This window comes from Saccharothrix sp. CCNWYY140 (genome assembly GCF_037401995.1).
In the GTDB taxonomy this organism is placed as follows: Bacteria; Actinomycetota; Actinomycetes; order Mycobacteriales; family Pseudonocardiaceae; genus Actinosynnema.
The window spans coordinates 1-57,671 of record NZ_JBBEGC010000016.1; the positions used below are offsets into that span (position 1 = coordinate 1).

The window sequence follows — 57,671 nt, forward strand, 5'->3', positions numbered from 1 at the left end:
GGTGGGGGAACCGAGGCCCTCCACTTGTAGGTAACACCTACCGCGCGCTCCGCGCGCGAAGACCGCGCTGCGCGCGCCAAAGCCTGGTGGGGTTGTGGGTGGGTTAGTGGAGGAGGGCGGAGGTTTCGTTGGCGTCCTTTACCCTGCCCTGGGCCTCGAATAGCGTAAGAGCCTGCTGCCATGCCGAACGGGCCTGGTCCTTGTCCCCCAACGCTTCATGCACATCGCCGAGATGCCGCAAGACGCTGGCCTGCTCGTAAGAGTTGTCCAGCTCCCGGTACACCTCCAGCGCATGGTGGTAGTGATCCAAGGCGTCTGCGTTTCGGCCGTGGTGGTGGGCTATGTAGCCGAGGCTGTCGGAGGTGGCTGCTTCGCCGTCTCGGTGGCCGAGCTCCTTGTTCAATGCCAGGGCTTCCGCGCAGTGGCGTTCGGCTCGCTCATAGTCGCCCAACCTCGCCGCTCGGTAGCCGACGTCGTTCAGGGCCTCGGCTATGCGGATCGGGATGTCCAACGCCCGAAAGAGATCCAGTTGAGCCGTGGCGTGTTCCAGTGCGCCTTGCAGGTCTCCCTGGTGTTCCAACGCCCAGGCCATAGCCCGATGGGCGGCGGCCTTGTCGTAGTCGTCGGTGACCAGGTCCAGAGCCCTGCCGAGGTGGTGGTTGCCCTCCTCGTGGACGCCTACGTCGACCAGGGCCATGCCGACGAACTTGTGGGCGGCTACCTGCTTTTCCTTGTCTTCCAAGGCTTCTGCCGCGTGCAAAGCCGCCCGCCACACCGCCAGGTCCTCAGCCGCATGACCCCTGCGGAGGTGGTAGTTGGTCAGGCTCCATGCCATGTGCCAGACGACCTCGTGCCACTCCCGCGCGATGGCCTGACGGTGCGCTGCCAGCAGGGATTCGTACTCGCGGTCGAACCAGTCCATCGCGGCGGTCACGTCCGCAAGGGCCACGGGCTCGCCCGGGGGTGCGGGGATCGGCGGGCGGTGGGGTTCGATCAGGCGGTCGCCGGCATAAGCAGTGGCGGCGAAGTAGCCTACGAACCTGCCCAGCGCTTCGTCGTCTTGTGGGGACACCTCGGACGCGTAGAGGCGCACCAAGTCGTGCATGCGGTAGCGGCCCACTCCGTGTTGCTGCACCAGGTGCGCGAATTCCAGTTCTCGCAACAACGTCCTGGTCCGAGGCGGGGTGAGGCCGGCCAGGGCTGCGATCGACCTCAGGCTCAGGTCGGCCGCGGTGGTCAGGCCCAGCAGGCCGAACAATGCCCTGCTTTCCGGGGACAAGACCCGTAACGAGCACGCGAAGACCGTGCGGAGGCTGGAGGTCAGGTCGTCCAAAGCATCCAGGCGCTGTTCGGACAACTCCTCGGCCAGCGCGGCGAGCGGCAGGTCGGGTTGGGTCAGGGCGCGGGCGGCGATGATGCTCAGGGCAAGGGGCAGGCCGGCGCACAGGTCCAGGAGGGCGGTGACGACCTCGGGTTCGGCGGCCACGCGGGCCTGGCCCAGGCGGGTGGTCAGGAACTTGCGGGCGTCGTCCTTGTCCAGGACGTCCAAGGCCACCGACTTCGCGCCGTGTGCGCTGACCAGGCCGACCAACTGCTGCCTGCTGGTGACCAGGACCGTGCAGCTTGGGCCACCGGGCAAAAGCGGAGTGACCTGGGGTGTGTCGCGGGCGTTGTCGAGCACTACCAGCATCCGCTTGTCGGCGACGAGACTGCGGTAGAGGGCGGCCTGGGCGTCCAGGTCCGCGGGCGGGTCGGTCACGCCTAGGGCGTCCAGGAATGCGCGCAGGGCGTTGCCGGGTGGGACGGGGTCGCTGGTCGGGTCGAAACCGCGCAGGTTGACGTACAGCTGTCCATCGGGGAAGTCGTCGGCGTGCAGGTGTGCCCAGTGCAGGGCCAGGGCGGTCTTGCCGATGCCGCCCGCGCCGCCGATGGCCGTGATGACGACCGTGCCACCGGGTTCGGTGAGGTCGTTCAACTCCCGGGTGCGGCCGGTGAAGAAGCGTTGGGGTGCGGGGAGTTGGCGTGGCACGGTCGGGTCCGGGCCCAGGAGCTTCAGGTGCAGGTCGCGCAGCGGGGTGCCGGGGTCGGTGCCGAGTTGGTCGGCCAGTTCGCGGCGCAGGGCGTCGTAGTGGCGCAGGGCTTCGGACGTGCGGCCGGCGCGGTGCAGGGCGGTCATGAGCTGGCCCGCCAGGCGTTCGTCCAGCGGGTGTTCGCGGGCCTGGGACTGGAGTTCGGGCAGCAGGGCGCTGTGGTTGCCCAGGGCCAGGGCGGCGTCGTTGCGGTCGAGTTCGACGGTGCGGCGCTCAGCGTGCAGGGCCTGGCGGGTCGCGTCGAACCACGGCGAGTCCAGGCCCGCCAGCGCGTCGCCGCGCCACAGGTCCAGCGCCCGGTCGTAGAGCGGGGCGGCGTCCTCGGGTGGGCTCGTGCGGGCCTGTCGGACCAGGTCGCGGAACAGGTGCAGGTCGGTCGTGGCGTCCAGCCGGTAGCCGGCGGGGTCGCGCTCGATCGGCAGGAACCCGCGCAGCTTGGACACGTACCCGTACAGCGTCTCGCGGGCGCGCAGCGGCGGCCGTTCGCCCCACACCCGGTCCACCACCCGGTCGACGGCCACGGGCCGCCCGTCCTCCAGCAACAACGCCGCCAGCACCGCCCGCTGCCGGGTGTGGCCGAGGTCGACCAGTCGCTCGCCCTCCCGCGCCTCGACCGGTCCGAGCAGTCCGAACTCCACCCTCGACGCCCCCTCGACCTGCCGGTTCAAGGTTCATCCTAGGTTCGTCCCGGATCATGGCGGCAGGCTGGTTCCCACGACGCCACGCGACGCGTGAACCGTGGAACGTCGACGGCGGGGTCTCCCCACGACTCCGCCATCGCAGGAGGGGACCGAGGATCCCGGCCGTGCGCCCCCCGCCGGCCGGGACCTTCGGCTGGGACCCGTTCCCCCTCGACGACCGCATGGGGGTGTGGTCGCGAGGGGGAGCGGTTCCGGCTAGCCCTTGGGCACCAGGGAGCGGGTGGACCTGGTGCCGATCCCGGTCGGACCGCGCAGCACCCGGGGTTCGGGCGCGCGGGGGCCGAAATGCCGGTCCAGGGAGTCCTGGTCGTACCGGCGCACGTGCTGGTGCCAGTTGAGGATGCCGGACATCCAGTCCTGGAGTTCCCGCGTGTACGCCTTGAGCGCACCCCGGGCGTCGGCGTCCAGGTCGAACTCGGTGAACAGCGCGGGCAGCTCGTGCTCCACGGAGTGCTGGAACTGGCGCAGGCGCTGGTTGGCCACGTCCGCGGCGATCGCGAAGGCGCGTTCGGTGTCGACGTCGAGGAAGCTGCGCACGACGAGCACCAGGTTGTGCAGCTCGCCCTCGTACTGGATCTCCTTGCGGTAGGAGTAGAGGTCGTTCATGATCGTCGCGTAGTCGACCGCGGAGTTCTCGATGTTGCGGATCGCGCGCGTCCGGTAGATCTCCGGCGGGAGCAGGCGGCCGTGGCCGAAGCGGGCCAGGCTCATGGTCAGGTCCGAGCCGAAGGTGGCGCGGCGCATCTCGATGTAGTCCACCGGGTCGGGCACGCGGTTCTCGCGGTGGTTCTTCAGCTCCCACACCCAGCTGTGCAGCATCGCGGCCAGCGCGTCCTTGAGCTGCTCGCGGTTGTCGCGGGGCATCGCGTCGGTCGTGCGGGCCCACAGGTCGGCCAGGCCGCGTTCCAGCGCGGAGACCGGGGTGACCGAGGCCGTGCCGTCCACGGCCATGAGCTGCACCATGCGGTCGGTGGCGATCTTCGCGGCGCCCAGGTCGGTGCGGCCGAACACGCGCGGGTAGTAGTCGTCGCCGTAGGTGCCCCAGGTCAGCCAGAGCGCGGAGACCTCCAGCTCCTCGGCGGTGGCGTCCGGGTCGATGGCCGCGGAGCACAGGGCGAGCTCGTAGTCCCGCGTCTCCTCCTCGGTCCACACGCCTTCGTCGAAGATCCCGTGCTCCCGCGCCCACGCGATGGACTTCTCCTGCGCGTCGGCGCGGTGCGGGCTCACCGCCACGGGGAACGGCATGTCCAGCAAGGACGCGGGATCCGGCAGGTCGGGCACCTGCGCGAACGGCACGTGCGTGAACGCCCGCAACCGCTGCGGCGCGGTGCGCACCAACGACCGCAGGGCCTGCGTGCCCAGACCGGTCGGTCCGTCGAGGACGTTGCCGTCCAGGGCGCCCTCGTTCATGTACCGGCTGGACCGCAGGTGCCACTCGTGGCCGCCGGACTGCCAGTCCTGGAGGCCCTTCACGTAGGCCAGCACGGCGAGGCGTCCCGCCGGGTCGATCGCGTGCTCGTCCAGCAGCGGCGGCACCTCGGTCAGCGCGGTGTGCTCGAACTGGTGCAGGCGCGAGGTGAGCAGGTCGTTGACCTTCTCCGCGGCCTCCTGCGTCGGCAGGTCGAGGAACTTCTCCAGCACCAGCACGCCGTTGCTCAACTCGCCCTCGTCGAGCACCTCGCGCTCGTAGGAGAACAGGTCGTTGCGCAGGTGGACGGCGTCGGCGAAGGTGTCGCGGAGCACGGCCAACGGCCGGGACAGCGCGATGCGGGCGGGCACCTCCATGCCGGTGACGTGCTCGACCAGGTTCGCGCTCCACGGCGCGCCACCGACCTTGCGGCGCATCTCGATGTACTCCAGCGGGTTGGCCAGGCGGCCCTCGCTGATGTTGAGCAGCTCCCACATGGACTCGTCCAGCAGGTGTTTGGTGTTGTCGGCGAACCGGCGGCGCCAGTCCATCGAGTGCGCGGGGACGGTCCGCTCCCAGAGGTCCTTGAGGCCCTTCTCGACCGGGTTGGTGGGCTCCTCGGTGATCACGCCGTCGACCGGCATGAACAGCGGCAGGCGGTCGAGGTAGGCCTTCGCGCCCTGGATGTCGTCGGGGTTGCGCTTGTAGAGCTCGACGAAGTGGTCGTCGAAGTAGAAGACCCAGACGTACCAGTCGGTGACCAGGTCGAGGTCGTCGGCGGAGGCGTCGGGGTGGGTGTAGGCGCACAGCAGGGCGTAGTCGTGCGAGGCGAGGTCGTCGTCGGTCCAGATGACCGTGCCGTGCTGGGGCACGTCGATGAAGTCCATCCGGTGCGCCCAGGCCGCGCTGTGCGTGCGGGCGCGTTCGAGGTTGGGGTTCAGCCGTGCCGGGTAGGGCATGTAGAACTCCGGCAACTGGAACGGCTGCATCGACTCCGCACCTCTCTGTCGCTGGCTACCTGGTGCACGCAACCAGCCACGCGCGGGGCGGGCCAAGCCCTGTCACGTGGGATACACACGTTCGTGCGCAGATTCCGCCCTACCGGCTCAACCCGATCGAGCGGCGGGTGAGCCGCAATCGTGCGGTCTCAGAGGTCCCAGGCCTTGCTCAGCAACCCCACCAACTCCCCCTGCCGCCGCTCCAGCACGTCCGGCGTCCACTCGGCGTGCGCGAGGACCTGGCTGGTGAGGGCGAAGCTCACCGCGCTCTTGCCCGACATGAAGTACTTGGTCTTCTTGGTCGGGAAGTCGAAGTTCGAGGCGCTGGAGTTCTTGTTGCGGCTGAGGAGGACGAGGTTGGCGAGCCGGTGCGTCCAGAAGACCCGCTGCTCAGGCGTGAACAGCGTCGTCCAACTGCTCCCCTCTTTCGGGTTCTGGGGCAGCACGTGCTCGACCGTGACGATCTTGGCGTCGTGCGCGACCGCGGGGTCCGACACCAGTTCGTCCAGCCGCAGCAGGACGAACTTGCGGACCGGTGTCTGGAGGTAGACGTCGCCGTCCAGCCGGCGGACCATCTCCAGCCGCTCGTCGGCGTCGAGGTCGAGCGCCGGCGCGTCGAGGCCGTCACCGGATTCCAGTTGGTGCAGGAGCTTGGCGATCCGCTGACCGCGGCTGTGCGTGGTGAACCTGCTGACCAGCATCCACGCGCCGAGGCGTTCGAGCCGGCGCAGGAACTCCACCAGCCATGACCGGTCGACGCGGTGGGTGATCGCCCACAGCGCGGGCGCCTGCCAGTCGAAGTTGTCCAGCCGGTGCAGGCGCTCCAGCCACTGGTTGATCTCGCCGGCGTCGCCGAGGAGGTGGTAGTCGCGGGCGAGGATGCTCCGGTAGGCGGCGCCGTAGGGCACCAGCACCTCGTCCACGAACTCGGCCGCTGTGCCGGTGTCCAGGTAGTTCTTGAGGACCTCCTGGCCGAACTCGGTGAGCAGGTCCTTCCGGGGCCGGTACTTCAGGAACACGGTCCGGATGTGGGCGAAGAGGTCGGCGAACCCGTCCACGCCGAGGTCGGCTTCCAGGTCCTCCCACTTGGCGGCGTAGGCCTTGCGGTCGGCCTCCGGCAGCGCGCCGACCACCTTGGACTTGAAGATGTCGGCGGGCGACAGCTCCAGGCCGCGCGAGTTCATCACGGAGAAGATCCGGTACGCGCTGGGCAGGTCGGAGGTGCGGACCACGACGAGGTAGGTCCGGTTCACCACGGTGGCGGCGAGGGCGAGGCGTCGTTCCTCGGACCAGTTCGCGAGCTCCTCGCGCAACGCGATGGCGTTCTCCGCGATGCGCTGCTGGGCGTCGTTCTCCCACTGCTGCACCCCGATCCGCAGGTCGAGGATGCTGCCGCGCTTCTGCACGTGGTCGCGGAAGAAGTGCTCGTCCCGCTTGCGCAGCCGCAGCCGGGGCCGTGCCACCAGGCCCTGGATCTTGTTGCCCGGCTCGCGGACGTGGAGGTCGAGCAGGTTCGCCGCCTCCACGTCCGTGGACAGGTCGCGCAGCACCGCGAGCAGGATGGTCAACGTGGTCAGCCGCTGTTGACCGTCGATGACCTGCATCTCCGCCCAGCCGTCCTCCTTGACCAGGACGATGGAACCGAGGAAGTACGGGTCGTCGGGGTCGCGGTCGACCGCCTCGCGGAGGTCCTCCAGCAGTTGGGTGGCCTGCTCCGCCGGCCACCGGTACGGGCGTTGGTAGTCCGGGATGACGAACTCGTAGTCGCTGGAGAACACCTTGGCCAGCGCGACCTCGTGCGCTTCGAGCTTCTTCACCCGCATCTCCGATCTGCCGCGCGGACAGCCGGGATGTCGAGATCCACCGCACACTCCGTTACCGCCCGCGCGTTCGGTGCACTGGATCACACCCGTATGGACTAGCAGCCGACTTAGGTTAGCCTCACCTCATGGCTACCGACGGGACGCTCAGCGGACGCGAGCTGGTGCTCGCGCACCACGACCGCACGGTGGTGCACGGGGTTTCGTTGGAGCTTCGGCCCGGGACCGTCACCGCTCTCGTCGGTCCCAACGGGTCAGGTAAGTCGACCGTCCTGCGTTCCCTTGCCCGGCTCCACAAGCCCCAAGACGGCACCGTCCGGCTAGGCGACCACGCCGTGACCGCCCTGTCCGGCAAGGAGTTCGCGCGCAACGTCACCCTGCTCACCCAGCACCGCCCGACACCCTCCGGCGTCTCCGTGCGCGATGTCGTCGCCTACGGCCGTCACCCCTACCGCGCGGGCTGGCGCGGGGTGGACAAGGACGGGAGTGCGGCGATCGAGCGGGCCATGTCGCTGACCGGGGTCACGGACATGGCCGAGCGTGGGGTGGACGAGTTGTCCGGTGGTGAGTTGCAGCGGGTGTGGCTTGCGTCCTGTCTGGCGCAGGAGACGTCCGTGCTGCTGCTGGACGAGCCCACCAACCACCTCGACCTGCGCTACCAGGTCGAAGTCCTGGACGTGGTGCGTGACCTCGCCAACGACCACGGTGTTGCGGTCGGCGTGGTGCTGCACGACCTCGACCACGCGGCGACCGTTGCCGACCGGGTGGTGCTGCTGTGTGACGGTCGGGTGGTGGCGGATGGGGCGGTCGGGGACGTTCTGACTGCCGAGCACCTCACGCACGCCTACGGCATCACCGTCCACGTGGCGCACGACCCGGTCACGGGCACCGTGCACTGCCGTCCCGTCGGCCGCCACTCCCCCCGTCTCGTCTGAAATCCGTCCCAAAGGAACCACACATGCGTCTCCCTGCCCTGGTCGCGGCTGCCGCGATCGTCCTGACCGCTTGCGGCACAACGGAAAACACCTCGACCACGACGTCGAACGCCGCCGGTGGACCCGTCACCGTCACCGACGCGCGCGGCAAGAGCGTCGAGTTGAAGGCTCCGGCGCAGAAGGTCGTCGCGCTGGAGTGGGGTGAGGCCGAGATCGTCGCCTCGCTGGGGGTCATGCCGGTCGGCGTGGCCGACACCGCGGGCTACAAGACGTGGAACACCGCCGCTCCGCTGGACGCCTCCGTCAAGGACATCGGCAAGCGGTCCGAGCCGAGCGTGGACGCGATCGTCGCGCTGAACCCGGATGTCGTGGTGATCGCCGAGGAGCGCGACTCGACGCTGGTGCCGCAGCTGGAGAAGTACGTGCCGGTCGTGGTGACCAAGTCCAGCGACGCCTCCCGCAACCTCGACCGGCTGCGCGAGGACGTGCGGATGATCGCCAAGGCGGTCGGCAAGTCCGCCGAGGGCGACAAGCTGCTGTCCGACATGGACGCGAAGCTCGCCGAGGGCAAGAAGGCGTTGCAGTCGAAGGGAGCCGAGGGCACGCCGTTCCTCATGGCCGACGGCTGGCTGGAGGGCAGCACGGTGAGCATCCGCCCGTTCGGCAAGGGGTCCCTGGTCTCCGACGTCGCCGAGCAGGTCGGCCTGAAGAACGCGTGGACCGGCCAGGTGGACCCGCAGTGGGGCCTGGGGCAGACCGACGTCGAGGGACTGTCCGCCCTGACCGACCCCAAGACCGTCCTGTTCTACAGCGCCTCCGAGGACGACGTGTTCACCACCGGCCTGGCGCAGAACCCGGTGTGGCAGCGGCTGCCGTTCGTGACCTCCAAGAAGGTCACCAAGTTCGCCGGCGGCACCTGGACGTTCGGCGGCCCGAAGTCCGTGGCCTCGATCGCCGGCCAGGTCGTCCGCGCCGTCACCGCCTGACGTGCTGCGCACCGCCGTCGTGACGGCGGGGATCGTGGTGGCCATCGCCGCGCTCTCCGCCGTCCACCTCACCCAGGGCACGTCCGACACCGGCGTGCTCGACATCCTGAAAGCCCTTGTGGGCCAAGGGGACGCGCAGACCCTTGCCGTGCTGGAGGGTTCCCGCGTCCCGCGCCTGCTGACCGCGCTGCTGCTCGGGGTCGCGATCGGCGTGGCCGGGGCGGGCATGCAGTCCGTGGCGCGCAACCCGTTGGCGTCACCGGACACGCTGGCCGTCAACGCGGGCGCGCACCTGGCCGTCGTCGTGGTGGCGGCTTTCGGGCTGACCCTGCCGACGCTTCCCGCAGGCGTGCTCGCGTTCGCGGGAGGGCTGGCGGCGGCGACCGTGGTGCTGGGGCTGTCCGGCGGCGGTTCGACCAGTCCGCGGCTGGTGCTGGTGGGCTCGGCGGTCGCGTTGGCGTTGCAGTCGCTGACGATCCTGTTCCTGCTGCTGTTCGAGCAGGAGACGACCGGGCTGTTCGCGTGGGGCAGCGGGTCCCTCACCGTCAGCGACCTGAACGCCACCGCCCGGATGACGCCCGTCGTCGTGGTCGCGGTTGCGGTGCTGGTCGCGATGGGGCGGTCGCTGGACATCCTCTCCTTGGGCGACGACAACGCTTCCCTGCTGGGCCTGAAGGTGCGGCGGACGCGGGTCGCCGCGGTGCTGCTGACCGTCGCCCTCACCGCCGCCGCCGTCACGGTCGCCGGACCGGTCGGGTTCGTCGGACTGGCCGCGCCGGTGGTGACCCGGCTGCTCGTGCCGCGGGTCGGGGCGCACCGGGTGCTGCTGCCACTGTCGGGGCTGGTCGGCGTGCTGGTGGTGCTGGGCGCGGACGTGCTGCTGCGCGCTGTCTTCGGTGCTGCTAAAGCACTTCCCGTGCCGACCGGAGTGCCCACGACGATCATCGGCGCGGCGCTGCTGGTGTGGCTGGCCCGCCGTGCGCGGTCGTCCGGAGGCGGCGCACGGCAGGCGCCGGCCGGGCGGGTCGGGGTGGCCGGGTCGCGGGGCCGGGTGGTCGCGGTCGGGGTGGTGCTGGCGGTGCTGCTGGTCGCCGCGCCCGTGGTCGGCCTGCTGCTCGGCGACCGGGTGGTCCTGCTGGGCGACCTGGTGAACTGGCTGTCCGGCCGCACCGGCACCGCGTTGACCTTCGTGCTCGACCAACGCCTCCCCCGCGTCCTGGCCGCGTTGGCGGCGGGTGCGGCGCTGGCCGTGTCCGGGTGCGGCATCCAGTCGGTGAGCCGGAACCCGCTGGCCGAACCGGGCCTGCTCGGCATCACCGCCGGCGCTGGCCTGGGTGCGATCGCCATGATCACGCTCGTGCCGCTGGCCGGCGCGTGGCACCTCGCCGGCGCGGCCGGTGCCGGCGCGGTCCTGGCGTTCGCGCTGGTCTACGGGCTGGCGTGGCGGTCGGGCCTGGACTCGGACCGGCTGGTCGTCATCGGCATCGCGCTGTGGTCGGCGGGCATGGCGCTGATCACGCTGCTCATCGTCGTGTCGGACCCGTGGAACACCGCGAAGGCGCTGACCTGGCTGTCAGGCTCGACCTACGGGCGCACGCTGGACCAGGTGCTGCCGGTCGCGCTGGCGCTCGTCGTGGTCGGCCCGCTGCTGTGGTGGCGGCACCGCGAACTGGACCTGCACAGCCTCGACGAGGACACCCCGCGCGTGCTGGGCGTCCGGGTGGAACGCTCCCGGCTCGCGGTGCTGGCGGGCTCGGGCGTCCTGGCAGCGACCGCGGTGGCGGCGATCGGCGTGGTGGCGTTCGTGGGCCTGGTGGCGCCGCACCTGGCGCGATCGCTGGTGGGCGGCCGGAACGCGCGCGTGCTGCCGGTCGCGGCGGCGGTCGGCGCGGTGCTGGTCAGCGCGGCCGACACCCTGGGCCGCACGGTGATCGCACCGGCCCAGGTCCCCGCCGGCCTGGTCATCGCGCTGGTCGGGACGCCGTACTTCGTCACCGTGCTGTGGCGCACCCGCGAGACCCGGACCGGTTAGCCCAACTGGAAGACCTGGTGCGCGCCGCCGTCGCACGGGTCCTGGATCAGCTGCACGCCCGCGTCGCGGCTGCCGCCGTACACGCCGATGCAGTAGCGCGCGCCCGGCGCGGACCGCAGCCGGTAGCCCGCGTTGACCGGTTCCAGGGTGAACTTCTGGTCCGCGCGGTCGCCGCAGATCTTGCCCGCGAGGAGGACGCCCGGGTCGGTGCCGCCGTAGTCGACGGTCGCGCAGCCGACGCCGTTCTCCTCGTTGTGCAGCTTGATGCGGAAGTGGCCGTCCGACAGCCGTTCCAGCTCCGTGGGCGGGGTGGCGGTGGCGCAGTCGTGTTGGCCCAGGACGATCCGGGGTCCCGCGCTGAACCGCTCCTGGCCCTCGCCGACGCACAGACCCGTGTGGCCCAGGCGGATGCGCTGGATGCCGTTGCGGGGGCTGCTGTTCGGGGGCGGCTCGGGGCGGGTCTCCGTGGTGGGTATCGGGGTCGTGGGGTTCGGTGGCGGGTTCTGCGGCGCCGGGGCCTGGGTGGTTCCCGCGGTGGTGGTCGTGGTGGCGGTGGTCTCGGCCGTTGTCGTGGTGGTGCTCGTGGTGGTCGAGGTGGGGCCGGTGGCGGTCTGACCTTGCGGCGGGCGGTTCAACACGACCACCAGCGCCACGGCCAACACCACCGCCGCGATCCCGAGAACGACCGCGAGCGCACGACTCCGACGGCCCGGGGCGACCGGAGCTGCTTCCGCGATCTCGACGGGCTCGACGGGCTTCACGGGTTCGGGTTCGACCGCATCGGGCTCGGGTTCAGCGGCTTCGGGTTCAGTGGCTTCGGGCTCGGGTTCAGCCGCTGCGGGTTCGACTTCCGTCGCGGGTTCACCTTCGACTTCCGTCGCCGCCAGGTCGGCTCGGGCTCGCGCCCAGGCTGCCGCCGTCTCCTCGTCGCCCCCGCACGCCCGGACGAACGCCACGACGATCTGCTCCCGCGGCAACGTCGAGCGGGACAGGGCCGAGTTCAGGGTCGACGTCGGCAGGACCTCGCCCAGGCTCGCGGCACGGCGTTCCAGGACCCGGAAGCTGTAGCCCGACCGCACCCGCAGCGCCCGCATCGCCGCGACGAACTCCGCCGCGTCCTTGGCCTCCGGCGGCCTCAAGTGGTGTGCCTCCACCGATCCCTCCCCCAAGGTGCGCCGCAGATCATGGCACAGGCCACAGCGCCGCCCCGGCTACCCCCTCGGCCCCTCCACCTCGCGCCGCACGAACAGCCAGGTCCCGGAGTCCCGGTACCCCAAGGCGTGGTTCACCCGCTGCATGTGGTGGTTGTCCGAGCCGGTCATGGTGGCCACCGCCTCGACCTCGGGCCGCTCGGCCAGCACCCACCGCAGCAGGTCGGCCTTCACCGCCACCCCCAGCCCCCGGCCCCGGTGCGCCGCCACCACGGCGGTGTCGCGCTGCATCAGCCACGTCGGCGCGGACGGCCGCCTCTCGACCTCCGTCAGGCCCACGACCTCGCCGGAGTCCTCGTGCACCGCGACGACCACGAACTGCTCGACGCCCTGCTCCCGCTGGTCGGCCTCCTCCTCCCGGACCCGCTCGACGGTCCAGTCCGGGTGCTCGAACTCCGCCTCCCCCAACGGCGAGTCGGCGATCGCGTTGCGGGCGCGGGCGTAGGACTCGACCAGGTCGGCGGGCGCGATACCGGCCCACCGCCGGAGCCGGTAGCCGGGCGGGACGGGCGCGTCCGTCCGCGCGTGCGCCACGTCCAGGTCCTGGAGCACCGACCGCCGCAGCACGCGGAAACCCCGCGCCAAGGCCCAGGTCTCGCCCGGACCGCCCGCGTCGACCTGCCACGCCTCCAGCGACGTCCGCCCGCGCGCCACCGCCTCCGCCTCGACCGCGCGCAGCAACGCCGTGCCCGCGCCGCGCATGCGGTGGTCCGGGTGCACGGTGATCGCGATCAGCGCGGTCGAGGTGTTCTCCTGGTCGGGGAAGTGCGCCACCGCCACCCCGACGACCTCGCCACCGGACCGCGCCACCCAGTGCACCGCCGGGCCGATGCCCGTGAACGGGTTGCGCAGCCGCCACACCGCCGCGTCCACGCTCGGCCGCGGTCCCGGTGTCCGGGCGTGTTCCCTCGCTGCCACCTGCACCCGTGCGACCGGGACCGGGTCCTCGCGATTCGGGTCGAACCGTGCCACATCCACGTCGGAAGCCCCCCTTCGACAGCGACCATTCTGCCGGGGAGGCCAACGGGTTATCCGAAACGCCCGTGCACGTAGTCCGCTGTGCGCTGGTCGGACGGCGCCTCGAAGATCGTCTTGGTCGGCCCGGCCTCCACGATCACGCCCGGCGTCCCCTGCTCGGCCAGGAAGAACGCGCACTGGTGGGACACCCGCGCGGCCTGCTGCATGTTGTGCGTGACGATCACGATGGTGACCTCGTGCGCCAACTCGGCGATGGTCTGCTCGATGCGCCGCGTGGACGTGGGGTCGAGCGCGGAGCACGGCTCGTCCATCAGCAGCACCCGGGGCCGCACGGCCAGCGACCGCGCGATGCACAACCGCTGCTGCTGGCCGCCCGACAGCGCGCCGCCGGGCTGGCGCAGCCGGTCGCGGACCTCGTTCCACAGGCCCGCCTTGCCCAGGCACTCCTCGACCAGCGCGTCCTTCTCCGACCGCCGCGCCCGCGTGCCGGTGAGCTTCAGGCCGGCCAGCACGTTGTCGTAGATGGACATCGCGGGGAACGGGTTGGGCTTCTGGAACACCATCCCGATCTCGCGGCGGGCCTCGGTGAGCTTGCGTCCGGCGTCGTAGATGTCGCTGCCGAACAGCATCACCTCCCCCGCCAGCGATGCCGAGGGCACCAGCTCGTGCATCCGGTTGAGGATGCGCAGGAACGTGGACTTGCCGCAGCCCGACGGCCCGATCAGCGCGGTGACCGAACCGGCGGGCATCGCCAGCGACACCCGGTCCAGCACCTTGCGGTCGCCGAACCAGGCGGAGACCGACCGCGCGTCCAGCGCGGCGACGGCGTTCATCGTGAGCGTCATGGGCTTCCCTCAGATCAGGTTGGGCAGGAGGGCGGCGGCCTGGTCGGCGAGCGTGAGGCCCAGCGCGCCCAGCAGCGGCACGCCGACCACCCACGCGTGCCACCGCCCGACCCGCTGGTGCAGCACGACGACGGCGAACGCGGCCACCGCGAGCACCACCGCCCACAGCGCCACCGGCACCAGGGCGTCGGCGTCCCCGGCCAGGACGCGCTCGTTGTCCGGCACCGCGAACGCGGGCACCGCACCGGAGCCCGGCTGCACGGCCGTGGTCAGCCGGGCGTCGACCCACAGCGCGTCCGTGGGCAGGAAGTACGGGCCGTCCGCGGTGACCAGCGTCAACCGCCCCCGGCCCGCCTGCGGGACGAACTTGTCCGGGTCGCCCGCCCGGCGCACACCCTGCACGACGTACCGGTGCACGCCCTGGCCGGTGGTGACGGTGACCTGGTCGCCGGGCTTGAGCTGGTCCAGCTGCGCGAAAGGACCGCCGTAGCCGGCGCGCCGGCCGAGGACGACGCTGGAGCCCTCCTGGCCGGGCAGCGGCGTGTCGCGCAGGTGACCGGGGCCGGACTTGAGGGCACGCGCGGACGTGCCCTCCCCCACGACCTCCCGGACACCCAGGCGCGGGATCTCCAGGATCGCCACCGGGGTGCCCGTGTCCAGCAGCCGGCCCTCCTCGTCCAGCGCGGACACGGGCGCGGTGGCGTTGGCCAGCAGGGTCCGCAGTTCGTCGTGGGCTCGGGCCTGGTCGCGGTCGTGCGCGAGCGTGCCCAGGGCGGCGAACTGGGCGACGAAGCACAGCAGCAGCCCACCGAGGATCGCTGCCATCTGCCCGGCCAGCCGCAGTCCGGGCCGCTGCTCCCGCCGCTGTTCGGGCCGCTCTTCCTGCCTCTCGACGACCTGCGTCACGGGTCAGGCCTTCCTGCGCGCCGCGACGAAGGCGAGCCCGCCCGCGGCCACCAGCAGCACGCCCAGCAGCAGCGCGAACCCGACGTCCACACCCGTGTCCGCGAGGCCGCCCGCCTGGGTGGTGTCGGTGTTGGTGGGGTCCTGGGTCGGGTCGGTGGTCGGCTCGACGTACGGGGTGGTGGTCGTCGTGGTGCTGCCGCTGGTCGACGGGGTCGTCGTGGTGGTGGTCTGGACGGGGCCGACCACGGTCCAGTCGGTGGCGCTGGAGAACTTGAGGCCCACGCTGAAGGTCCGCAGGACCGTCACGCCGAACGCGTCCACGCAGTGCACCCGGACGGTGTAGTCGCCGGGCTGGATCGTGGTCTGGGCGTCGTCGGCGATGTCCTTGAAGGTCAGGCCCTGCACGACCGGGATCGGTGCGGTGGTGGAGAAGCCGACGTCGGTGGTGGCGGTGCCCAGGAGGCCGTTCGCGAAGCCGCCGGGGCCGACGATGTCGAGGTAGACGCCCGCGGAGTCGGCGGTGCAGCCGGTGGAGGTCGTGTAGGTGGGGGCTTCGACGTCCTTGCCGCTCTGGCGGTCCACGGTGAGCGTGTACTGGCCCGGGATCGACGTCGTGGTGGTGGTCGTGGGCTCGGTCGTGGTCGTCGTGGTGGTGGTTGTCGTCGGCTGAGTCGTGGTGGTCGTCGTTGTCGTCGTGGTTGTGGTCGTGGTCGTCGTCGGCTCGGTCGTGGTGGTCGTCGGGTCCGTGGTCGTGGTGGTCGGCTCGGTCGTCGTGGTGGTCGTGGGCTCGGTCGTCGTGGTCGTGGGCTCGGTGGTTGTGGTTGTGGGCTCGGTGGTCGTGGTCGTCGGGTCCGTCGTTGTGGTGGTGGGCTCGGTGGTTGTGGTGGTCGGGTCCGTCGTCGTGGTCGTGGGGTCCGTGGTGGTGGTCGTGGCGTTGGGGTCGGTTGCCTGGTAGTGCGTGGCGTCGGTGAACCACAGGTCGGTGGTGAAAGTGCCCTTGACCTCGGTGGTGAAGGTGTCCACGCAGTTCAGCACCACGGTGAACTTGCCGGGCGTGATGGTGGTGCTGTTGTCCAGCGCGATGTCCTTGAACGACCACTGCTGCACGGCCGTGAACGGGGACGTGCTGGAGAAGCCGACATCCGTCGACCCGGCGGCGAGCAGGCCGCCGGAGAACCCGCCCGGACCGTGGACGAACAGGTTGTAGCCGTCGGAGTCGGCCGAGCAGGCGGCGGACGTCTGGTAGTTCGGGGCCTGCACGTCACGGCCGGTGGCGGGATTGGCGGCCAGCGAACCCAGCGTCGCCACCGGGGGCTCCGCCTGGCCGGGCGCCGCCGCGAGGACCACCGCGGTGCCGACCGCGGCCAGCACCGCCGCCGAGGCCGCCACCAGTTGGCGCTTGCGCATGGGATCTTCCTCCGTGTTCAGGGGGGTCTTCAGTCGGTGGGCGAACGGCGGCGGCGCAGGGCGGACCCGGCCGCGATCACCGCGACACCGCTGACGACACCGATCGCGATGTACAGGAACGGTTGCCCGCCACCGGTTTCCGGCGCGGCGGCGGTGGGCACGGGCTCGGTCGACGTCGTCGGCGCGGGAGCCGCGTCGGACGGCTGCTGCCCCACGGGCGGGTCGGCGGGCACGATCAGGGGCGTGCTGGGCCGCTGCGGACCCTTGGCCGCGCCGACCGCCACGTACCGGGCGGGTTCGACGAAGTCCAGCGTGCCGGTGAACTCGCCGTGGCTCTCCTGCGTGAACGGGTCGATGCAGTGCAGCACGATGTCGTAGCGCCCGCTGAAGGTGACGTTGTTGTCGGCCGCGAAGTCCTTGAACGTCAACGCCATCGGCACCTCGAACGGCCCGTCGTGGGCCAGCCCGACGTCACCGTTCGGCACGATCACGAGCCCCTCGGCGGGCAGCCCGGCGCCGCGCATGGTCGCGTAGTACGCGGCGGACTGGGCGGGACAGCCGGCGGTGGTGCCCAGGCGCACGGGAGCGGCGTCCTTGGACTCGCCCGGCGTCACCACGAGCCCGCCCAGCGGCGCGGCCTGCGCGAGACCGCCCCCGGAGAGCAGCAACAGCAGTCCGAGGACCGCACTACGCAGCCACATGCTCGACCTCCCGCTCGGGCGCGACGGGGGTGCGCGGACGGCGCAACCGCCGGTACAGCACGAAACCCAGCACCAGCAGCAACACCACGAGCAGCAGCCACGGCACGGCGGCGGTGGTCACACTCGCGTCCACGGCTGATGGAGGCTCGGTGCCGGTCGGCGCGACGGGCTCGACGCGCACGCGACCGGTCAACCAGCCGGCCGGCAGCACACCCGGCACGACGGTCGTCACCCGAAACGTGTTGCCGGGCAACAACTCGGGCAGGTCACCCAGGCCCGAGGCGTCGATGGACGACCCCCACGGCGTCTCGACCCGGACGCCCTGCTTGCCCCCGAGGCGCACGTTGCCGGAGTTGCGCACGACGTAGCTGACGGTCGTGTCGCCCCGGCCGAAGAACGAGCCGTCGTAGGACGCGCTCATGTCCTCGATGCTCAGCTCCGGCTTGAGGTCGCCGGAAACCCGCAGGTAGACCCGGGCGCCGACGCGCTGCTCGACGGCCACGCGCTGGCCGTCCGCGCCGGTGGCCTCGGTGGTCAGGGAGGCGACGATGCCGCCGGTGTGGTCGCCGGGAGAGGCGTTGGTGGGGACGCTCAGCGTGAACGGCACGATCACCGTGCTGCGCGGGGCGAGCTGGACCTGGGAGGTGTCCAGGACCGACCAACGGCCGACGTCGACCGGGTCCTTGCCCGCCGCCAGCAGGTCAAAACCGCCGTCGGGGGTGTTGAAGGCGTCGGAGGCGTACACGCTCAGGGTGACCGGGTCGTGGGACACGTTCGACACGGCCACGTGGTCGCGCACCACCGCGCCGGGCGTGGCGCTGTAGCTGAAGTTGTTGCGGGTGTCCGGCGCTTCCGCGGTGGCGGGCCGGATGCCGAAGGTCGCCGCACCACCCGCCGCCCTCGCCAAGCCGAGCGCCGCCCGCGCCGGGCCGAGCGCACCCGCCGAGCCGAGCGCCGCGCCCGCCGAGCCGAGCGCCGCGCCCGCCGAGCCGAGCGCCGAGCCGCCGGCCGCTCCCGCGGGCAAGGGCTGCACCAAGCCGAGCGCCGCAACCGCGAGCAAGCCGGAGGCCGCCGCCCGAAGCCGGATCCGCTTCATAGCACTGTCCTTAGTGGAGAGTGGTCGGGAGCGGGCCGGAAGCCCGCCCCCGACCGGTGGATCAGATGGCGGTGAGCGTCAGGATCGCGGTGTAGGTGCCCGCGAGGGTCGACGTCGGCACCTTCAGCGCCAGGTCGGCGCCGAGGTTCGCGGTGCCGTTGCCGCCCAGCGCCGCCGCCGTGGCCAGCGTGCGCGAGGACGCCAGGCCGAGGCCCGCCGGCGCCGCGGCACCGGGGACGAGGGCGTTGGCGGGCTCGACGACCGGGCCGGCGGTGATGCTCTGCACCGGCGACTTGTCGACGACCTTCGGGCTCCAACCCAGGTTGGCGCCGTTGATCGCGTTGGTGCCGCTGGCGAAGTCGGTCACCTGGCCGGAGACGTTCCAGCCGGGGTTGCCGGCGCGGGTGTCGGTGACGGTGATCGGGTTGAGCGAACCGGACGTGGTCAGCAGCGAGCCGTCGGCGGCCATGACCGGCGAGGGCAGCACCACGTTCTGGTTGGCGACGCTGATCAGCAGCTCACCGGCGAGCACCTCGGTGGTGATGGTCTCCGAGGCGGTGACACCGGCGAACGGCGTGACCTCCAGGGCCACGGCCGCGGACTGCGACGGCTCGTACGCGCCGGCGTTGGCCGGGACGAAGCGGGCCGAGAAGCTGTGCGCGCCCACCGCGAGGGTGGAGGTGCTCAGCGTGGCGGTGCCGCCGGACAGCGGGACCGGGTTGCCCAGGTTGGCGGCGCCGTCGAGGAACTGCACCGCGCCGGCCGCGCCGGCCGGGGCCACGGTGGCGCTGAGGGTGACCGGGCTGTACTGCGCGGCCGAACCGCTCGGGCTGACCGCCAGGGCGGTCGTGGTGGTGATCGCCGCCGGGGCGTTGACCTGGTAGGACACCACCGGCGAGGTGGAGCCCTGGATGTGCGCGGCCGAACCGGTGAACACCGCGCTCAGCGAGCGGGTGCCCTGCGGCAGCGTGGTGGTGAAGGTGGCCGAACCGCCCGACACCGCGACCGGCGCGCCGAGGTTGCCCGAGCCGTCCTTGAACTGCACGGTGCCGGTGGCCGACGCCGGGGTGACCGTCGCGGTCAGGGCGACCGGGGTGCCCTCGGTGACCGGGGCGTTCGGCGACACGGCGAGCGCGGTGGACGTCGAGACGGCGTCCACGGCGGTCCACTGGGTCGAGCTGGTGAAGGTCACGGTCCGGGTGAAGGTGCCCTTGACCTCGCCCGAGAACAGGTCCACGCAGTTCACGGCGATGGTGTAGACGCCGGGCTGGATGGTGGTGCTGTTGTCGACGGCGATGTCCTTGAAGGACAGGCCCTGCACGACGGTGATCGGGCCGGAGGTGGAGAAGCCGACGTCGGTCGGCGTGGTGCCGATGAGGCCGTTCTCGAAGCCGCCCGGACCGTAGACGAACAGGTTGTAGCCGTCGGAGTCGGCGGCACAGCCGGCGGACGTGGTGTAGGACGGGGCCTCCACGTCGGTGCCACTGGTCTTGCTGATCGACAGGGTGCCCAGGTTGCCCGCGGGCGGAGCGGCGAGTGCCGCGCCCGCGGTGCCCAGGGTCGTCGCGGCAGCCGCCGCGAGCACTACGGCGCCACCGAGCAGGCGACGGATTGCGGTGTTAGCGCGCACGATCGTGCCTTTCGAAGAAGGAGAAGAGGATCAGGAACCGGGCGGCGTGACGATCTGCGTGGAGCCGCAGTTCTCGCTGATGCCGAAGCCGTACTGCTTGATCACGTTCTGGTTGGCGCAGATCAGCGAGCCGGAGCCGACGAAGATCTGGGCGTACTGCGGGTCGGTGACCTTCGCGGTCGGGATGACGTTGTAGACGTCCCGCTTGAACGTCGACGACGTGTTGAGCTGCGAAGGCGCGACGCCGTTGAACGTGGCCAGCACGGCCTTGCCCTGCGCGGCCGGCGCGGTGCCGTAGACCTGGGACAGGTAGACGGCGATCGAGTACGGCAGGATGTGCTTGGTGTCGGTCAGGTACGTGCCGACGTGCTCCTGGATCGGCTCGTTGTTGACGTCCACGTCGGTGACGCACGGGAACTGCGTGGTGAAGTTCGCCGTGTTGGTCAGGCCCAACTGCTTGAGGAAGAAGTCCCGGCTGCCCGAGCCGAACTGCGGCAGCAGCGGCTTGAAGTTGGTGCCCGAGCCGGGCGCGGTGCAGTTGTAGATCGACTTCAGCTGCGCCGTGGTGAGCTTCTTGCTCAGGGTGCTGTCGCTGCGCACCGCGTAGGTCATCGCGTCGACCGCGAACGGCACGTAGGTCAGGTTCTTGCCCGCGTAGGACGCCGAGTTGTTCGACGAGGTGCGCGCGGCCTGCACGCAGCCGTCACCGGCCTCCAGCGAGGCGACCAGGGCCGTGACACCCGCGCCCGAGGAGCCGGGGCGCGCGATGACGCAGCCGGTCTCCTTGGTCTTGATGGTGTCGGTGCCGCGGGCGTCGTAGGAGCCCAGGCGCTTGACACCGTCCACCGTGATGGCGTCGGCCAGGCCGTTCATGACGGTCTGCGTCGTGTCCGAGCCGACGATCGCGATGTCGCGGTAGGTGGGCGTGCCGGTCGGGTCGGCCTGGGCCGGGGAGGCCACGAGGGCCGCCGCGGCCAGGGCGGCGAAGGCCGCGCAGAGCAAACGCTTCCTGCTCACTGCATGTATCCTTTTCTCCGCAAAGGGTGCGCGGACTGCTGTCCGCACACGTGTGCCGGTGTTGGCGCACCGGCTCGGTGCTTGTCCGGTCCCGCTGGAGCGGCAACTCCTGCGGGCCGGGCGGGCACATCACCTCCCCCTTGTTCTCCTGCCTGGTTTGTCGCGCCCGGGGTTGCCGGGCGGACAAGTCGAGATGAGCGGCGGACGTCACTCGGGTGTTCGGCCGCCGCCCAGGCGCAACAGCACCGGTCCGGCCGCGGTCGCCACGCCGCCCGCGACGAGCAGGCCCGCCAGCAGGTACCGCAGCGCCCACGTGACCGGCAGCGCCGGCGTGGCCCGGACCTCCGCGACCGGCGTGGCGGACGTCGAGGTGGGCGCCGGTGCGGCGGGCGGTGGCGGCGGTGCGGACGCCGGTGCCTGCGTGGGTCGGGTGGTCGTGGCGGTCGTCCGGGACACGGCTTGCGCCTCGGTGGGCAGCGGTTTGCCCGCGTCGCGCTCGATGACGGTCGCCGCGTCGGCGGCCTGCTTGCGCATCGAGTCCGGCAGCGGCAGGTAACCCAGCGGCAACTGGCCGGTCGCCTCGCCCCGGGTCTGCCCCTGACCGGTGGCGTAGCGCAGGAACCTCGCGTACTCCGCGCCGCGCTTCTTGTCCACTGTGGAGGGTGCGAGGGCGGCGTAGGTGACGTTGGGCAACGGGTACGCGCCGGCCGCGGTCGCCTTCGGGTTGGGTCGCTTCACGCCCGGCACGGCGGTCGGGGTCATCTCGTTCAGCGCGGCGGCCAGTCCGGCGTCGTCCGGGGCCACGAAGGCCCCCGACGCGTTGCGCAGCTTGGCCGTGGGCAGGCCGTAGCGGGCGGCGGTCGCGGTGTCCACCACGGCCAGCAGGCTGCGCTCGCCGATGGACTGGCGCGGCACCCGCGAGTAGCCGGGCTTGGCCGGGTCCGCCGGGTCGGGCAGGCCGTTGGGCGTCTTGCCCAGGGTGTCGCCGCGGCTGATCGCGCGGCCGGCCTCGTGCAGGTCGGCGGCCAGCGGGCGCAGCAGCAACGCGCACTCCGGGCCGATCTTCGGCAGGTCCACGCAGGTCAGGTCCTGCTTGGGGAAGTTGGGCACGGGCAGCGCGAGGCCCTTGTAGTTCTTGTTGACGACCATGCCGTGCGGGTCCGGGGCGCCGTTGAGGAACGCGCGGGCGTCCGGGTCGGCGTCGATCCACGTCCACAGCGCGGTCACGGCGTCGAGGTCGGTGGAGGGCGACAGGATGTCCAGCGCGTTCATCAAAGCCCCGTACGTGCGGTACTCGGGGTTGAGGTCGAGGAACTCGGGGTCCTCGTTGAGCCGGCGCGGGTTGTTCGCGAGGTAGTCCTGGCCGCCGGGCACGACGTCCCGGTAGGACTGGGTGAGCAGCTTCGCGACCAGCCTCGGGGTGAGCTTGAGGTCGGTCATCAACTGCCCGTCCCGACCCCACACCAACGGGTCCGGCTCGACCTCGGGGCCACGGGACTGCCGTTCCAGCACGAACGCGATGGCGAACCCGGACACGGCGACCGGCGCGTACACGACGGGCCGGGTGGCCTGGTCGGGCGACTGCGGCTCGCTCATCAGGACCATGCCGGGGTCGGACACCGCCAGCTGGTCGCGGGCGATGCCGTCGGGCACCTGCGTGAACCCGAACACCGTGCCACCGCCGGCGCACAGCGCGGGCTGCCAGCGCGCCACCGCGTCGGCGACGAACTCGTGCCCGGTCAGCGACCGCTCCTCCACGCCGATCGGGCACGCCCGGCCCACCGGCTGGAACTCCAGCTTGACCTGGATCTTGTTCTTCCAGTTGGTGGCGCTCAGCGGCGAGGAGTCGAGGTTGCTGGACGTGTGGTCCACGCCGGGCTTGCGGCCGTTGACCTCGGTGTCCCCGCGCGGGACGACGACCAGCCAGCAGTGCCGGGGTTTGCCCTGGTCCGGGCCGTCCTCGCGGACCGACCCGCAGCCCAGCCCGTAGGCCTCCAGCGCGGTCTGCACCTCGAAGTCCAGGTCGCCGGTGCCGTCGCGGCGGGTCTTGGCGAAGGGCACCTCGTTGGTGGTGCCGCCGTCGAAGTACTTGCCGAAGCTGGTGGTCGGCTCGCCCTTGGCGGGCCGGAAGGGGACGTACGCGGCGCCGCTCGCGGGCGGTTCCTCGGTCTCGGCCGGGTCCCTGGGGTTGTGGTACCGGATCTGGCGGCCCTTGGTGTAGTCGCCCAGGCCCAGGCCGTTCTGCGCCTCCAGGCCGCCGAACTGGCACTGCTCGCGGGTCGGCCCGGCGGGGTCGTCGCCCCAGCACTGCATGACCTGGAGGTAGTGGGTGGCGAACCGGCCGACCGGGCCGGTCTCCCGGCCGCCGGTCCAGCTGATCCGCACGGTCTGGTTGATCAGGCCCTTGGTCTGGGCGACCGTGACCTTCAGGTCCTCGAACTCCCCGGTCCCGGACACGGTCTGCGCCGAGTCCGTCTGGGCGGTCGCGGCCGGCGGCCACACGGCGACGCCGGTGAGGACCAGGAGCGCGGCCAGCAGCAGGCGTCTCATCCGTTCCCGTCCCGTCTGCGCAGGTGTCTGGCGACCAGCGGCGGGCCCACGACCAGCGCGGCCAGCAGCACGGCGGCGATCACGATCAGCAGGGTGGTGTCGTTGTCGCGCACGTCCACCGACACCGGCACCGCCGAAGCGCCCTGCACGGACCGGCGCGCGGTCTTCGGGTCGTCGACCGCGGCCTGCTGTTCACCGGGGGTGTCAGCGGCGGCGGGCGCGTCGGTCTGCTGCGCGGCGTCGGCCTGCGGGGTGTCCGACCCGCCGCCGGTGTCGGTCTCCTCCGGCGCCCCGCCGGTGCCCTCCTTGCACTGCGCCGCGCCCTGCTTGTCGCAGTCCGGCGGCATGGGGGCGTTCTTGGCCAGCGTGTTGGACCCGTCCGCGGAGAACGTCGGGTTGTTGCACTTGCTGATGTCCTTGTTCTGCCGGGTCGTCCCGGGCACGCGGGCCACCTGGTCCAGGCCGGCGCGGACCAGGTTGATCGGCAGCGGCGAGAAGCCGAGCCGGTCGGCCTGCTGCTGGCCCTCGCACAGGAAGTAGTAGGCGAAGTCGGACAGCGTCCGCCCCTTGTCCTTGGTGAACTTCCCGCCTTCGACGACCGGCAGGATCATGTAGCTGTAGCTGGCCATCGGGTAGCTGCGCGGGTCGGGGTTGGCGTAGACCTGCCCGAGTTCCTGGGTGAGGTCCTCGCGGATGCCCGCCTTGAGCAGCGCCACGGCCACCGCCGTCGCCTTGGGCTCGACGTAGTAGCCGGCCGCGTTGAGCAGCTTGGCCACCGGGAAGTTCGCGTTGCGGGCGTAGGAGTACTCGACGTAGGTGATCGAGCCCTCGCTGCCCTCCTGGCGCACGTAGTTCGCCACGCCGAGCGAGCCGTTCTGGCCGACCACCGGCGCGATCAGCGGGTAGTTGGAGGTGAACCCGCAGGGGGTGGCGCGCTGGGCGCGGCGGCAGAAGTCGTCCCACGCCGCGGGGTGCTGGGCGGCCATCCACGCGGTGAACTGGGCGCTGGTGCCCGAGCCGTCGGACCGCACGACCGGCACGACCTTGCGGTTGGGCAGCTTCAGGCCGGGGTTGTCGCGGGCGATGGCCGGGTCGGCCCAGGAGGTGATGGCCCCGGTGAAGATCTTGGTGACCACCTCGCCGGACAGCCGCAGGTTGGTCACCCGCTTGCCGCCGATCTTGAGGTTGTACATCAGCGACGTGCCACCGGCCACGATCGGCATGTAGGCGAAGGAACCCGCCGGCGGCGAGGCCTCCTTCTTGCCGTTGTCCTCCAGGCCGTACGGGATCTCGGAGACCGCGAAGTCCACCTGGCCCGCGCGGAACTGGTTGCGGCCGTCGCTGGACCCGGTGCCGGCGAAGCTGATCCGCATGCCGTACTGCACGACGTTCTTGCGCCACTGGTCCAGCGCGTTGTAGCTCCACGTCGAACCCGCGCCGCTGATGGGCGTGTAGCTCTGCGCGGCGGCCGGGGGCGTCGTGCCCAGCAGCAGGCCGAGCACCGCTAGGACCGCCAGGGTGGTCCTGGTCATGACTCTCCTTGGACGGCTTGGATGCGGTGGAAGTGGGCCCGCGACTGCCGCTCCCGGCGGCGGGCCTGGCGCGCGGACTGCTCGCCGGGTCCGCGCCCGCCGACCACCCTGGCCAGCACGAACAGCACCAGCACCAGGCCCATCAGCACGGCCGCCGCGCCGAACCCGCGTTCCTTCATGGTCGGTTCGGACGAGGTGACGAGCTGGTAGGTGGCCAGCGGCAGCGACACCTGCGAGCCGACGAACGGGTTCCAGTTCAGGAACGGGGTGAAGCCGGCCGTGATGAGCACCGGCGAGGTCTCGCCGATGCCGCGCGCGGTGGCCAGCAGCACGCTGGTGGTCAGGCCGGACCGGGCGGTGGGCAGCGTGACGTGCCACGCCGTCCGCCACTGGCCGACACCGAGCGCGAGCGAGGCTTCCTTGAGGGAGCTGGGCACCAGGCGCAGCACCACGTCCGCCGCCCGGATCATGATCGGCAGCATCATCACGCTGATCGCGCAGCCCGCCGCGAAGCCGGAGCGTTCGAAACCCACCACGAGGATGAGGGAGGCGTAGACGAACAGACCGGCCACAATGGACGGCAGGGCGGTCATGGCCTCGACGACCGTGCGCACCAGGCGGGTGAACAGGCCCCTGGTCTCGTTGAGGAACACCGCGCAGGTCAAGCCCATCGGCACGGTGATGACCAGCGCGATGGCGATCTGTTCCAGCGTGCCGACCGCCGCGTGCAGGACGCCGCCGAGGTCGAGCGGGTCCAGCGTGCCGGCGTCGGCCATGTCCTCGGTGAAGAAGTTCAGGTGCCCCAAGGCGTCGAAGCCCATGACGATCGGGTAGATCACGATGGTGAGCAGCGCGGCCAAGGCGAGGAACGCCAGGCTGTGCACGACGGCACTGGCGACCTTGTCCCGCACCGCCAGGGCGTTGTCGTCCAGGGACACCAGGAGGGCGTACAGGCCGAGGAACACCGGGTAGGCGATGGCGATGAACCCGACCACGCCGGAGAACGGCGCGATCCGGTCGAACAGCAGGCCGGTGAGGGCGACGGCGGACGCCAGTGCGCCCAGCACGACGGCGACGTCCGCGCCCCGGCGGGCACGCGTCACGCGGCGGACTTCGGTCATGGTCAGTCGCTCCCCTGCCCGGAGCGGCTGCGCGCGATGACCGCCGACGCCGCGAAGTTCACGATGAGCGTGAGCACGAACAGCGCCAGGCCGGCGGCCATCAGCGCGGACAGGCCGAACGGGCTGGCCGCGCCCCAGCGCTGGGCGATGAGCGCGGACACGGAGTTGCCGCCGCTGCCCAGGATCTGGGTCTGGATGGTGAACACCGGCGCGATGATCATCGCCACGGCGATGGTCTCGCCGAGCGCGCGGCCCAGGCCCAGCATGGTGCCGCCGATCATGCCGCTGCGCCCGAAGGGCAGCACGACGCTGCGGATCATGCCCCACCGGGTCGCGCCCAGGGCGTAGGCGCCCTCGCGTTCCCCTTGCGGGGCTTGGGTGAACGACTCGCGCATCACCGAGCAGATGAACGGCATGACCATGAACCCGACGATCAGGCCGGCCCAGAACGTCGAGGTCACGTAGGCCGCGTCGGTGGCCAGCGGGTCGGTCGGCTCGACGCCGTCCACGTGCAGGAACGGGATCCAACCGAACTGGAGGGACAACCAGCGCGGCACGTCGACGCCCTGCCACTGGAGGTAGACCGAGCCGAACAGGCCGTAGACGACGCTGGGCACCGCGGCCATCAGGTCGACCATGCTGGTCAGCGCCCGCTTGAGCCGGCGCGGCGCGTACTCCGAGATGTAGAGGGCCACGCCCAGCGCCAGCGGGAACGCCACCACCAGCGCGACGGACGCGATGAGCAGCGTGCCCACCAGGACCGCGGCGATGCCGAAGTTCAGCGAGTCCGGCTCCCACGCCTGCGTGGTGAGGAAGTCGAACCCCACCGCCGAGAACGCCTCGGCGCCCTGCGTCAGCAGGAACAGCCCCACGGTGGCCATGACGGCCAGCACGGCCAGTCCGGCGCACCGCAGCAGCAGCCGGAACACCCGGTCCACCCCGCCGGGCGGGGCCACCCCGCGGCGTGGCTCGTCCGGCGGCGCGACGGGCGGCGCGTCCAGGAGAAGCGTCATCTTCGGCGGCTCCGCGTTCTGATCGGTTCGGGCGCAAGCAGAACCCGTGCAGTTGGCCGTGCCCGGATGGGTTCGTGAACAACAGACGAACGCCCGACGCGAATTGGTGTCCGGTACTCCGAACAGCGGCGCGGACAATGGGCGGAGTTGTGCATCAGAAATGCTCCACGGCGGCGACGGGTGCTTCGACGACCAGATCGAGGAAACTGCGACAGGCGTACTGCGCCTGCACTCTGCGGTGATATCTGCGACTGGACACGGCCACGTCCGAAGCCCCGAGACGGAGCCGCCACGACCACAGCTGGGTGTCCCTGGACAACGCGGGAGTGCTGCTCGCGAGGCCTTTCCGCAACTCGGTGAGCGCCTGCGCGCACGCGTCGACGGTCGGGAACGACCCGGCCGCCTGCCCGAGGCTGCGGTTGTTCGCGGAGAGGAATCGCCACGTCACACCGTGCGCCGGGGAACGGTAGATCTGGAAACGCGCGACCGCCATCGGGGTTTTCTCCCATCACTGGCCCGCCCCCCGACGTCGAACGAAATGCTCAGTTTCGAGAGTGGACAGCAGAAAAAGAACCAGTAGCCGGCGCGTGTCCATCATCCTCACAGCGGACTGCGTCACGTAGGACACCCGGACCACCACGCAACGCCACCGGCGGGGTCGTCCCAGGGCGTTCGGCGGCATACCGAAAACACATAACTTGGCGCGATATGACCGCTGTTCTCGCTGGTCATAGGCCTATTGGGGCAACTGCCCGAACTGGCAAGTGTTAAGGCTCGATGGGCTTACCAGCGGGCGTTACACAGGAGTGGTCTAGTCCACATCGCGAACCGATGAGGACGTCACACCGAGTTCTCGGTATTCCCTGCATGCCCGAGGAGCTGGCATGAAACGCAGAATCGGCACGTACCTGGCCGCCTGCCTGACCGCCCTGTCGGTCCAGGTGGCGGGCGGCCCGACCCAGGCCGCACCCGCACCCGCCGCCGACCCGGTGGCGTTGGCCGCGGCAGCCGCCGACCGGGCGGCGGCGTCCGGCTTGGACGCCCTCGCCAAGGGCCCCGACGAGCAGTTCCAGCGGCGGGCGGTCCACAAGGGCGGCGTGCCCGGCCGCAAGGACCTCTACTACGTGGCCTACGAGCGCACCTACAAGGGCCTGCCCGTGGTCGGCGGCGACGCGGTCGTGGCCACCGACGCGGCGGGCAAGGTGCTCGACACCGTCTCCGCCGACGAAGGCGGACTCGCCGTCGACATCCGGCCGCGCATCGACAAGGAGCGCGCGATCGACATCGCCCGCACCCAACTGTCCACTGTGGACAGGGTCGAGGGCGCCACGCTGTCCGTGCTGGCCAAGGATCACGGCAAGCTGGTCTACGAGACCGTGGTCACCGGCACCCGCGACGGCGAGCCCAGCCGCCTGCACGTCTTCGTCGACGCCCGCACCGGCGTGGTCGAGGACCTGGTCGACGACGTCCGGGCGGGCACCGGCACCAGCCAGTGGAACGGCCCGAACCCGCTGACCATCGACACCAGCGGCAACAGCACGGTCGACGACACCCGCCCCGGCGTGCGGTGCGTGGACTACTCGACCAACCAGCCGTTCACCAAGGCGTCCAACTCCTTCGGCAACGGCCAGGCCACCAGCAAGGAGACCGGCTGCGTCGACGTGCTGTGGTCCACCCAGAAGCAGTGGGAGATGCTGAAGAACTGGTTGGGCCGCAACGGAATCGACGGCAACGGCCGCGGTGTCACGGTCAAGGTCGGCCTGAACGCGGTCAACGCGTACTGGACCGGCCAGCACATCGAGATCGGCCACAACAACGCCAACCAGTGGATCGCGTCGATGGACGTCGTCGGCCACGAGCACGGCCACGCCCTCGACCAGCACACGCCCGGCGGCGCGGCACGCGAAGCCGGCCTGGGCGAGGCGACCGGCGACATCTTCGGCGCCCTGACCGAGGCCTACGCCAACGAGCCGTCGCCCTGGGACACCCCGGACTACCTCGTCGGCGAGTCGGTGAACCTGGTCGGCCGGGGCCCGATCCGCAACATGGCCAACCCGCAGGCGGTGTCGAACCACCCGAACTGCTGGTCCAGCGCCATCCCCGGCACCGAGGTGCACGCGGCGGCGGGTCCGTTCAACCACTGGTTCCACCTGCTGGCCGAGGGGTCGAAGAACAGCCCCACGTGCGACGGCTCCACCATCCCGGCGGGCATCGGCATCCAGGCCGCGGGCCGGGTGTTCTACAACGCGATGCTGCTCAAGACGTCGGGCATGACCCACTTCAAGTACCGGGTGGCGACCCTCACGGCGGCGAAGAACCTCGACCCGACGTGCAAGCAGTACAACGCGGTGAAGGCGGCGTGGAACGCGGTGAGCGTGCCCGCGCAATCCGGTGAGCCCACCTGCACCCCGGTGCCGGTGGACGACTTCAGCCTGTCCCTCACCCCGGCGTCGGGCACGGTCCAGCCTGGCGGCTCCACGACCGCGACCGTCGACACCACCACCGTCACCGGCACCCCGCACACGGTCGCCCTCACCGCGTCCGGCCAGCCCGCGGGCGTGTCGGTGTCCATCACGCCGTCGTCGGTGACCTCCGGCCAGTCGGCCACGCTGAGCGTGTCCACCACGGCGTCGGTCGCGCCTGGGACGTACCCGATCACCGTGAAGGGCGTCGGCGGCGCGAACACGCACACCGTCACCTACACCCTGACCGTCGGCGGCCAACCCCCGACGAACGACTTCGCGCTCGCGGTCAGCCCGGACAGCGGCACGGTCCAACCGGGCGGCACCACGACCACGACCGTCGCCACCACCGTGACGTCGGGCCAGTCGCAGAAGGTGTCCCTGACCGCCACCGGCCTGCCCGCGGGCACGACGGCCACCTTCGACCCGTCCACGGTCGCGGCGGGCGAGTCGGCCAAGCTGACCATCGCCACCAGCGCGTCCACCCCGGCGGGTGAGCACCGGATCACCGTCACCGGCACCGGCGCGGACGCGACCCACTCGGCCACCTACACCCTCACGGTCGGCGGCCAACCCCCGACGAACGACTTCGCGGTCACCCTGACCCCAACTAGCGGCACGGTCCAGGCAGGCGCGTCGACGACCAGCACGGTCAACACCACGACGACCGCCGGCTCGCCGCAGAAGGTCAGCTTCACCGCCACCGGCCTGCCCACCGGCGCGACCGCGACCTTCACACCCCTGTCGGTGGAGTCCGGGGAGTCGTCCACCCTGACCCTCGCCACAACCCCGACCACCCCGCAGGGCACCTACACCATCACCGTGACGGTCACGGGAGCCGACACCACCCACACCGCCACCTACACCCTGACGGTGGAGGGCAGCGGCGGCGGCTGCGGCCCCTTGCCCGCCTGGAACCCCACCACCTCGTACGTGCCGAACGACGAGGTCTCCCACAACGGCCACAAGTGGCGCTCGACCTGGTACTCGACCGGCGCGGAGCCGGGCGCACCCGGCTCGTGGGCCGTCTGGCAGGACCTCGGCGCCTGCTGACCCACAACCAGTGCCGCCGGGGCGTCACAGCCCCGGCGGCACCCTGTGGAAAACCCGTCTCACAACGGCTTTGCCGGCGGCTACCGTGCCGTCGTGAACATCCTCAACGTGGTCGACGTGGAAGCGACCTGCTGGGAAGGCACCCCGCCGCCCGGCCAGACCAACGAGATCATCGAGATCGGCCTCACCGTCGTCGACCTCGACGCCGGCGTCCGCACCGCCCGCCACCGCATCCTGGTCCGCCCGCAACGCAGCCGCGTCAGCGCGTTCTGCACCGAACTCACCGGCCTGACCCAAGCCGAGGTCGACACCGGCGTCACCTTCACCGAAGCCTGCCGCATCCTCGCCGCCGACCACGCCGCCTCGACCATCCCGTGGGCCAGCTGGGGCGACTATGACCGCAAGCAGTTCACGCGCCAGTGCCAAGCGACGAACACCGAATACCCGTTCTCCCGCAACCACACCAACGCCAAGGCCGTCTTCACGGAAGCCCACGGCCTCCGCAAACGCCCCGGCATGGCACAGGCTCTGGAGATCGCGGGTCTTCCGCTGGAGGGCCGCCACCACAGTGGCGAGGACGACGCCTGGAACATCGCCGCCCTCGTCCTCCACCTCCGCCGGAAGAACGCCTGGGTCAGCGCAGATCCGTCATGATCCGGTCGATCGCCTTGCCCAGCTTGGCGTACTTCTCCGTGTACAGCACCGGGAACAGCCCCGGCGGGTCGGCGGGCCGGTAGGTGTCCACGTAGTCCGTGCCCAGGTTGCAGAACACGACCACCACGTAGTTCCGGCCGTCCTTGCCGCGCAACGACTTCACGATCCCGGCGTCGCTGCCGGTGGTGTCCACCCAGCCGTTCTTGTGCGCGTAGGTCACCTCGGCCCGCGCGTCACAAGGCCGCACGTCCTGCCCGTACACGGCACCCCCGACGGTCACCGTGCCGTCGGGCTGCACCCACCGCGCCGGGGTCCGCTGCGGGATGCCCTGCACCGGGTAGTCCCGACCGCACCAGTTGGTGGTGGACAGCATCTCGTTGTGCCCCTGGTCCCCCAACGTCTTCAGGAGGAACTGCCGCGACGACCGGCTCAACGCCCCCGCCGTCACGCGCCGGCCGTCCTCGGTCCTCCACAGCACCCCGGGGCCGCCGTTGACCAGCAGCAGCAACTTGGCCGTGTCGATGCCGCTCATGTTCGAGCCGATCCACCGGCCGCCGTTCTCCGGCAGCGTGCCGGTGATCATCAGCGTCGGCAGGCCGAGGTCGACGAACGACTGGTTGAGCTCGTCCATCGCCTTGAGGTCGTGGATCATCTTGATCAGCGCGCACGTGGACTCGTTCTGCGACTTGGTGATCATCTCGTCGAAGAACTGCCGCACGGTCTTGGTCTGCTTGCCGCCGCACGCCGGCCTCGGCACGGTCGGGTCGTAGACGTACTCGCCGTCCAGCGACACCCGCCCCTGGTCGACCAGCCGCAGCACCCCGAAGCCCACCATCAGCTTCAGCACCGACGCCGGGTACGGCGAGGAGAAGTCGATCGGCGCGTCCTCACGGCCCGCCAGGACGTCCCGCGTGCCGCGTCCGCCGTTGACGTCCCACTCGGTGTCGTCCCACCAGCGGTAGCGGACCTGGTCGGTGGACAGCGTCCGCCGGTCCACCGGCACCACGACACCGGTCGGGTACTGCGGGCTGAGCAGCACGTCCGCCATCGCCAGCGGGCGGTCGGCGCCGTCCAGCTCGATCACCGCGACGTCGAGGTTCGGCGTCTGGTGCAGCGGTTTCCCGGCCGCCGGCGCGACGCGCGGCGTGGGCACCCCGTCGTACTTCTCCACCGGCTCGGCCGACCGCGCGGCCAGGCCCGGCTCCGGCGGCGTCAGGTCGATGACGTCCTTGAAGTCCTGCGCCACCACCGCCTGCCGGATCGCCTCGGCGAGCCGCGTCGCGCGGTCGCCGGACGCGTCGGCCGCGGCGACCGGGGTGACCGTCGCCGCGACCAGCGCCGCCAGCGCCGGGACGGCCGCGAACCTGAGCAATCTCATGCACACTCCCCCATCGGAAACCAACATTCCGACGGGGAAGTTAGTGCATAAGTGACCGATGCGTCGCTACCGGTAGCGGGGATTGGTGTTGTGCCACTCGAAACCGCCGCCCATCCACGACTTGAGGCCGCGCAGGAACCGCTGGACCTCCGGTGACGGCAGGACCAGCAACGACCGGTGCAGCTCCTCGAAGTCGCGGACGACCTTGTTATGCAGGTCCACGACCACTTCGGTGGCCTCCTCGACCGACACAGCCCGGTCGGCGGCGACCTGGAGCACCATGTTGACCACGGGCTTCTCGTCGGCCGCGTCCTTCTTCACCGACAGCAGGTCGTTGACCAGCACGGACGCCGTGCCCGCCTGGAACGCCGCCCGCCGCACATTCGGCTCGTAGTACAGGTTCGCGGGCACCTCGTAGCCGCCGACCGCGTCGATCAGCGTCATCGACGTGTAGAAGGTGTCGTGCTGGCGGGTGGCCAGGTACTTCCACGCGGGCGGGTACTCGCCGGTGTGCCGCCAGGCCGCGTAGCTGGTCCAGCTGACGAACATGGCGAAGGTCGAGTAGTTCACCCGCTGCACGATGGACGGCGTGCCGTACCGGGTGAGGTGGTCGATGCCCGTCCGCAGCGCGCGCAGCACCACCTCCGACCCCAGGACCTCCTCCAGCGGCACGGAGAACTCGCCCGCGTCGGGCAGCGGGTCCATCGCCGCCATCGCGATCGCCAGGCGCGGCGGCAGCTGGGTCGGTTCCGCGCCCATGCCGCTGTCGTCGGCGTACAGGTCGTCGGCCGCCCACCACGCCGCGTTGAGCTTGGCCGCGATCAGCAGCCGGTCCGGGTCCTCGGTGTCGACGTGGGTCAGCACGGCCAGCCGCCCGAACCCGGCCTTGCGCATGTGGTCGAGGTCCTCGCCCTCGAACCCGACCTCCTCCGCCCACGCCGCCAGGCCGTCCTCGACGACCTCGGTGAGCGCGTCGTCGACCCGCTCGGCGACCGGGACGTACAGCGGTGACGCGGTCCCGTCGCCCCACGGCCGTTCCAGGTAGCCGGGTTCCGGCGGCGGCTGCTTGGTCAGCTCGGCCACGACCCGCGCGGCGGACGTGCCCAAGCCGCTCGGCACGGTCCAGTCCGCGGCCACGGTCTCCGTCATCGTCGGTGCGCCCCTTGGTCTCGGGCGCGGGGACGGGTGCACGCCGCCCCCGCGCCGCGGCGGTCAGATGCGGTCGGCGGCGATCAGCAGGTAGTGGAAGCTGCCCTCGCGGTAGGCGGTGAGGAACGGGTCCTCGATGCCGGTCGCCACCGACGACTTCGCCCGCAGCTCCCAGTACGGGATGGTGGCGGCGGTCAGGTCGACCACGTTGATCGGCACGAACCCGTTGTCGGCCAACGCCCGGAAGTACTGGCTGCGCGGGTGGATGTTGCAGATGTAGTGCTGGTCGATCTGGCTGACCGCGCGCGACCGGCCGCCGGTGAGGTCGTTGTAGCAGCCGGTGATGCAGACGTACCGGCCGCCGGGGGCGATCAGCCGCGCGAACTCGCCGTAGAGCTGCTGGAGGTCCACGTACATCGTGGTCTCGTTGGTCCAGATGCCGCGCATCGAGCCGGTCTCGAACCCGGTGTCGAGCATGTTCTTGAAGTGGAACCGGACCTGGTCGTCCACGCCGCGCTTGCGGGCCTGGTCGTTGGCGAACTCGACCTGGGCCTCGGAGATGCTCACCCCGTCGACCCGCGCGCCGAACCGCTGGTTGGCCATGAAACTCGTGCCACCGCGACCCGACCCGCCGTCCATCATGCGCTCGCCGGGCTTGACGACGTCGCCGAAGTGGTCGAGCAGGACGTCGGCCTGCGCGGTCTCCAGGCGGTGCAACTCGGCGATGATGGCCTGGTCGCGCTGCTCGGGCGGCGCCTGGAGCACGGCCGGGTCGTAGGCCCCGATGCCGTAGTGGTGGTGGTACAGCCCGTCGACCTCGCCGAGCTTGATGTTGACCGGGTCCTTCTCCTGGTTCCAGTACTCGGCGACCGAGCGCTGGTACGCGCTGCGCAGCACCGGCTTCACATCGGTGGTCGGGGATTGTGCCGTGGCCATAGTCCGAGGCGCTCCTCACGGGGTCGTCTACTGGCGGCCCGGGCGTCGGGGGTCGGTCGTCCGGGACCGCTACCGAGCCTTGCAGCGGCCGACGACCCGGGGCCATCCACCGGAGGGGGCCGGCGTATGCCCTAACGAGTGGTTCGCCCGTCACCGATTGACGCCGCCCACGGCCTAATGCGACGCGCCGTTCGGCGGCGGGCACCCTCAGCCGGGGGATGGCCGGGACATCCGACCGGCGGAGACGCCGATGACCGGCGCGTACGACGACTGATCCGATGCAGTGTCCCCCGGTCGGGCGAACCGGTCAGCCGGTCAGGCCCGCGTCGTGCGCGAGGACGGCCGCCTGCACCCGGTTGGCGACGCCCAGCCGGCTGAGGATGGCGGTCATGTGCGCCTTGACCGTGCCTTCGGCCACGAACAGCCGCACCCCGATCTCCTGGTTGGACAACCCCCGCCCCACCAGCCCCAACACCTCCCGCTCCCGCGCGCTGAGCACGTCCACCCGCCGCCGCGCCTCTTCGTGCCGTTGGAGCCGTCCCCCGCGCAGGTCCTCCACCAACCGCTGGGCAACCCGCGGCGACAGGTACGCGGCCCCATCAGCCGCCGCCCTGACGCCGATGATCAACTCACGAGGATCGGCCGCCTTGAGCAGGAACCCACTCGCCCCGGACCCGAGCGCCTGAGCCACGTACTCGTCCTCGTCGAACGTCGTCAACATGACCACCGCGACCTCCGGCGCCACCCGCCGAAGCTCCTCGACAGCGGCAAGCCCGTCCACCCGAGGCATCCGGATGTCCAACAACACCACATCCGGCCGGTGCTTCAGGGCCAACTCGACCGCTTCCCGCCCGTCCCCCGCCTCACCGACCACCTCGATCCCGGGATCAGTCCCCAAGATCGTCTTGACCCCGGCCCGCACCATCGGCTCGTCATCGGCCAACACCACCCTGATCACCGCCGCTCCCCCCGCACCGGCACCCGAGCCGACACCACGAACACATCCCCCTCGACCCCGGCCCGGAACACGCCACCCACCAACCGCACCCTCTCCTCAAGCCCCGCCAACCCACTCCCCGCCGTCCACCCATCCACTGTCGTACCCCCGTGGGACAATGGAGACGGGGGCCGGAGGCCACCCACCAGCGCATTCACCACGCGCACCTCCACTTCCCGCTCCCCCCTCGACACCACGACGTCCACCTCACTCCCAGGCGCGTGCCGAGTGGCATTGGTCAACCCTTCCTGCACCACCCGGTGCACAGCCCGGTCCACCAACTCCGGCAGGACCCCGCCGTCCCCCTCCAACCGCACCACCATCCCGGCCCGCACCGCCCGCGCGACCAGGTCCTCCACCCCTTCGTCCACCGGCACCACGGTCGTCTCCCGCAACATCCCGACCGTCCGCCGCAGCCGATCCGTGGCCGCCACCGCCGACTCCCGCAGCTCACCCGCCGCCCGCCGGTTCGCCTCACTCAGGTCCGGAGCCAACTCCAGCCCACCGGCCCGCAACGCGATCAACGCCAACTCGTGCCCCAACGAGTCGTGCACGTCCGCCGCGATCCGCGCCCGCTCCCGCAACCGCGCCCGCTCGGCCACCAACTCCTGAGCCCGCCGCAACTCCACGATCAACAACGCCTGCTGCCGCCGGAACCTCCCGGCACCCCAAGGCAACCCGACGAACACCCCCAGGCACGCCACCGCCCCCGCCCACTCGACGACGTCGACCGCCATCAACCCGACCGCGGGCGCCGCCACCCCCACCAACACCGGCCACCCGCGAGCCACCCCCAGATACCGCCCGTGCAGGTAAGCCGCCACCGCAAGCCCCAGAAACCCCAACTGCCGCCAGAACGGCAACCCGTCCAACGCGAGCCCGTTGACCAGCCCGCCGACCGCGACCAAGCCCAGGACCAGGTAGTTCCTCACCGCCCGGACTGTAGCCGCCACACCCGCGCCCCCACCGTCGCCAACCCGGCCACCGCCGCGACCACCACCACGACCGTCAACGGCAGCGGGAAGTACGTCATCTGCGCCCAGGTAACGGTCCGCCCGTTCAACAACACCGACACAAGATCGGGATAAGCCGCCAACACCACAACCGGCACCACCCCAGGCACCAGCCGCACAACCACCTGCCACCGAGCACTACCAACCCTCTTGCGCGCCCACTTCCCAGCGCGCACAACCCCCAACACCCCCAACAGGGCAGCCAACGCCCCCAGCACCCCCAACACCAACTCGATACCTTGCCGACCGCCTCCAGTGGACACCGGCTCCCCGCCTTGGGTAGCCGCCACCAATGCCTTCAACACGTCATAGGCGTCGTCATGCATCGAGGCCGAGTTCAACATCACCGCATACCCGTACCCGGTACTCGGTGAGATCGCCTGCACAGCCGTGTACGTGAACAGATTCCCGGAGTGCACCAACAACCCACCCTCATCCGGCGCCCACCCCATGCCGTACTCCGCCACAGCAGACGGCGAGTGCATGACCTCCAAACTCCGCGGACTCACAACCTGCCGCCCACGCCCGTTCTGCGAGATCAACCACTTCCCCATGTCGGCAGCGGTGGTCACAACATCCCCGCTCCCACCACGAAACGCCGGCAACTCCCCCCTCCGCACCCACGCCCCGAACACCGAGTTGAACCCGTCCGGCACCTCCCCACCAACCCGACTGTCCACCATCCCCAACGGCCCAAAAACCCGCTCCCGCAAGAACTCCCCATACGACCGCCCGCTGGCCACCTCCACCAGCCGAGCCGCAATGTCGTAATTGGCATTGCAATACCGATACCGAGCCCCATGATCATCAGCCAACGACCCCTCGCGCAACCCCCCGACAAACTCCTCCAACGACCGAACCCGCTCCAACGCCGACGTGTCCAACGTCCAGTCGGCAAGCCCAGAAGTCTGATTGAGCAACTGCCGCACAGTAATCCGCTCAGCCCGAGCATCCCCCATGACAAACCCAGGCACCTGCGCCGCAACCGTGCCATCCAAGGCGATCTTGCCGTCATCCACCAAGGCCATCACAGCCGCAGCCGTGAACGACTTGCTCACCGAAGCAACCCGCATAGGCGTACGAGCAGAAACCCCTTCCCCATACCCCCCAACATGAACAACCTCATCCCCCCGAGTCACCACAGCTGACAACCCAGGCACCCCGGCATCCCCCAACGCCTGCCGCAACACCCCCTCAATCCCAGACGCAGTCCCCCCGCCTCCCGGCATCGCCAACCCCACAACAACCGCAAAGACCAGCGCTTTCACCATGCCAACAACCTACGAACGCCCCACCCCCACCCAGATCCCCCAACCCGCCACGCCCACCTGGACGAAAGTCATACCCGCGCAAGCCATCACTTCTGGTGGGCAGCGCTCTACGCCGCGGCCGGCATCCTGACCGCGTTCATCGTGCCGTCTTCACGTGGTGGAGCCGCGCGGCGGCTCGGGTGTCAGACGCGCTGTTCGTCCTCGACCAGGCGCAGGCCCATGTTGCGGGCCACCGTCTCGGCCCTCCGCCTGGCCTCGTCGTACGGCGCGGGACGCAGGTCGAAGTCGTCGGTGGTCATGAAGATCAAGGACCTGCCCCGCCCGGACAGGATCAGTGCGAACGTGTCCACGTAGGACCCGACCCCGAACCAGCCCGCCACGGACTGCACGCCCAGCGGCAGCCCAGGGGCCTCCTCCAGCGGCACCAGGTCGAGCCACTCCTCGGCCGCGTGCGCGCCACGCATGGCCAGGTCGGGCTCGGTGTCCCACCGGATCTCGTCCCGGCGGCCCGGTCCGCGGCAGGACAGCCCTTCCTGGGCGTAGGACAGCGTCACGAAGCCGCGGTCCGTGTCGAGCACCAGCGTGCCGGGCAGCGGGATGGCGCCGTCCTCGGACACCGCCGCCAACCGCCAGACCGCGTTGACGGTCACCCCGAGCAGCGCGCGGGCGAACGGGGTCAGTTCCCCGACGGACTGGGGTTGTTCCACGGCGCACCTCCTGCTGCTCCACCGCTCTTCACGCTGAGCGCGGTGATCCACTCGCCATCCGGCTTCCGCACGATGATCAGGTCACCGCGCCGGGACCATATCGCGTTGTCCACGGACATGTACCGCCCCACGCCCACCTGCTCGGGGTTGTCCACCACGTGTTGGATGTAGTCCTTGATGGCGTCCTGGGTCTCCGGCTTGCTGACCCCGTTGGGGATCTCGACCCCGTCCTCGCGTGCCGCCGACCGGATGTGCTGGGCGTGCTTGCGCATGTGGCCCAACGAGTTCTTGCCGTGCGTCACCTTGCCGTCGAGGGGGTCCTTCTGCGGGCCGGTGCCCTGGCCGGGCTGCCCGGACGACCCCTTCTCGGCGGGGCGGCCGGCCTGCGCGGTTTCGGCGACCGCTTCCTGGGCTTTGCCGACGTCACTGCTCGCGTCGACCTTGCCGAACTTCTTCGACGGCTTGCCCTTGCCGTCACCACCGCCGCCGGGCGGGCGGTTCGGGCCGCTGCCGCCGCCGGGTGTCTTGGCGTGCAGCACGCCCCACACCAGCAGCACGAGCAGTGCCAGGGACGTCCTCAGCACGGTTCCCACTCCCGCCTACCCGAGGAGTTTCGACAGGTTGTTGAGACTGGTGACCAGGGAGGTGGTGTAGACGAGGATGCGAGCCGCCCACTTGACCACCGCCGCCGCGATCTGCGCCGCGACCACCGGGATCGTGACCACGAACAACGCCTCCACCGCCCACACGATCACCCGGGCGACGAGGTCGGCGATCAGGTCCCGCACGATCTCGCGGGTCATCTCGACCAGTCCGCCCGCGCCCTCGGTGGCCTCGGCCAGCGCGGCGCAGACGGCGCCCAACCCGCCCAGCGCGTCGACGTTGTTGACCATCAGGCTGCGGTAGCCGTCGGCGGCGTCGCCCTGCCAGTCGGGGAAGTCGTTGTCCAGGTGGGTGGCCAGGTCCTGGGACATCGACGTCAGCTCGGTGGCCATGTTGTTCCACGTCGCCGCGTGCGACCGCACCACGTCCGGCTTGCCGGTCAGCTCGTCGAGCATCTCGCGCAGCGGCTCGAAGTACTCCATCGCCCAGCCCAGGCCGTTGGCGAGCAGGGCGCTGATCGGGTCCAGGACGGAGGCCGCAACCTCGACGCCCAGCGCCGTGCCGGCCAGCGCGTCGTCGACCCAGCCCTCGCTCCTGATCGCGTCGACCAGGCCCTCGATGCCGTCGGCCAGCCCGGACCCGGTCCACGCCTCGCGGGTGGACTCGACCGGCGCGACCAGGGAACCGTCGCTCACCGCGCCACCTCCCCGCCCGAGGTGCGGATCAGGTCGGAGTTGCCCTGTTCGACCAGCTCGTAGTACTCGGCGGTCTCGCGCAGGGCCTTGGCGACGAGGTCGAGGTTCTCCTCGACGTAGGCGATCAGCTCGTCCTGGCGGCGGTGGCGGTCCTCCAGGATGCCGGAGATCCACCCGCACAGCGCCCCGTACGCCTGGGCGTCGCCCGCGATGTGCCCGCTGGCCGACTTGACCGCACCGAACCGCGCCGCGACCGTCTCGACGTTGGCCGCGTGCTGCCGGATCTGCTCGGGGTCGACGTGGTAGCCCTGCCCCATCGCGTCAGCGCTCCTTCAGGTAGGACCGGCTGTCGAAACCGTCGTCGTCGTCCGGCTCGCCCCCGCCGCGCTCAGGCGCCGGCCCACCGCGCAACTGCTGCCCGACCCGCTCGGCGATCGCCCGCCCGGCAGGCGAGTCGGCGCCGATCGTGTCGGCGATGATCTCCTGGGACCGATCGGCCAACTGCCGCCGCGCGGCGGCCAACGTCGCCAGCACGACCCGCGACACCGCCTCCGGCGCCGTCCGCTGGATCCGGTCGGTGAACCGCAGATCGACCAACGCCCCGGTCGAGTCGACAGTCACTTCCGCCAACCCCCCAGGATCAGCAGCCGAAACCCGCACACCGCTCAACCGCTCGCTCATCGCCTGCGTGTCGGCGGCCAACTTGTCGATCCGCCCCTTCCACGCCACGAGCCGCTCACGAGCCCCATCCGGATCAAGGATGTCCCCGTCCACGATCCCTCCCGACTCAGGTCGTCATGCCCCTTCGACGGAGAGTAGTAACCACCGCACGACCTGCGTTGCCGAATGACCGGATCCACACGCCGCCCAGCGCAGCGGCGAGCAAACAAAATGCCGACCTCAACCGCCGAACACACGCTCCCCACACGCGGTGCGGAACTCGACCCGCACACGCAGCGCCACAGCCAACCGCCCAGCCAACCGCCCACCCCGCTCGTGCCACGCGGCCGTGGTCGCCTCGTCGGGGAAGCCCGAGCTCTCCGGGTCGCTGCGGTTGTACACGGCCTGGAACTCGTCGTCCCACGCGTCGATCGCCTTCGCCAAGTCCACAGGTGCCCCGAATTCGGCCACGAGTCGTTCGGCAGAGCAGTTGTCGGCAATCACCTCGTCCGCGGTGCGGACCCAGAAGGGGAAGCACTCCCACTCGGGCGCCACCAGGACCGAGATCAGTCGGCTCATTGTCCCCAACTCGGTAATTCGGATCCGTCTCCGCGCGCGGGCCACATCGCACATCCTTGAACGGCGCGACCGTCAGACACGCGTTCTCCGCGTCCGGCATGAAACGCGGTCCGAAGTCGCACGCGATCATAGGCGTGGGAGGTAGGCGGCGACCTCGGCGATGGCATCGAGGGTGTCGTGGTCGAACTGCCCGCTGGTTGTATTTTCAGCCTCGGCGACGGTAACCGCCGCGCCGTCGCGGTCGCTGCCATAGCGCAGCCCGGTGAACTCGATGTGCCCCAACTCCGACAACGCGCCGGCGAGCGGGGTGATGTCGCCGCTGCCGTGGATCTCCATGTTGCGGCCGTCCACCTCTTGGGGCCAGTGAAAAGCAAGATCGCCCGCCACCTGCTCCAACGCAGGTCAGCGGGCGATTCTCATGTCATGTTCACTTGTGGAGCTGAGGGGACTCGAACCCCTGACCCTCACACTGCCAGTGTGATGCGCTACCAGCTGCGCCACAGCCCCGTACCACTCACGTTCCCCGGCGGTTTGGCCCGCCGTTCTCGTGTGGCAATACCGTACAACATGCCGCCGCGTGGATGGAAATCGGGGGTACCACCGGAGCGTTTTGGCTGCTAAACCGGGGTGCATGGGTGCTGCGACGTTGGTGGAGCCGGACGCTGAGGGTGTGCGGCCCGAGGTTCGGTGGCGGGTGCAGGAGCGGCGGTTGCGGGGGCTTGTCGGGCGGTTGTTGGGGGCTGGGGGGCTTCAGGCGGCTCGGTTGCGGGACGTCGGGGTGGGGGGTGTGGGGGATGTCTCGTTGGATGAGCTTTGGCGGTTGCCCTTTGTGACCAAACAGGACCTTTGGGATCACTATCCGGATGGGATGCGGACTGGTGAGCCGATCGTCTGCATTCACGGGTCCTCGGGGACCGGAGGGCGGCCCACGTTGGTGCCCTATACGGCGCACGACGTGGATGTGTGGGCCTCGGTGATGGCACGTGCGCTCGGGGGTGCGGGGGCCACGCGCGGGAGTTTGATTCACAACGCGTACGGCTACGGGCTGTTCACGGGCGGCCTCGGGGTGCATCACGGGGCTATGCGGTTGGGGGCGACCGTGTTGCCGCTCTCGGGTGGGATGACCGAGCGGCAGGTGCGGATGGTGGCTGATCTGCGGCCGGATGTGTTGTGTTGCACGCCCTCCTACGCGATCCACCTCGGGGAGGCTCTCCAGCGGAACGGGGTTGAGTCGAGTTTCAAGGTGGGGGTGTTCGGGGCTGAGCCCTGGACGGAGGGGATGCGGAGTCAGATCGAGCAGCTGCTGGGGCTCAAGGCGCTGGACATCTACGGGTTGAGCGAGATCATCGGACCCGGAGTGGCCTGTGAATCGCTTGACTCCCAAGGGATGTTGAACGTCGCCGAGGACCACTTCCTGGTCGAGGCCATCGACGAGCACGACAACCCGGTGCCGGACGGGACGCCGGGGGAACTGGTGTTCACGACGTTGACGAAGACGGGTATGCCGTTGCTGCGCTACCGGACCGGGGACATCGCGACCCTTGCGCCGCCCGTGCCGGACAGCCCGCGCACGCTGCGCCGGATGAGCAAGGTCCTGGGGCGTCGGGACGACATGCTGGTCATCCGCGGTGTGAACGTGTTCCCCACCGAGATCGAGGCCGTACTGCTGGCCGACCCCCGTGTCAGCCCGCACTACCTGATCGTCGAGGACCGCCGTGCCCGGCCCGAGCTGTGGGTCGTGGTCGAGAGCAACGGCGAAGGGGTGCAGGAGCACTTGACCCGAGCGCTGAAAGAGCGACTCGGACTGACGTGCAAGGTCGTGGTCGTGTCGGAAGGCACGGTGCCGCGGACGGAGACCGGCAAAGCCCGGCGGCTGGCCCGGTGGACCGAGGGCGAGCCGCCGGTGCCGGGCCTCATCCCACCAGCTTCTTGATCCAGTTCTCGTCGCCCACGTCGACGCCCTGGCCGTTGTGCGCCACGCTCGGCGTGCCCTTGAAGAACGGCTGCTGCCGGACGGCGTCCAGCTCGGCCTGGGCGTCCTTCTCGTGGGTCCCCGCGTCGACGCACGGCTTGAACTTGTCGGCCGCCAGACCGAGGTCGGTCCCGAGCTTCACCAGCTCGTCCTTGGTGTACCCCGGGCCGCCCTCCTCGGGCTGCGCCGCGAACAACGCCTCGTGCAGCTGCCAGAACTTGCCCTGGTCGGCCGCGCACAGCGCCGCGTTGGCCGCGTCCCGCGAGTAGCCCTCGGGGTCGGACAGCTTCACCAGGAACGGCAGCGCGTGGTACCGGACGCGCAGGGTGCCCTTCTCGATCTCCTGCTTGATCTCGGCGCCGTAGATCTTCTTGAACTGCCCGCACGCCGGGCACAGGAAGTCCTCGTACAGGTCGATGGTGGCCTTGGCGGTGTCCTTGCCCACCACGACCACACCGCCCTCGCGGACGATCGGCGCGTTGACGCCGGCCACGTCGGTGGGCGGCTTCAAGGAGTCCGAGGACGACGACCTGGACGTCCAGATCACCCCGCCGATGACCACCAGCGCCAGCACCACGACCACGACGACGCCGATGACGACCTTGTTCCGGTCCCCGCTCGACCCGCGTGCCGCGGCCACCGCCTTGGCCGCCTGCTGCTCCTGCTTCTTCTTCCGAGCGTTGCGCTCAGCGCCACCCACGTCGCTTTCCTCCCGGTCAACTGCGCCCGCAGGCTACCGAGGGATGCTGAGTGGAACCTGAGCGCTCACGCGTCCGGCTGACGCGGACGACCCGCCAGGCGCTCCCCCGTGGGCACTTCGGGACCCTCGTCCATCGCGCCGCACTCGTTCGCCACGGCCTCCGCGACGTGCTCGGACGGCTCGCGCGGCAGGGTCTCGGGGGCGAACAGCCAGAACACCAGCGCCACCAACATCATCGACCCCGTAAGGGTGAACGCCGCGCTGTAGGACACGTGGTCGACCAGGAGCCCGGCCAGCAGCGGACCGATGATCGCGCCGCAGTCGCCGACCATCTGGAACGCCGCCAGCACCGGCCCGCCCTTGGCCTTGGCGCCGATGACGTCCGCCACGACCGCGTTCTGCGGCGGGTTGAGGAGGCCCGCGCCGATCCCGGACAGCAGCGACGCGGCCATGAACATCGGCACGTTCGTGGTGAACCCGAGCCAGATGGTGCCGCCGGCGGACACCAGCAGCCCGGCCAGCGCGACCGGCTTGCGCCCGATGCTGTCGGACAGCTTGCCGGAGATCATCAGCACGGCGGCGTTGCCGGCGGCGAACACCGACAGCGAGATGCCCGCCACCGCCGGGCTCCCGTACAGCGCTTCCACCACGAACAGCGGCACCAGCGAGATCCGCACGCCGAACACCGCCCAGGCGTTGGCGAAGCCGGACGCGAGCGTCGCACGGTAGGCGGACGAGCCGAGGGCCTGGCGGACGGTCATCGTGGCCTGTGGCGCGGAGTCCAGAGCGGCCAGCGTGGACCGCCGCAGGAACCACCACACCACCAGGGCCGCGATGATCAGCGCGACCGCGTAGACCACGAACGGGACGCGGATGGAGATCTCCGCCAGGCCCGCGCCGACGATCGGTCCGGCGATGTTGCCCAGCAGGAACCCGGTCGCCCACAGCCCGGACGCCCGCCCGCGCAGGGGCGCGGGGGTGATGCGGATGAGCAGGCCCACGGCGGCGACGGTGAACATGGTCGAGCCGACCCCGGCGAAGGACCGGAACACCAGCAGCTGCCAGTACGCGGTGGCGAAGCCGCAGGCGGCCGTGCCCAGCGCCACGATGAGGATGCCCCACACGTAGATCCGGGTCTCGCCGAACCGGGTCACCAGCCGCCCGCTCATCGGCGCGAACAGCAGCCGGACCAGGGCGAACGCGCTGACGATCGCGGACACGGCGGTGGTGCCGACGTCGAAGCCCTTGGCGTAGGCGGGCAGGACGGGAGCGACGATGCCGAAGCCGATGGCGATGATGAAGCTCGCCGCGACGAGCACCCACACCTCGCTGGGCAACCGGGGCTTGGACTTGGTCTCGATCCCCGGCACTGGGCACCCTCCGCTCTCCGTTAGCTGTGCTAAGGATATGCGAAGGGGCAACTAATTACTCAATCCAACAGTTCGTCGACTCTGCGTGCATAAGCGGTTACGGGATAACCACTTCCGAACCCGCACGCCTCCGCGAACCGCTCCCCCGCGCCACCCTCGGCCACGTGCGCGGCCACCAGCAACGCCCCCAGATCGCGCAAAGCCGCCACACAACCGCTCACCAGCGCCGTCCCCACCCCGCGCCGCCGCCGGGCGGGCCGCACCACGACGTGCTCGACCAGCCCGACCCCGCGGTCGCCGAACCCGCTCGCGAACCCGGCGAGCCGGTCGCCGTCGTCCACCGCGAGGAACACGCACCGCGGGTCGTCCAGCCGCTGCCACAGGTGCTTGGCCAGCCGCACGGGTTCCGCGCCCAGGTCGTCGGCGAGCAGCGCGGCCATGCCGTCGAGGTCCGCGTCGACGGCCCGCCGCACCGACGGCGCCACCTCCGCCGGCCCCCGGTGCACGACCGCGAGCGCCTCCTCGACGGCGTACCAGCCGGCGTCGTCGGCGATGCCCTCGATCTCGGCGACGGTGGTCGGCGACGCGTACACCACCGCCTCCGCCCGACCCACGTCCGCAAACGTTTGCTCCAGGCGCATCAAAGTGCCCGCGACCTCGGCGGACGACCCGTCCAAGGCGCACGCGTGGTTGCCGCCGGGCAGCGGGTTGTCCGGGTTGACGACGACCTGGGCGCAGCCCACCCGACCGATCCGCCCGTACCGGACGGCGCCGGACGCCAGGCGCGCCGCCTCCACCAGTCCGGCCAGCTCGCGGGCGCGGTACGGGTCGAGCAGCTCGGGGTCGTCAGGATCTCTCAGCGGGTCGACCACGGTCCCACCCTCGCACCCCGCCGGTCACCCACGCACGTCACGCCCCTTCCAGGTGGCGCCGCCGCCCAGCGTCCGCACCGCCGTGTCCAGCGCCAACACCCCGAACGCGACCGACGCGACCGGTCCCAGCACCGCCGCCGCGCGCGGCTGCCCGACGCGCCGGAAGTACGCCCAGTGCGCCAACGCCTGCCCCAGCCACGCGATGGCGCCGGGCTTCGACCCGCGCAGCGTCGTCACGATCGGCACCACCCCGTAGGCGAGGTGCGCCAACCCGATGGCGCTGAGCAGCAGGAACGCGGTCGTCGGCCCCTGCTCGGACATGCCCGCGGTGAGGCTCTTGCGCATCGACCGGTACGTGAGGCCGAACGTGGCCAGGCCCGACGTGTGCAGCGACTCCCCGGTGTCCACCAGCCGCGTCCGCCCGCCGCTGTCGCGCACGAGCGTGGCGAAGTCGATGTCGTCGCTGCGGGACCCGGCGATCGCCCGCCACCCGCCGGCCCGCTCGCACGCCTCGCGCCGGACCAGGATGCAGTGCCCGATGGCCAGCGCCTTGCCACGGCTGCCGTCCACCGAGCCGCCTTCGAACAGCACCGTGTTCACCGGCGGCAGCAGCAGCCACCAGCCCGCGTTCGAGGTGGTCGACCGGCCGGCCGCGGACACCAGGTCCACGCCCTCGGCCCGCGCCGCCGCGATCAGCCGCCCGACCAGGTCCGGCGCGGCCTCGGTGTCCGCGTCGACGTAGAGCAGCCAGTCGGAGCGGGCGTCGGCGGTGCCCACGTGCAACGCGTGCACCTTGCCCGCCCACCCCGACGGCGGACCGGAGCTCACCACGAGCCGGACGCGCGGGTCCTCCGCCGCGTGCCGGCCCACGATCTCGGCGGTCCGGTCGGTCGAGGCGTCGTCCACGACCACGATCCGCAGGTCGCCGTACTCCTGCGCGCGCAGACCGGCCAGGCACCGGTCGATCGAGGCCTCCTCGTCGCGCGCGGGCACGACCACGGTGACCGAGCCGCCGTCGACGGCCTCGCGCGGCAGCTCCCGCACCTGCCGCCACGTCCTGATCGTCCACGCCGCACGGGCCAGCGTCACCGCCGCGCCGAGGACACCCCATTTCCCCATGCGTCCACATTGGCACACTGGCTCACCGTGGAGCTGCCGATCACCGGGGTCTTGGACGAACTCGTGCGCACCCTGGACGCGCACGGGACCACGGTCCTGGTCGCCCCACCGGGCACCGGCAAGACGACCCTCGTGCCGTTGGCGCTGAAGGGTCGCGTGGTCGTCGCGGAACCCCGGCGCATCGCGGCCCGCGCCGCCGCCGCGCGGATGGCGAGCCTGCTGGGCGAGCCGGTCGGGAAGACCGTGGGCTACTCGGTGCGCGGCGACCGGAAGACTTCGCGCGACACGCGGATCGAGGTGGTGACGTCCGGCTTGCTGGTGCGGCGGTTGCAGCACGACCCGGAGCTGGCGGGCGTGGACACCGTGCTGCTCGACGAGTGCCACGAGCGGCACCTGGACGCGGACCTGCTGCTGGCGTTGCTGCTGGACGCGCGGGCGGGCCTGCGGCCGGACCTGAAGCTGCTGGCGACCTCCGCGACGGTCGCGGCGGACCGGCTGGCCGCCCTGCTCGGGGACGCGCCGGTCCTCCGCGTGACCGCGCAGACCCATCCGCTGGAGATCGCGTACACGCCACCGCTGCGGGGCGAGCGGATCGAGGCGTGCGTGGCGCGGGCCGTCCGCCGCGCGCTGTCCGAAGTGGACGGTGATGTGCTGGCGTTCCTGCCCGGGGTGGCCGAGATCCGCCGCTGCACGGCGTTGCTGGACGGCGTGGACGTGGTCCCGCTGCACGGCCGGCTCGGCTCCGGCGTGCAGGACGCGGCGCTGCGCCCCGGCACGCGGCGGCGGGTGGTGCTGGCGACGGCGATCGCCGAGTCGAGCCTGACCGTGCCGGGCGTGCGGGCGGTGGTGGACTCGGGCCTCTCGCGGGTGCCTCGGGTGGACCACCTACGCGGTCTGTCCGGGCTGGCGACCGTGCGGGTGAGCGCGGCCGTGGCCGACCAGCGCGCGGGTCGGGCGGGTCGCGAGGCTCCGGGCCGGGCCTATCGGTGCTGGCCCGAGCACGAGCACAGCACGCTGCCGCGCTACCCGGAGCCGGAGATCCGCACCGCCGACCTGACCCGGTTGGCGCTGGAGCTGGCGTGCTGGGGCGTGCCCACCGGCGAGGGCCTGAGCTGGTGGGACGCTCCTCCACCGGGCGCCCTCGACGCGGGCCGCTCGGTCCTGCGCGCGCTGGGCGCCCTTGATCCGGAGATCACCGACCGGGGCCGCAAGATGGCCGACCTCGGCCTCCACCCCCGCCTGGCCCGCGCCCTGCTCGACGGCGCCGCGCTGGTCGGCCCGCGGAAGGCCGCCGAGGTGGTGGCCGTGCTCGACAACGACCGCACCGCCGCGAGCGTCGAACTGTCCACCCGCGACGCCGACCCGCGCGAAGCCCGCCGCCTAGCGGCCCTGGTCGAGGCCCCACAGGCCACCAAGCCGGTCGAGGACCCCGTGGCGTTGGTGGTCGCGCTCGCGTACCCGGAGCGGTTGGCGCGCAGGCGGTCCCCCGGTTCGCCGGTCTACCTGATGGCGGGCGGGACGGCGGCGGAACTGCCGGCGGGGGCGTTGAGCGACGCGGAGTGGCTCGCCGTCGCGGTCGCCGACCGGGAGCCGGGGCGCAGCCACGGGCGGATCCGGCTGGCCGCGCGGGCGTCGGAGGAGCTGGCCCGCCAGGCCGCGCCGACCCTGCTCGCCGAGGAGGACGACGTCCGCTGGGACGGTGACATCGTCGCGAACCGCGTGCTCAAGCTGGGCGCGATCACGTTGGCGGCCAAACCGTTGCGCGACCCGGAGGCGACCAGGTCCGCGCTGCTCACCGGTCTGCGCACCGAGGGTCTGGGGCTGCTGCGCTGGTCCGCCGACGCGACCCGGACGCGCGAGCGGCTGGCGTTCCTGCACCGCGTCCTGGGCGAACCGTGGCCCGACCCGACCGACGACGCCCTGCTGGCCGTCCTCGACCTGGGCACGGCCCGCCGCCGCGCGGACCTGGCGAAGATCGACGCCGAGCCCGCGGTCCGGGCACTGCTGCCGTGGCCGGCGGCGGCGAGGTTCGACGAGTGGGCGCCGGACCGGCTGGAGGTGCCGTCCGGGTCCCGCATCCGGGTGGACTACTCGGGCCCCGAGCCGGTGCTGCCGGTCAAGGTGCAGGAGGTGTTCGGCTGGACCGACACGCCCCGGCTCGCGGACGGCCGCGCCCCGGTCGTGCTGCACCTGCTGTCCCCGGCGGGCCGACCGACGGCGGTGACCGGCGACCTGGCGTCGTTCTGGCGCACCGGGTACCCGCAGGTCCGCGCGGAGCTGCGGGGCCGCTACCCCAAGCACCGCTGGCCGGAGGACCCGTTCACCGCCACTCCCGCCCGCCGCTAGCTACTTGACGGCAGCCGTCAAGTACTTGACGATGGTCGTCAAGGAGGTGGGTCATGCTCGCGGACCAGATCGCCGCGGTCATCCGCACGCGGCTGCTCGACCCGGTCGAGATCCTCTTCGGCGACGCCGCCGACCTGCCCGACCGCGTCGACGCCCTGGCCCGGCGGACGGCCGAGGTGATCGAGGGCGACGACCACCCGGCGGCCGTGCACGCGCTCGCCCGGCTGATCGGCGCGCTGTACCCGGGCGACGGCCCGTTCGACCCGCCCGCCGACTGGTGGCGCACCCCGCTGGGCCGCGCCACCGCGAGACGCGTCGGCCACCCGGCCGCGCGGTCGGTGTCGTACTCCGTCGCGGGCGCGATGTTGGGCGTCACCAAGCAGGGCGTCCACGACCTCGTGCGGCGCGGGAAGTTGACCAGGGACGCCGAGGGCGGCGTCACCACGGACTCGGTGAGAGCGAGGTTGAACGCGTGAAGGTGCTGGCGTTGCACGGTGCGGGCGGGTCGCCGTCCGATTGGGACCCGGTGGTCGAGGAACTGCGCGGCGTCCACGAGGTGATCGCATTACCGCTGGAAGGGCCGTGGGACTGGGAATCGGTGCTCGACCGGATCGAGCCGCACGCCACCGACAACCCGGCGGTGCTGGGCATGTCGCTGGGCGGCATGGTCGCGGCGCTGTGGGGTCGGCGGCACCCCGAGTGCCCGGCCGTGATCGACATCGACGGGCACGGCGTGCCCACGCAGCCGCAGCGGCACGTGGACCCGGACCTGGCGGCGATCGCCGACCTGCGGGAGCGGTTCAAGGCGTACGGGCAGCCCGAACTCCAGCAGGCGATGGAGGAGTTGGACTGCTTCGAGGTCTTCCGGGAGGTCCGCTGCCCGATGCTGCTGGCCGTCGCCACCAAGCCGTTCCCAGGTCAACTGCTGTTCGACAGCTACGCGGCGGGCCTGGAACGGGACCTGCCGACCCTGCCCGCGAACATCACCGTCGAGCGCTACGACGACTCGCACGCCGTGCTGGCGACCGACCCGCACCTGGTCGCGACCCTTGTGAAGGATTTTCTGAAACACCGCTAGCCTCGGGTGACATGACGATCACCCGCCGTGCCCTCTTAGGTGCCACCGCCCTCACCCTCTTAGGCCCCAAGGCCAACGCCACCACCTCGCACGTCCCCGCCGTCGTCGTGGGCAGCGGGTACGGGGCGGCGGTGTCGGCGCTGCGCCTGGGCGAGGCGGGCATCCGGACGCTGGTGCTGGAGATGGGTCAGCGGTGGGACACGCCCGGCCCGGACGGCAAGGTGTTCTGCGGGATGCTCTTCCCCGACCACCGCTCGATGTGGTTCAAGGACCGCACCGAGGCCCCGGTCAACGGGGTCCTGTTCCTGGACCTGGCGAACCGGCCGATCCGGCGGCACGCGGGCGTCCTCGACCGGGTGAACTTCCCGGGCATGGGCGTGTACGTCGGCCGGGGTGTCGGCGGCGGGTCGCTGGTCAACGGCGGCATGGCCGTCACCCCGGACCGCGACTACTTCACCAGGCAGTTCCCGACCGTGGACGCGGCGGAGATGTACGACCGGTTCTACCCGCTGGCGAACCGGATGCTGCGGGTCAACGACATCCCCGCGCCCTACTTCGAGGCGAGCGACTACTACCGGTTCTCCCGGCTGTCCCGGACGGCGGCGGCCCGCGCCGGCTTCGACACCACGTTCCTGCCCAACGTCTACTCGTTCGACTACATGGCGCGCGAGGAGCGGGGCGAGGTGCCCAAGTCGGCGCTGGGCACCGAGGTCATCTACGGCAACAACCACGGCAAGTTCACCCTCGACCAGGGCTACCTCGCGGACGCCGTGCGCACCGGCAACGTCACCATCGCGCCACTGCACCAGGTGACCCGCATAACCCGCCAGGGCGCCGGTTACGCCCTGGCGGTCCGCGAGAGCACGCCGGACGGGGCGGTCGTGGCGGAGAAGCACGTGACGTGCGACCGACTGTTCCTCGGCGCGGGCAGCCTCGGCACCACGGAACTCCTGCTGCGCGCCCGGGACACCGGCGACCTGCCGGACCTGCCCGCCGAGGTCGGCGAGGGCTGGGGCCCCAACGGCAACGTCATGGTCGCCCGCAACAACCACCTGCTGGAGCCGACCGGTTCCCGGCAGTCCTCGATCCCGGTCCTGGCCATCACCGACCCGTCCCGCCAGGTCCTCGCCGAGGTCGCGCCCGTGCCCGCGGGCATCGAGACCTACGTCAGCCTCTACCTGGCGATCACCCGCAACGAGGACCGCGGCCGGTTCACCTACGACCCGGCAACCGACCGGGCCGTCCTCCAGTGGCAGGGCACCCAGTCCACCCTGGCCGCCTCCGGCACGTTCGACCAGATCAACGACGCCAACGGCACCACGTACCGCTACGACGTCTTCGGCGGCGGCAAGGCCTTCGCGGACGACTTCTGCTACCACCCGCTCGGCGGGGCGGTCCTGGGCAAGGCCACCGACACCCACGGCCGGGTGAAGGGGTACCGGAACCTGTACGTGACCGATGGAGCCCTGATTCCCGGCTCCCTGGGCGTGAACCCGTTCGTCACCATCACCGCGCTGGCGGAACGCAACCTGGCGACGATCCTGCGCGAAGACCGCTGACGACAACGGCGGACGTCCCGAGTGGGGACGTCCGCCGTTCGAGGTGGAGGTGCCGGGAATCGAACCCGGGTCCTCTGCCGTTTCACCAAGGCTTCTCCGTGCGCAGTCCGCTACGCCTCTACTCGGCCCCGACGATCACGCGGACAAGTCGTCGTGACGGGCCCAGTCACTGTGAGGTGTCCCTACCGCTCCCCGTGACCGGGAACGGAGGTGAAGCCCCCTAGCTGATGCCGGCGACCGGAGCGGAGGCACCACCGGGCCGACAGCGTCGCTCCTAGCCTCAGGCGGCGAGGGCGAACGCGCGCTGGTCGTTAGACTCGGCGCTTATTGGTTTGCGATGACGCTTGCGGTGGTCTCTCGCCTGCACCGGCACGCTTCCCTTGGATCAACGCACAAAGTCGAAACCGTTCACCCCCTGGTCGGTAGTTCCTCACCATCATAACGTCCGCGACCGGCCGGTTCATTCCAATACCCTGGTAGGGCTGTCCCCACCCCCCGAACGCCGGTCGACCTGATGGTCCGCGGCCACACGCACGGGTGATGCTGGTCGGGCAACATCAGGGCGTGAAGGTGGGGAACACACATGACTGAGCGGGCCAACCCCGACATCGCGAGGACCAGCGGGTACTTCCTGCTCAACCTCGTCACCGGGCTGTTCTGGTTCTGCCTGCTGGTGCCGCTGCTGGCCGTGAGCGTCGGCACGATGGTGGTCTGGGTCGGGTTCCCGCTGCTGGCGCTGACCCTCGTGCTGGCCCGCGCCGCCGCGACCGCCGAACGGTCCTGGCTGCGGGTCGCGCTGGGGGTCCACATCCCCCAGCCCTACCGGCCGCTGCCCGAGGGCAACACCTACCAGCGGGCCAAGGCGCTGATGACCGACCCGGCCACGTGGCGCGACTTCACCTACTGGCTGATCATGCTCCCGCTCGGGGTCACGGAGTTCGCGCTGGTCGTGGCCCTGTGGCCGGCGGTGCTGGGCTTGGTGTTCTTCCCGTTCTACTACAACTACCTGCCCGCGACCTTCGAGATCACGCTGGGCAACTCCGTGTGGCTGCTCGACTCCATCCCGGAGGGCATCGTGGTCACCGCGCTGGGCATCGTGCTCGCGATCATCGTGATGCCGCTGGTCAAGGGCCTGGGCCGGGCGCACGCGGCCCTCGCGCAGGGACTGCTCGGACCGTCCCGCACGGCCATGCTGGAGGCCAAGGCCGACCACCTGTCCGCCAGCCGCGCCCGCGGTGTCGAGGCGGCCGAGGCCGAGCGCCGGCGCATCGAACGCGACCTGCACGACGGCGCCCAGCAGCGACTGGTGGCGGTGGCGATGGGCCTGGGCCGGGCGCGCAACAAGATGGAGACCGACCCGGAGGCGGCGGCCGAACTGATCGCCGAGGCCCACGCCGACGCCAAGCTCGCCATCTCCGAACTGCGCGACCTGGCCCGCGGCATCTACCCGTCGGTGCTGGGCGACCGGGGCCTGGACGCCGCCCTGTCGTCCCTGGCGGCGAAGTGCCCGATCCCGGTCGAGGTCTCGGTGGACGTCGACCCGCGCCCGCCGACAGCGGTGGAGAGCACGGCCTACTTCACCGTCGCCGAGGCCCTGACCAACATCGCCAAGCACGCCGGCGCCACGCAGGCCGCGGTCCGCGTCAGCCGCACCGAGAACTCCGTGGTCGTGGAGATCACCGACAACGGCCACGGCGGCGCCCAGGTGCGTCCCGGCGGAGGCCTCGCGGGCTTGGCGGACCGGGCTGCGACCATTGACGGCGTGGTCGTCGTGGTCAGCCCCGAAGGGGGGCCGACCGTCATCCGAACGGAGCTGCCGTGCGCGTGGTGATCGCCGAGGACTCGGTGCTGCTCAGGTCGGGCGTGGAACGCCTGCTGGCGGACGAGGGCATCGAGACCGTGGCGGCCGTCGAGGACGGCGAAGCCCTGCTCGCCGCCATCGACCAGCACAAACCGGACCTGGCCCTGGTGGACGTGCGGATGCCCCCCACCTTCACCGACGAGGGCCTGCGAGCGGCGATCGAGGCCCGCCGGCGGGTGCCGAACCTGCCGGTGCTCGTGCTGTCGCAGTACGTGGAGGAGCGCTACGCGGTCGAGCTGCTGGCCGGCGGCGCGAACGGCGTCGGCTACCTGCTCAAGGAACGGGTCTCGGACGTCTCGGAGTTCGTCGCGGCGGTGCGCCGGGTGGCCGAGGGCGGCACCAGCATCGACCACGAGGTCATCACCCAGCTCATGGTCCGCAGCCGCCGCAAGCCGGTGGACTCCCTGACGCAACGCGAACGCGAAGTCCTGGGCCTGATGGCCCAGGGCTTGTCCAACACCGCCATCGCCAAGTCCCTGGTCGTCTCGGACGGCGCGGTGGAGAAGCACGTCGGCAACATCTTCGCCAAGCTCGGCCTGGAACCCAGCACCTCGGAACACCGCCGAGTCCGAGCCGTCCTGGCCTACCTGGACATCACCGGCTAGAGCCGCAGCAGGCGGGCCGCGTTGTCGTGCAGCACGGCCCGCAGGAAGTCCGCGCCGAGCCGGTCGTCCGCCGCCGCCCACGACTCGATCGCGTCGAGCTGCACCCGGTACTCGTAGGGGATGTTCGGGAAGTCCGACCCGAGCACCACCCGGTCCGACACGTCGACCAGCCGGGACGCCCAGTCACGCGGCAGCGCCGCCTGCGCCTCGGTGAACGGCACGCCCACCATCGTGGTGTCCAGGTGCACGCCGTCGTACCTCGACACCAGGTCCAGCGCACCCGAGTAGTCCGGCATACCGGCGTGCGCCACCACCGCCACCAGCGCCGGGTGTCGCTTGAGGACCTCTTCGAACACGTCCAACCCGGTGTGCGAGCCGGGGATCGGCCCGTGCCCGCAGTGGACGACCACCGGCACCGCGGCCTCGGCGAGCAAGCCCCAGACGTCGTCCAACAACTGGTCACGCGGGTCGTACGAACCGACCTGCACGTGCGCCTTGAAGCACCGCGCACCCCGGGACAAGGCACGCGAGACGTACCCCGACGCCCCGGGCTCGGGGAAGAACGTGCCCGTCGGCACGGCCTCGGGCACCGACGTCCCGAACTCCAGCGCCCACTCCGTCAGCCACTCCGCCATGCCCGGCTTGTGCGCGTACACCAGCGGCGCGAAGCCGACCACGCCGAACGACCGCAGCGCGGCCAACCGCTCCGCCTCCGGCAACCGGTAGTGGATCGGCCAGGACACGCCGTAGTGCTCCGAGGCCGCGTCGAAGTACGACCACACCTTGTCGAGCACGCGCTCCGGCATGAAGTGCACGTGCATGTCGACGAGGTTCAATAGCGGCCCTTGAGAGCGCGCCCGTGCGCCTTCTGGATCTCCCGCTGAGCGTCCCGCTTGGCCAGGTCCTGCCGCTTGTCGTAGGCCTTCTTGCCGCGCGCGAGCGCGATCTCGACCTTGACGTACCCGTCCTTGAAGTACATCTGCAACGGGATCAGCGACAGACCGCTCTCCTTGGTCTTGCCGATCAGCCGCTCGATCTCCTTGCGGTGCAGCAGGAGCTTGCGCTTGCGGCGGACCTCGTGGTTGGTCCAGGTCCCGGCCACGTACTCCGGGATGTGCAGCGCGTGCAGCCAGATCTCGCCGTCGTCGACCTGGGCGAAGGCGTCCACAAGGGACGCCCGGCCCATGCGCAGGCTCTTCACCTCGGTGCCGACGAGCACGACACCCGCTTCGTAGGTGTCGAGGATGGTGTAGTCGTGCCGAGCCTTGCGGTTCGACGCGATCACCTTCTGACCGCGTTCCTTGACCATGCCGAAACCTTACGTGACCACGCCAGGCATTAAATGCGCACGTACAACCGCAGTGTGACGTACCCGGTCAGCGCCGAGATGAGCACCGCGACGCCGAGCAGGATCGGTGACACGATCACCACGTCCAGCAAGCCCATCGGCGGCAGGATCTGGGACGAGAACAGGTCGCCGGACATCTTCGTCACGCCGATCGCGCCCGCCGCCAGGAAGCCCAGGCCGACGATCGCGCCGACCAGGCCCGCCACCACCGCCTCGATGAGGAACGGCAGCTGCGTGTACCACCGGGTGGCGCCCACCAGGCGCATGATGCCGACCTCGGTGCGCCGGGTGAACGCCGACACCTGGATGGTGTTGGAGATCAGCAGCAACGCGGCCAGCGCCTGGATGAGGGCGAAGCCGAGGACACCGTTGCGCAGGCCGTTGAACAGGTCGATCAGCCGGCCCAGGAACTCGCCCTGGTCGTTGACGGCCTTCACGCCCGCCTTGCCGCTGAACGCCTGCACGATGACGTCGGCGCGCTCGGGGTCCTCCAGCTTGACCCGGAACGTGGCGGGGATCGCCTCGGGGCGGGCGAGCTTCACCAGCTCCGGCTGCGCCTCGAAGATCTCCTTGAACCGCTCGTAGCCCTTCTCGCGGTTCTCGTAGACGACCGTCTCCACCCCGGACGTGGTCTCCAGGGCACTGCGCAGGCCCGCGCACGGCTGCTGCGCGCAGTCCTTGTCGTTCGCGCTGACGTCGTTGGTGAGCAGGACCGAGACCTCGAGCTTGCTCTGGTAGTTGTCCTGCACCTTGTCGACCATGCGGACGATGAGGAGGCCGACGCCGAGCAGGAAGAGCGAGATCGCGGTCGTCAGGATCATCGCGATGGTCATCGTGACGTTCCGGCGCAAGCCGGTGACGACCTCGCTGAAGACGAAGCTGGTACGCATCGGGGGAGACGTTCCTCGGGGTCGGGGGTTGGGGGTTTAGCGGCCCACGCCGTAAACACCCCGCGCGTCGTCGCGGATGATGCGGCCGTGGTCCAACTCGACCACGCGGCGGCGCATGGAGTCGACGATGGAGTGGTCGTGGGTGGCCATCAGCACCGTCGTGCCGGTGCGGTTGATCCGCTCCAGCAGCAGCATGATGTCCTGGCTCGTGTCCGGGTCCAGGTTTCCGGTCGGCTCGTCGGCCAGCAGCACCAGCGGCCGGTTCACGAACGCGCGCGCGATCGCGACCCGCTGCTGCTCGCCGCCCGAGAGCTCGTGCGGCATCCGGTCGGCCTTGCCGTCCAGACCGACCAGCTGGAGCACCTCGGGCACCACCTTGACGATGGTGTTGCGCGGCTTGCCGATGACCTCCAGCGCGAACGCGACGTTCTCCGCCACGGTCTTGTTGGTCAGCAGCCGGAAGTCCTGGAACACGCAGCCGATGGACTGGCGCAGGCGGGGGACCCTGCGCCGGGACATCTTGGCCACGTCGAAGTTCGACACGTACACGCGACCCTTGCTGGGCACCTCCTCGCGCAGCAAGAGGCGCAGGAACGTGGATTTGCCGGACCCCGAAGGCCCGATCAGGAACACGAACTCACCCTTGTCAAGCTCGACGGAGACGTTGTCGAGCGCGGGGCGCGTGGAGGTCTTGTAGACCTTGGACACGTGTTCGAGGCGAATCACGACGGGGGAGTCTACCCGTGGCCTGGGTAAAGCCTCCGTCTCGCCCGCCTTAGTGCGGCGAGACGGAGGACTTGAACGATCACGAACCGAT

Annotated in this window: 50 protein-coding genes, 1 tRNA gene and 1 other RNA gene; 12 read left to right on the forward strand and 40 right to left on the reverse strand. The window is 70.9% G+C overall.

Features of this window, described 5'->3' with window-relative positions; all coding sequences use genetic code 11:
* Nucleotides 1-103 precede the first annotated feature (103 nt).
* The 3 genes from WBN91_RS11245 to WBN91_RS11255 all read right to left on the reverse strand — a co-directional run bounded on the left by WBN91_RS11245 (nucleotide 104) and on the right by WBN91_RS11255 (nucleotide 7,014).
* Nucleotides 104-2,758, reverse strand: a complete 2,655-nt coding sequence (locus WBN91_RS11245) for an AfsR/SARP family transcriptional regulator (RefSeq protein ID WP_337724056.1) — start codon at nucleotides 2,756-2,758, stop codon at nucleotides 104-106.
* Nucleotides 2,759-2,986: 228 nt separating this feature from the next.
* The gene (locus WBN91_RS11250; RefSeq protein WP_337724057.1) at nucleotides 2,987-5,188 is read right to left on the reverse strand and encodes a terpene synthase family protein; all 2,202 of its coding nucleotides are present in this window, start codon (nucleotides 5,186-5,188) and stop codon (nucleotides 2,987-2,989) included.
* Nucleotides 5,189-5,346: 158 nt separating this feature from the next.
* Nucleotides 5,347-7,014: a DUF262 domain-containing protein gene (locus WBN91_RS11255; protein WP_337724058.1), complete on the reverse strand. Its 1,668-nt coding sequence runs from the start codon at nucleotides 7,012-7,014 to the stop codon at nucleotides 5,347-5,349.
* A gap of 131 nt (nucleotides 7,015-7,145) precedes the next feature.
* Between WBN91_RS11255 and WBN91_RS11260 the strand changes: the two genes are divergently transcribed.
* From WBN91_RS11260 to WBN91_RS11270, 3 genes are read left to right on the forward strand one after another with little or no spacing between them, the layout of a single operon-like run.
* Nucleotides 7,146-7,952, forward strand: a complete 807-nt coding sequence (locus tag WBN91_RS11260; protein WP_337724059.1) for an ABC transporter ATP-binding protein — start codon at nucleotides 7,146-7,148, stop codon at nucleotides 7,950-7,952.
* A 23-nt stretch (nucleotides 7,953-7,975) separates the two neighbouring features.
* Nucleotides 7,976-8,938, forward strand: coding sequence for an iron-siderophore ABC transporter substrate-binding protein (locus WBN91_RS11265; protein ID WP_337724060.1), 963 nt, complete (start codon nucleotides 7,976-7,978; stop codon nucleotides 8,936-8,938).
* A gap of 1 nt (nucleotide 8,939) precedes the next feature.
* Complete coding sequence (locus WBN91_RS11270; RefSeq protein WP_337724061.1) at nucleotides 8,940-10,970, forward strand: iron ABC transporter permease; 2,031 nt, start codon at nucleotides 8,940-8,942, stop codon at nucleotides 10,968-10,970.
* Here WBN91_RS11270 and WBN91_RS11275 read toward each other — a convergent pair.
* The 14 genes from WBN91_RS11275 to WBN91_RS11340 form a co-directional block, all read right to left on the reverse strand.
* Nucleotides 10,967-12,124: an RICIN domain-containing protein gene (locus WBN91_RS11275; RefSeq protein WP_337724062.1), complete on the reverse strand. Its 1,158-nt coding sequence runs from the start codon at nucleotides 12,122-12,124 to the stop codon at nucleotides 10,967-10,969. The genes WBN91_RS11270 and WBN91_RS11275 overlap by 4 nt on opposite strands.
* 57 nt (nucleotides 12,125-12,181) lie before the next feature.
* A complete protein-coding gene (locus WBN91_RS11280; protein WP_337724063.1) occupies nucleotides 12,182-13,159 on the reverse strand; it encodes a GNAT family N-acetyltransferase in 978 nt (325 codons plus the stop codon).
* Nucleotides 13,160-13,209: 50 nt separating this feature from the next.
* Nucleotides 13,210-14,004, reverse strand: coding sequence for a phosphate ABC transporter ATP-binding protein (locus WBN91_RS11285; protein ID WP_337724064.1), 795 nt, complete (start codon nucleotides 14,002-14,004; stop codon nucleotides 13,210-13,212).
* 9 nt (nucleotides 14,005-14,013) lie between these two features.
* Complete coding sequence (locus WBN91_RS11290) at nucleotides 14,014-14,910, reverse strand: sortase (protein WP_337724065.1); 897 nt, start codon at nucleotides 14,908-14,910, stop codon at nucleotides 14,014-14,016.
* Nucleotides 14,911-14,913: 3 nt separating this feature from the next.
* A complete protein-coding gene (locus tag WBN91_RS11295) occupies nucleotides 14,914-16,317 on the reverse strand; it encodes a hypothetical protein (RefSeq protein WP_337724066.1) in 1,404 nt (467 codons plus the stop codon).
* Nucleotides 16,318-16,346: 29 nt separating this feature from the next.
* Nucleotides 16,347-17,018 (reverse strand): hypothetical protein, encoded by a 672-nt coding sequence (locus WBN91_RS11300; protein WP_337724067.1) that lies wholly within the window; start codon nucleotides 17,016-17,018, stop codon nucleotides 16,347-16,349.
* Nucleotides 17,005-18,114 (reverse strand): WxL protein peptidoglycan domain-containing protein, encoded by a 1,110-nt coding sequence (locus WBN91_RS11305; protein WP_337724068.1) that lies wholly within the window; start codon nucleotides 18,112-18,114, stop codon nucleotides 17,005-17,007. The genes WBN91_RS11300 and WBN91_RS11305 overlap by 14 nt, the downstream gene beginning before the upstream one ends.
* Before the next feature lie 61 nt (nucleotides 18,115-18,175).
* Nucleotides 18,176-19,744: an Ig-like domain-containing protein gene (locus WBN91_RS11310; RefSeq protein WP_337724069.1), complete on the reverse strand. Its 1,569-nt coding sequence runs from the start codon at nucleotides 19,742-19,744 to the stop codon at nucleotides 18,176-18,178.
* Nucleotides 19,745-19,774: 30 nt separating this feature from the next.
* Nucleotides 19,775-20,761 carry a substrate-binding domain-containing protein gene (locus WBN91_RS11315; protein WP_337724070.1) on the reverse strand — a complete coding sequence of 329 codons (987 nt, stop codon included), beginning with the start codon at nucleotides 20,759-20,761 and terminating at the stop codon, nucleotides 19,775-19,777.
* A 207-nt stretch (nucleotides 20,762-20,968) separates the two neighbouring features.
* Nucleotides 20,969-23,311, reverse strand: coding sequence for a hypothetical protein (locus WBN91_RS11320; protein ID WP_337724071.1), 2,343 nt, complete (start codon nucleotides 23,309-23,311; stop codon nucleotides 20,969-20,971).
* A complete protein-coding gene (pstS, locus tag WBN91_RS11325) occupies nucleotides 23,308-24,843 on the reverse strand; it encodes a phosphate ABC transporter substrate-binding protein PstS (RefSeq protein WP_337724072.1) in 1,536 nt (511 codons plus the stop codon). The genes WBN91_RS11320 and pstS overlap by 4 nt, the downstream gene beginning before the upstream one ends.
* Nucleotides 24,840-25,964 (reverse strand): phosphate ABC transporter permease PstA, encoded by a 1,125-nt coding sequence (gene pstA, locus WBN91_RS11330; RefSeq protein ID WP_337724073.1) that lies wholly within the window; start codon nucleotides 25,962-25,964, stop codon nucleotides 24,840-24,842. Before pstA ends, pstS begins: the two co-directional genes overlap by 4 nt.
* A 2-nt stretch (nucleotides 25,965-25,966) precedes the next feature.
* Nucleotides 25,967-26,977, reverse strand: a complete 1,011-nt coding sequence (gene pstC, locus WBN91_RS11335) for a phosphate ABC transporter permease subunit PstC (RefSeq protein WP_337724074.1) — start codon at nucleotides 26,975-26,977, stop codon at nucleotides 25,967-25,969.
* 154 nt (nucleotides 26,978-27,131) lie between these two features.
* Nucleotides 27,132-27,470, reverse strand: a complete 339-nt coding sequence (locus WBN91_RS11340; RefSeq protein ID WP_337724075.1) for a hypothetical protein — start codon at nucleotides 27,468-27,470, stop codon at nucleotides 27,132-27,134.
* Between the two features lie 391 nt (nucleotides 27,471-27,861).
* On the opposite strand from WBN91_RS11340, the gene WBN91_RS11345 reads away from it, so the two are divergent.
* Nucleotides 27,862-30,492, forward strand: coding sequence for a M4 family metallopeptidase (locus WBN91_RS11345; RefSeq protein WP_337724076.1), 2,631 nt, complete (start codon nucleotides 27,862-27,864; stop codon nucleotides 30,490-30,492).
* 93 nt (nucleotides 30,493-30,585) lie between these two features.
* A complete protein-coding gene (locus WBN91_RS11350) occupies nucleotides 30,586-31,146 on the forward strand; it encodes a 3'-5' exonuclease (RefSeq protein ID WP_337724077.1) in 561 nt (186 codons plus the stop codon).
* Here the strand turns inward: WBN91_RS11350 and WBN91_RS11355 are convergent.
* The 14 genes from WBN91_RS11355 to WBN91_RS11420 form a co-directional block, all read right to left on the reverse strand.
* A complete protein-coding gene (locus tag WBN91_RS11355) occupies nucleotides 31,127-32,524 on the reverse strand; it encodes a serine hydrolase (protein ID WP_337724078.1) in 1,398 nt (465 codons plus the stop codon). The two genes, WBN91_RS11350 and WBN91_RS11355, sit on opposite strands and share 20 nt — an antisense overlap.
* 66 nt (nucleotides 32,525-32,590) lie before the next feature.
* Nucleotides 32,591-33,673, reverse strand: coding sequence for a family 2 encapsulin nanocompartment cargo protein terpene cyclase (locus WBN91_RS11360; protein ID WP_337724079.1), 1,083 nt, complete (start codon nucleotides 33,671-33,673; stop codon nucleotides 32,591-32,593).
* A 63-nt stretch (nucleotides 33,674-33,736) separates the two neighbouring features.
* Nucleotides 33,737-34,609 carry a geranyl diphosphate 2-C-methyltransferase gene (locus tag WBN91_RS11365; protein WP_337724080.1) on the reverse strand — a complete coding sequence of 291 codons (873 nt, stop codon included), beginning with the start codon at nucleotides 34,607-34,609 and terminating at the stop codon, nucleotides 33,737-33,739.
* A 307-nt stretch (nucleotides 34,610-34,916) separates the two neighbouring features.
* Nucleotides 34,917-35,567: a response regulator transcription factor gene (locus WBN91_RS11370; protein WP_337724081.1), complete on the reverse strand. Its 651-nt coding sequence runs from the start codon at nucleotides 35,565-35,567 to the stop codon at nucleotides 34,917-34,919.
* Nucleotides 35,564-36,538 (reverse strand): sensor histidine kinase, encoded by a 975-nt coding sequence (locus tag WBN91_RS11375; protein ID WP_337724082.1) that lies wholly within the window; start codon nucleotides 36,536-36,538, stop codon nucleotides 35,564-35,566. The genes WBN91_RS11370 and WBN91_RS11375 overlap by 4 nt, the downstream gene beginning before the upstream one ends.
* Nucleotides 36,535-37,890, reverse strand: coding sequence for a serine hydrolase domain-containing protein (locus WBN91_RS11380; RefSeq protein ID WP_337724083.1), 1,356 nt, complete (start codon nucleotides 37,888-37,890; stop codon nucleotides 36,535-36,537). Before WBN91_RS11380 ends, WBN91_RS11375 begins: the two co-directional genes overlap by 4 nt.
* 182 nt (nucleotides 37,891-38,072) lie before the next feature.
* A complete protein-coding gene (locus WBN91_RS11385) occupies nucleotides 38,073-38,597 on the reverse strand; it encodes a hypothetical protein (RefSeq protein ID WP_337724084.1) in 525 nt (174 codons plus the stop codon).
* A complete protein-coding gene (locus WBN91_RS11390; RefSeq protein ID WP_337724085.1) occupies nucleotides 38,567-39,181 on the reverse strand; it encodes a hypothetical protein in 615 nt (204 codons plus the stop codon). Before WBN91_RS11390 ends, WBN91_RS11385 begins: the two co-directional genes overlap by 31 nt.
* A gap of 15 nt (nucleotides 39,182-39,196) precedes the next feature.
* Nucleotides 39,197-39,895 carry a WXG100 family type VII secretion target gene (locus WBN91_RS11395; protein ID WP_337724086.1) on the reverse strand — a complete coding sequence of 233 codons (699 nt, stop codon included), beginning with the start codon at nucleotides 39,893-39,895 and terminating at the stop codon, nucleotides 39,197-39,199.
* Nucleotides 39,892-40,212 carry a type VII secretion target gene (locus tag WBN91_RS11400; RefSeq protein ID WP_337724087.1) on the reverse strand — a complete coding sequence of 107 codons (321 nt, stop codon included), beginning with the start codon at nucleotides 40,210-40,212 and terminating at the stop codon, nucleotides 39,892-39,894. Before WBN91_RS11400 ends, WBN91_RS11395 begins: the two co-directional genes overlap by 4 nt.
* Nucleotides 40,213-40,216: 4 nt before the next feature.
* A complete protein-coding gene (locus WBN91_RS11405) occupies nucleotides 40,217-40,669 on the reverse strand; it encodes a YbaB/EbfC family nucleoid-associated protein (RefSeq protein WP_337724088.1) in 453 nt (150 codons plus the stop codon).
* 126 nt (nucleotides 40,670-40,795) lie between these two features.
* The gene (locus WBN91_RS11410; protein WP_337724089.1) at nucleotides 40,796-41,134 is read right to left on the reverse strand and encodes a hypothetical protein; all 339 of its coding nucleotides are present in this window, start codon (nucleotides 41,132-41,134) and stop codon (nucleotides 40,796-40,798) included.
* Nucleotides 41,135-41,260: 126 nt separating this feature from the next.
* On the reverse strand, nucleotides 41,261-41,530 hold the full coding sequence (locus WBN91_RS11415) for a hypothetical protein (protein WP_337724090.1): 270 nt from the start codon (nucleotides 41,528-41,530) through the stop codon (nucleotides 41,261-41,263).
* Between the two features lie 38 nt (nucleotides 41,531-41,568).
* Nucleotides 41,569-41,641 (reverse strand) — tRNA-Ala (locus WBN91_RS11420).
* 361 nt (nucleotides 41,642-42,002) lie between these two features.
* Between WBN91_RS11420 and WBN91_RS11425 the strand changes: the two genes are divergently transcribed.
* Nucleotides 42,003-43,067 carry a phenylacetate--CoA ligase family protein gene (locus tag WBN91_RS11425; RefSeq protein WP_337724136.1) on the forward strand — a complete coding sequence of 355 codons (1,065 nt, stop codon included), beginning with the start codon at nucleotides 42,003-42,005 and terminating at the stop codon, nucleotides 43,065-43,067.
* Here the strand turns inward: WBN91_RS11425 and WBN91_RS11430 are convergent.
* From WBN91_RS11430 to WBN91_RS11445, 4 genes are all read right to left on the reverse strand, one after another.
* Nucleotides 43,048-43,806 carry a DsbA family protein gene (locus tag WBN91_RS11430; RefSeq protein WP_337724091.1) on the reverse strand — a complete coding sequence of 253 codons (759 nt, stop codon included), beginning with the start codon at nucleotides 43,804-43,806 and terminating at the stop codon, nucleotides 43,048-43,050. The genes WBN91_RS11425 and WBN91_RS11430 overlap by 20 nt on opposite strands.
* Before the next feature lie 65 nt (nucleotides 43,807-43,871).
* Complete coding sequence (locus WBN91_RS11435) at nucleotides 43,872-45,176, reverse strand: MFS transporter (protein ID WP_337724092.1); 1,305 nt, start codon at nucleotides 45,174-45,176, stop codon at nucleotides 43,872-43,874.
* A 59-nt stretch (nucleotides 45,177-45,235) separates the two neighbouring features.
* Nucleotides 45,236-46,048, reverse strand: a complete 813-nt coding sequence (locus WBN91_RS11440; RefSeq protein ID WP_337724093.1) for a GNAT family N-acetyltransferase — start codon at nucleotides 46,046-46,048, stop codon at nucleotides 45,236-45,238.
* A 24-nt stretch (nucleotides 46,049-46,072) separates the two neighbouring features.
* Nucleotides 46,073-47,167, reverse strand: coding sequence for a glycosyltransferase (locus tag WBN91_RS11445; protein WP_337724094.1), 1,095 nt, complete (start codon nucleotides 47,165-47,167; stop codon nucleotides 46,073-46,075).
* A 27-nt stretch (nucleotides 47,168-47,194) separates the two neighbouring features.
* Between WBN91_RS11445 and hrpB the strand changes: the two genes are divergently transcribed.
* From hrpB to WBN91_RS11465, 4 genes are read left to right on the forward strand one after another with little or no spacing between them, the layout of a single operon-like run.
* On the forward strand, nucleotides 47,195-49,513 hold the full coding sequence (gene hrpB, locus WBN91_RS11450; RefSeq protein ID WP_337724095.1) for an ATP-dependent helicase HrpB: 2,319 nt from the start codon (nucleotides 47,195-47,197) through the stop codon (nucleotides 49,511-49,513).
* Between the two features lie 53 nt (nucleotides 49,514-49,566).
* A complete protein-coding gene (locus WBN91_RS11455) occupies nucleotides 49,567-49,989 on the forward strand; it encodes a hypothetical protein (RefSeq protein ID WP_337724096.1) in 423 nt (140 codons plus the stop codon).
* Nucleotides 49,986-50,591 (forward strand): alpha/beta fold hydrolase, encoded by a 606-nt coding sequence (locus tag WBN91_RS11460; RefSeq protein ID WP_337724097.1) that lies wholly within the window; start codon nucleotides 49,986-49,988, stop codon nucleotides 50,589-50,591. Before WBN91_RS11455 ends, WBN91_RS11460 begins: the two co-directional genes overlap by 4 nt.
* Before the next feature lie 11 nt (nucleotides 50,592-50,602).
* The gene (locus WBN91_RS11465) at nucleotides 50,603-52,150 is read left to right on the forward strand and encodes a GMC oxidoreductase (protein ID WP_337724098.1); all 1,548 of its coding nucleotides are present in this window, start codon (nucleotides 50,603-50,605) and stop codon (nucleotides 52,148-52,150) included.
* Between the two features lie 41 nt (nucleotides 52,151-52,191).
* On the opposite strand, the gene ssrA is transcribed toward WBN91_RS11465, so the two are convergent.
* Nucleotides 52,192-52,566, reverse strand: a transfer-messenger RNA (tmRNA) gene (gene ssrA, locus WBN91_RS11470).
* A 167-nt stretch (nucleotides 52,567-52,733) separates the two neighbouring features.
* Between ssrA and WBN91_RS11475 the strand changes: the two genes are divergently transcribed.
* Nucleotides 52,734-53,981, forward strand: coding sequence for a sensor histidine kinase (locus WBN91_RS11475; RefSeq protein WP_337724099.1), 1,248 nt, complete (start codon nucleotides 52,734-52,736; stop codon nucleotides 53,979-53,981).
* The gene (locus WBN91_RS11480; protein ID WP_337724100.1) at nucleotides 53,969-54,616 is read left to right on the forward strand and encodes a response regulator transcription factor; all 648 of its coding nucleotides are present in this window, start codon (nucleotides 53,969-53,971) and stop codon (nucleotides 54,614-54,616) included. Before WBN91_RS11475 ends, WBN91_RS11480 begins: the two co-directional genes overlap by 13 nt.
* Here WBN91_RS11480 and WBN91_RS11485 read toward each other — a convergent pair.
* The 4 genes from WBN91_RS11485 to ftsE are packed head-to-tail and all read right to left on the reverse strand — an operon-like array spanning nucleotide 54,613 to nucleotide 57,580.
* A complete protein-coding gene (locus WBN91_RS11485) occupies nucleotides 54,613-55,452 on the reverse strand; it encodes an amidohydrolase family protein (RefSeq protein WP_337724101.1) in 840 nt (279 codons plus the stop codon). The two genes, WBN91_RS11480 and WBN91_RS11485, sit on opposite strands and share 4 nt — an antisense overlap.
* On the reverse strand, nucleotides 55,449-55,925 hold the full coding sequence (gene smpB / locus WBN91_RS11490; protein ID WP_337724102.1) for an SsrA-binding protein SmpB: 477 nt from the start codon (nucleotides 55,923-55,925) through the stop codon (nucleotides 55,449-55,451). Before smpB ends, WBN91_RS11485 begins: the two co-directional genes overlap by 4 nt.
* Before the next feature lie 29 nt (nucleotides 55,926-55,954).
* Nucleotides 55,955-56,854 carry a permease-like cell division protein FtsX gene (gene ftsX, locus WBN91_RS11495; protein ID WP_337724103.1) on the reverse strand — a complete coding sequence of 300 codons (900 nt, stop codon included), beginning with the start codon at nucleotides 56,852-56,854 and terminating at the stop codon, nucleotides 55,955-55,957.
* 36 nt (nucleotides 56,855-56,890) lie between these two features.
* Entirely contained in the window at nucleotides 56,891-57,580 is a 690-nt protein-coding gene (ftsE, locus tag WBN91_RS11500) for a cell division ATP-binding protein FtsE (RefSeq protein ID WP_337724104.1), read from the reverse strand.
* Nucleotides 57,581-57,671 lie beyond the last annotated feature (91 nt).

Excerpts from the sequence above, each read along its gene's own strand:
- WBN91_RS11250 (WP_337724057.1), bottom strand. The coding sequence starts at position 5,188 with ATGCAGCCGTTCCAGTTGCCGGAGTTCTACATGCCCTACCCGGCACGG.
- WBN91_RS11260 (WP_337724059.1), top strand. The coding sequence starts at position 7,146 with ATGGCTACCGACGGGACGCTCAGCGGACGCGAGCTGGTGCTCGCGCAC.
- WBN91_RS11265 (WP_337724060.1), top strand. The coding sequence starts at position 7,976 with ATGCGTCTCCCTGCCCTGGTCGCGGCTGCCGCGATCGTCCTGACCGCT.
- WBN91_RS11285 (WP_337724064.1), bottom strand. The coding sequence starts at position 14,004 with ATGACGCTCACGATGAACGCCGTCGCCGCGCTGGACGCGCGGTCGGTC.
- WBN91_RS11295 (WP_337724066.1), bottom strand. The coding sequence starts at position 16,317 with ATGCGCAAGCGCCAACTGGTGGCGGCCTCGGCGGCGGTGCTGGCCGCG.
- WBN91_RS11300 (WP_337724067.1), bottom strand. The coding sequence starts at position 17,018 with ATGTGGCTGCGTAGTGCGGTCCTCGGACTGCTGTTGCTGCTCTCCGGG.
- WBN91_RS11305 (WP_337724068.1), bottom strand. The coding sequence starts at position 18,114 with ATGAAGCGGATCCGGCTTCGGGCGGCGGCCTCCGGCTTGCTCGCGGTT.
- WBN91_RS11320 (WP_337724071.1), bottom strand. The coding sequence starts at position 23,311 with ATGAGACGCCTGCTGCTGGCCGCGCTCCTGGTCCTCACCGGCGTCGCC.
- pstS (WP_337724072.1), bottom strand. The coding sequence starts at position 24,843 with ATGACCAGGACCACCCTGGCGGTCCTAGCGGTGCTCGGCCTGCTGCTG.
- pstA (WP_337724073.1), bottom strand. The coding sequence starts at position 25,964 with ATGACCGAAGTCCGCCGCGTGACGCGTGCCCGCCGGGGCGCGGACGTC.
- pstC (WP_337724074.1), bottom strand. The coding sequence starts at position 26,977 with ATGACGCTTCTCCTGGACGCGCCGCCCGTCGCGCCGCCGGACGAGCCA.
- WBN91_RS11340 (WP_337724075.1), bottom strand. The coding sequence starts at position 27,470 with ATGGCGGTCGCGCGTTTCCAGATCTACCGTTCCCCGGCGCACGGTGTG.
- WBN91_RS11345 (WP_337724076.1), top strand. The coding sequence starts at position 27,862 with ATGAAACGCAGAATCGGCACGTACCTGGCCGCCTGCCTGACCGCCCTG.
- WBN91_RS11355 (WP_337724078.1), bottom strand. The coding sequence starts at position 32,524 with ATGAGATTGCTCAGGTTCGCGGCCGTCCCGGCGCTGGCGGCGCTGGTC.
- WBN91_RS11360 (WP_337724079.1), bottom strand. The coding sequence starts at position 33,673 with ATGACGGAGACCGTGGCCGCGGACTGGACCGTGCCGAGCGGCTTGGGC.
- WBN91_RS11365 (WP_337724080.1), bottom strand. The coding sequence starts at position 34,609 with ATGGCCACGGCACAATCCCCGACCACCGATGTGAAGCCGGTGCTGCGC.
- WBN91_RS11380 (WP_337724083.1), bottom strand. The coding sequence starts at position 37,890 with ATGGTGAAAGCGCTGGTCTTTGCGGTTGTTGTGGGGTTGGCGATGCCG.
- WBN91_RS11400 (WP_337724087.1), bottom strand. The coding sequence starts at position 40,212 with ATGGGGCAGGGCTACCACGTCGACCCCGAGCAGATCCGGCAGCACGCG.
- WBN91_RS11410 (WP_337724089.1), bottom strand. The coding sequence starts at position 41,134 with ATGAGCCGACTGATCTCGGTCCTGGTGGCGCCCGAGTGGGAGTGCTTC.
- WBN91_RS11425 (WP_337724136.1), top strand. The coding sequence starts at position 42,003 with ATGCGGACTGGTGAGCCGATCGTCTGCATTCACGGGTCCTCGGGGACC.
- WBN91_RS11445 (WP_337724094.1), bottom strand. The coding sequence starts at position 47,167 with ATGGGGAAATGGGGTGTCCTCGGCGCGGCGGTGACGCTGGCCCGTGCG.
- WBN91_RS11455 (WP_337724096.1), top strand. The coding sequence starts at position 49,567 with ATGCTCGCGGACCAGATCGCCGCGGTCATCCGCACGCGGCTGCTCGAC.
- WBN91_RS11465 (WP_337724098.1), top strand. The coding sequence starts at position 50,603 with ATGACGATCACCCGCCGTGCCCTCTTAGGTGCCACCGCCCTCACCCTC.
- WBN91_RS11475 (WP_337724099.1), top strand. The coding sequence starts at position 52,734 with ATGACTGAGCGGGCCAACCCCGACATCGCGAGGACCAGCGGGTACTTC.
- smpB (WP_337724102.1), bottom strand. The coding sequence starts at position 55,925 with ATGGTCAAGGAACGCGGTCAGAAGGTGATCGCGTCGAACCGCAAGGCT.
- ftsX (WP_337724103.1), bottom strand. The coding sequence starts at position 56,854 with ATGCGTACCAGCTTCGTCTTCAGCGAGGTCGTCACCGGCTTGCGCCGG.